Origin of the sequence: Ruminococcus sp. 1001713B170207_170306_F1, assembly GCF_015668065.1 — a bacterium.
Lineage (GTDB): Bacteria > Bacillota > Clostridia > Lachnospirales > Lachnospiraceae > Blautia_A > Blautia_A faecis.
In genome coordinates this window covers 57672-115342 of record NZ_JADPEX010000004.1, presented here as the reverse complement: position 1 = coordinate 115342, position 57671 = coordinate 57672, and the positions used below count along the sequence as shown (strand labels likewise).

Here is a 57671-nt window from a genome sequence, read left to right as displayed (position 1 = left end):
GCGCAGGTAGGGGCAGGAATGACAGGTGCCTGTGTCAATGATCGGGTAACAGAAGAGGATCTGGATCAGATTCTTGCCATTACAAACAGCTTCGGTCGCACAGAGGTGGTACCTGAAAGACTGATGGACGCAGTTAGCGCAGTCAGTGGGTGCTCTCCGGCTTATGTATTTATGTTTATTGAAGCAATGGCAGATGCAGCTGTGGCACAGGGAATGCCAAGAAAACAGGCCTATCAGTTTGCTGCCCAGGCTGTACTTGGAAGTGCGAAGCTGCTTCTGGAGACAGGTATGCATCCGGGAGAACTGAAGGATATGGTATGCTCCCCGGCAGGAACGACCATTGAGGGTGTGCGTATCCTGGAAAAAAATGGTTTCCGCAGTGCTGTGTTTGAAGCATTGCAGGGAGCTGCTGATAAAGGAAAGAAAATGTGAGCTTTGCCTACAAAAAACATCTCGCGGAATATTACCAGTGAGCAGTAACTATAAGTAAATAATTGTGAAAATGAATCAGGAGGTTCCACTATGAGCAAAAAAGTATACATCTTCCTCGCCGACGGTTTCGAAGACATTGAAGGCTTAACTGTAGTTGATCTTATGCGAAGAGCAGGAATCACTATTACAACCGTTTCGATTAAAAACACCAAACAGATCACCACAGCCCATGGAATCACCATGCTGACCGATACCACCTTCTGTGAGGCGGATTTCTCCGACGCGGACATGCTGGTTCTCCCAGGCGGGCAGCCTGGAACCACTTATCTTGGAGGATTCGAGCCACTTACCGATCTGGTTAAAAGCTTCTATAATAATGGAGGTAAGATCGCAGCCATCTGCGCGGCACCTACTGTTTTTGCAGAAATCGGACTTTTACATGGAAAGAAGGCCACTGCATACCCGGCCTGCATGGACGGTCTTGGAGATGCTGTGAAGTCTGAAGAAAAGGTTGTAATTGATGGAAACATTACTACAAGCCGTGGACTTGGAACTGCAATTGACTTTGCCCTTTCCCTGATTTCCCAGCTCCTTGGTCAGGAAAAAGCAGAGCAGATTGCAGAATCCGTAGTATACAAGTAGGAAATATTCTGAAAAACCTTGATTTTCAAGGAATAACAGGGAAAATCCCCAAAAAAATAACCGGGAAAACCATAAAAAACACTGGCGTTTTTAATTGGGTTGTGCTATACTTCTACAATGACTGTAATAATAGGGGGAAACCCTGCGCATTTATAACCGCAGAAAGAATGCAGAGAGATATATATTAAGGAGGAACACGAAAATGAGTTTACAGGTGGAGAAATTAGAGAAAAACATGGCGAAGCTTACCATCGAAGTTTCCGCTGAAGATTTAGACAAAGCAATGGAGAAAGCTTACCAGAAACAGAAAAGCAGAATCAGCCTTCCAGGATTCCGTAAAGGAAAAGCTCCGAGAAAGATGATCGAGAGCATGTATGGCAAGGGTGTATTCATGGAAGACGCTGTTAATTCTCTTGTACCACAGGAGTATACAAAAGCTCTTGGCGAGTGCGATCTTGAGATCGTTTCCCAGCCGGAGATCAATGTTACACAGATGGAGCCAGGTAAAGCTCTTATCTTCACAGCTGATGTAGCTGTGAAACCAGAGGTTACTCTTGGAGAGTACAAGGGTGTAGAGGTTCCGAAGTCTGAGATCGCTGTAACAGACGAGGAAGTTGACGCTGAGGTTAAGAAAGAGCAGGATAAGAATGCAAGAACAGTTGCAGTTGAGGATCGTGCAGCTGCAAACGGCGATATCACAACAATCGATTTCGAGGGATTTGTTGATGGTGTTGCATTTGAAGGCGGTAAAGGAACTGACTACGCACTTACACTTGGTTCCGGTACATTTATCCCGGGATTCGAGGATCAGCTTGTTGGAGCAAACACTGGTGACCATGTAGAAGTTAAGGTTACTTTCCCGGAGGAATATCAGGCAAAAGAGCTTGCTGGCAAGGAAGCTGTATTCCAGTGTGACGTTAAGAAGATCGAGACCAAAGAGGTTCCGGAGCTTGACGATGAGTTTGCGAAAGACGTATCTGAATTTGATACTCTTGCTGAGTACAAAGAAGATGTTAAGAAGAAACTGACAGAGAAGAAAGAGAAAGAAGCAAGAACTGCAAAAGAGAACGCTGCAGTAGATAAAGCAATCGAGAATGCACAGATGGATATTCCGGAGCTTATGACAAAGACAGAGTGCCGTCAGATGATGGACGATTTCTCCAGAAGAATGCAGCAGCAGGGATTATCCATGGAGCAGTACTTCCAGTTCACAGGCCAGAGCATGGACAAGATGATGGAAGACATGAAGCCACAGGCTCTCAAGAGAATCCAGACAAGACTGGTTCTTGAGAAAGTAGCTGAGGCTGAGAACATCCAGCCATCTGAAGAAGAGATCACAGAAGAGATCCAGAAGATGGCAGATGCTTACAAGATGGAAGCTGACAAGATCAGAGAAGCTATCGGTGAGAGCGGACTTGAGCAGATGAAGAAAGATATGGCTGTTCAGAAGGCTGTTACTGTTATCGCTGATGCAGCAGTTGAAGTTGAGAAAGCAGCAGACGCTGAATAATCAGCAGGCAGATAACTGCACATCCCAAGAGGGAAAAATTATTTTGTTATGAAAGCGCTCTCTCTGGCGCATTATAATGCAGACCAGGTGGAGCGCATCTGATAAGAAAAGAGGGAATATATGAGTTTAGTGCCTTATGTCATTGAGCAGACAAGCAGAGGGGAGAGAAGCTACGACATCTATTCAAGGCTTCTGAAGGACAGAATCATTTTCCTGGGAGAGGAAGTAAACGATGTAAGTGCCAGCCTGGTAGTTGCTGAGTTGCTTTTTCTGGAAGCAGAGGATCCTGGAAAGGATATCCAGCTTTATATCAACAGCCCGGGTGGTTCCGTGACAGCTGGTATGGCTATCTACGATACTATGCAGTATATCAAGTGCGACGTTTCCACTATTTGTCTGGGAATGGCTGCCAGCATGGGAGCATTCCTTCTTGCTGGTGGTACAAAGGGTAAGAGATTTGCACTGCCGAATTCTACGATCATGATCCATCAGCCATCTGGCGGAGCCCAGGGACAGGCTACTGAGATCCAGATCGTGGCAGATCACATTGCCAAGACAAAGAGAACATTAAATGAAATTCTGGCTGCAAATACCGGACAGCCTCTTGAGGTAGTAGAGAAAGATACAGACCGTGACAATTACATGTCCGCAGAGGAAGCATTGGCTTATGGTCTGATCGATGGTGTTGTAACCCACAAATAGGGAAAAACTGTAACTGGATAACCGAGTGTACACTGATGAAGATGTAGTATATTTGTGTATTTCCAGTATAAACTTTCCTGCCTAAACTGAAAACAAAAGAAATCCCCCTGGAGCTTTTAGAACTCTAATAGCCGGAGTTTTCTTTTGCATGCTACTGTAAGAAAAGACTCCTGAACTAACAGGAGTCTTATCTTGTAAAATGGGATAATTTTGTAAAATAGGTATATTTTACAGAATAATTTCAAATTTTAAGAAATAAAGAAAACTTTTTTCAGAATAGCTCTGAATAAGGTTGCTTTATTTAAAAGAAAGGAAAAGTTAAAGATTCATGGCTGAGAAGATAAGAGAAGGAAAAGTAAGATGTTCCTTTTGCCAGAAAACCGAGGATCAGGTCCGCAAATTAATCGCCGGACCGGATGGTGCCTACATCTGCGATGAGTGTGTAGGTATCTGCTCGGAAATCATGGAGGAAGAATTTGGAGGATACGATCAGGAAGAGATTCTTGGATCTGAGATCAATCTGATGAAACCAGAGGAAATCCATGCAATTCTGGACGACTATGTAATCGGACAGGATGAGGCAAAGAAAGCACTTTCTGTTGCTGTATACAATCATTACAAACGTGTTACTGCTTCCAGAAATCTGGATGTAGAGCTTCAGAAGAGCAACATCCTTATGCTTGGACCAACTGGTTCCGGTAAGACACTTCTTGCCCAGACACTGGCAAGACTTCTGAATGTACCGTTTGCCATTGCAGACGCCACTACCCTGACAGAGGCAGGATATGTAGGTGAAGATGTTGAGAATATTCTTCTGAAGATCATTCAGGCTGCTGATTATGATATTGACAGAGCGCAGTACGGAATTATTTATATAGATGAGATTGACAAGATCACACGTAAATCAGAGAATGTTTCCATCACTCGTGATGTTTCCGGAGAGGGTGTACAGCAGGCACTTCTGAAAATTCTGGAAGGCACTGTTGCAAGTGTTCCTCCTCAGGGTGGAAGAAAGCATCCGCATCAGGAATTCATCCAGATCGATACTACAAATATTCTGTTTATCTGCGGCGGTGCCTTTGACGGTCTGGAGAAGATCATTGAGGGAAGACAGGATACCAAGGCAATTGGCTTTGGTGCAGAAGTCGCTTCCAAAGAGGAACAGAATGTTGGTGAACTGTTCAAGCAGGTAATGCCGGAGGATCTGATCCGTTATGGACTGATTCCAGAGTTTGTAGGACGTGTGCCTGTAGTGGTAACCTTAGACGGACTTGATGAGAACGCACTTCTTCGCATCCTTCAGGAGCCGAAGAACGCACTGACCAAGCAGTACCATAAACTGTTTGAACTTGATGGAGTAGAGCTTGATTTTGAGGATGAAGCACTTCGTGTTATGGCGAGAAAGTCCATGGAACGTAAAACCGGAGCCAGAGGACTTCGTGCGATCATGGAGAGCACTCTTATGGATCTGATGTATAAGACTCCGTCTGACGACACCATTCGTAAATGCATTATTACAAAAGAAGCTGTAGAGGGAACTGGTGAACCTCAGATCGTTCATGGGGAAGCTCCTGCACAGCCGGTGAATCCGGCAAATACAGGCAGAAGAAGCCAGCGTGCACACAAAAAGGGCACTCCGGAAACAGCCTGATGAAGGGATTTGACTACAAATGAGTGAGCCAATCAATGTACTTCCTGCCCTTGCCCTTCGCGGAACTACCATTCTTCCGGGAATGATCATCCATTTCGATGTAAGCAGGGAACGTTCCAAAAAGGCAATCGAAGCGGCAATGTTTCAGGATCAGAAGATCTTTCTGGTAACCCAGAAGGATCCCCAGATTGAAGATCCTGGATTTGTACAGCTGTTTCAGGTAGGAACTATTGCATATATTAAGCAGGTTGTGAAACTTCCTGACAACCTGCTGCGTGTTCTTGTTGAGGGAAAAAGAAGGGCAGAACTTCTTGGTCTGGAACAGGAGACACCATATTTAAGAGCAGAGACTGTTCTTGTTAATGAGGAAGAAGAGGAGCTGCCTCAGGCGATGCTGGAGGCAATGTACAGAAGTATCAGGGAGCTGTTCCAAACTTATTGCGCTAAGGGTGGAAAGATTGGAAAAGAACTGTCTGCCCAGATCATGAATATAGAGAAAGCACCGGAGCTGATCGACCAGATCGTAATTAATCTGCCTCTTTCCTGGCAGAGCAAACAGAAGCTTTTGGAGGCAGCCAGACTGACAGACAGATATGAGCTTCTTGGTGCCATTTTGAGCAATGAGATCAATGTGCTGGATATCAGCCACGACCTTCAGCAGAAACTGAAAAAGCGCGTGGATAAAAACCAGCGTGAATATATTTTGAGAGAACAGCTGAAACTGATACGGGAGGAGCTTGGCGAGGACAATACTGCTGATGAGGCTGAGGAGTTCCGCAGAAAAGCCAAAGAGCTTACTGCTTCCCAGGAAGTAAAGGATCGCATTTTCAAAGAAATCGGCCGCTTTAAAATCACCAGCACCAATGCAGCTGAGAGCAGCATTCTGCGGGGATATATTGAGACACTTCTTTCCCTTCCGTGGGATAAGTGCTCTGAAGATTCTGAAGATCTGAAAGCAGCCTGGAAGATTCTTGAAGAAGGTCATTATGGTCTGAAGGATGTAAAAGAGCGTATTATGGAATTCCTGTCTGTACGTAAGCTGACACATAAAGGAAAATCTCCTATACTTTGCCTTGTGGGACCTCCTGGAACCGGTAAGACTTCTATTGCAAAATCTGTTGCAGAAGCCACTGGCAAGCGTTATGTCCGTATCTGTCTTGGTGGTGTGAAGGATGAAGCTGAGATCCGCGGACATAGAAAGACTTATGTGGGTGCTATGCCGGGAAGGATTACGGTTGCCCTTCAGCAGGCAAAGGTTGCCAATCCGCTTATGCTTCTGGACGAAATTGACAAGACGAGCAGTGATTACAAGGGAGATACTTCTTCTGCGCTTCTTGAGGTGTTGGATCCGGAGCAGAACAGTCATTTCAATGACCATTATGTGGAGCTTCCCCAGGATCTTTCAGAGGTGTTGTTTATTGCAACAGCCAACGATATTCAGGGAATCCCAAGACCGCTTCTTGACCGAATGGAGGTCATTGAGATCAGCGGTTATACGGAGAATGAGAAAGAGCACATTGCAAAGGAGCATCTGATTCCCAAGCAAATGGAAGCCAATGGAATTGAGAAAGGCAAACTTTCCATTCAGGGCGGCGCTCTTCGAAAAATCATCAATAATTATACGAAGGAAGCCGGTGTCCGCAATCTGGAACGTCTCATCGGTCAGATCTGTCGTAAGACAGCACGTCTGATCATGGAAGATGGCAAAGAGAAGGTAACGGTCACTGGCAAGAACCTTGAGAGCTTTCTGGGGCAGGAGAAATACAATTACCTGATGGCGAATAAAAAGGATGAGGTTGGTATCGCAAGAGGTCTTGCCTGGACACAGGTTGGCGGTGATACCCTTCAGATCGAAGTAAATATTATGCCGGGTAAAGGGGAATTTGTGCTTACCGGACAGCTTGGAGACGTGATGAAGGAGTCTGCAACAGCGGGAATCAGCTACATCCGCTCTGTAGCAGCCAGATATGGAATCAATCAGGAATTTTTCCAGGAAAATGACATTCACGTACATATTCCGGAAGGGGCAGTGCCAAAGGACGGTCCGTCAGCCGGAATTACCATGGCAACTGCAATGCTTTCTGCCATTATTGACAAGCCGGTAAGAGCGGATCTTGCCATGACTGGTGAGATCACCTTAAGAGGTCGTGTACTTCCAATCGGCGGACTGAAAGAGAAGCTTCTTGCAGCTAAGTACGCCAAGATTAAAGAAGTACTGGTTCCAAAGTCCAATAAACCGGATATCAAAGAACTGGATGCGGAGATCACAGACGGACTGAAGATCACGTTTGTGGAAAATATGAATGAAGTGCTGGAACGGGCACTTGCCTGAAATGAGAGGTAGGAAAAATGGTAATTAAAAACGTTTCACTGGATATCGTTTGTGGTATCACCAGCAAACTGCCAGACACAGGAAGACCTGAAATTGCTTTTGCAGGGAAATCCAATGTGGGAAAATCCTCCCTCATTAACGGTCTGCTGAACCGAAAAGCGCTGGCAAGAACAAGTTCCCAGCCGGGAAAAACACAGACTATCAATTTTTATAATGTAAATGATTTTATGTACCTTGTGGATCTTCCAGGTTATGGATATGCCAAGGTTCCGGAGACCGAGAAGGCGAAGTGGGGAAAGATGATCGAGCGTTATCTTCATACCTCACAGACTCTGAAGGCAGTATTTCTCCTGATCGACATCCGGCACGATCCATCTGCAAACGATAAGCTGATGTATGACTGGATCGTAAATAACGGATACAATCCGATCATTATTGCAACCAAGCTGGATAAGCTGAAAAGAAGTCAGGTACAGAAGAATATTAAGGCTATCAAGGACGGACTGAAGCTGCGCCCGGGCAGTAAGATCATTCCTTTTTCCGCTGAGACAAAGCAGGGAAAAGATGAAATCTGGGCGTTAATGGACGAGTTGACCGGTGCAGTTCCGGCAGCTACGGACGAGCTGAAGGCCTGACAGACGAGGAAAAAGAATATGGGAATTATCAAGGCATTCAAGCTGGGATTTGACTATCTCAAGTATGATGAGGACGGCAATGTGGAAGCAACGCAGCGTGCTGTCAATGATGTAAACCTGGACATTGAAGCCGGCGATTTTGTGGCCGTTCTGGGGCACAATGGTTCCGGAAAATCCACATTGGCGAAGCAGATAAATGCATTGCTTATCCCTTCAGAGGGAACCATGTGGGTGGATGATATGGACACAGCCAAGGAGCCGGAGCTGTGGAAAATCCGCCAGAAAGCGGGGATGGTTTTTCAGAATCCGGACAACCAGATCATTGGTACGGTTGTGGAAGAGGATGTAGGCTTTGGTCCTGAGAATATGGGAGTACCTACAGACGAAATCTGGAAGCGTGTGGATGACAGTCTGAAAAAGACAGGAATGACCGCTTACCGTTATCAGTCTCCGAACAAGCTTTCCGGAGGCCAGAAACAAAGAGTTGCCATCGCAGGTGTTGTGGCGATGCGTCCAAGCTGTATTGTACTGGACGAGCCAACTGCAATGCTTGATCCGAATGGCCGGAAGGAAGTATTGAAAGCCGTTTCCGAGCTCAATAAAAAAGAAAATGTAACCGTTGTCCTCATTACCCATTATATGGAAGAAGTGATCCATGCCAACAAGGTTTATGTGATGGATGGTGGAAATGTGGTAATGCAGGGAACTCCAAGAGAAATTTTTTCCCAGGTAGAGACACTGAAGAAATACCGGCTGGATGTACCCCAGGTGACATTGCTCGCCCATGAGCTTCACAAGGCTGGCGTGGACATTCCGGAAGGAATACTGACGAAAGAGGAATTGGTGGGTGCATTATGTCGATAGAGCTTAAGAACGTGACCTATACTTACAGTCAGGGTACTGCTTATGAAAGCCACGCCCTGAAAGATATAAATCTTGTAATTCCGGATGGACAGTTCATTGGTGTGATTGGTCATACTGGAAGCGGAAAATCAACCTTGATCCAGCATTTTAATGCTTTGATCCAGCCTACAAGCGGTCAGATCCTTTATAATGGAGAAGACGTGTGGGCGGAGAATTATAACCGCCGGGCTCTTCGAAGTGAGGTGGGGCTGGTATTCCAGTACCCGGAGCACCAGCTGTTTGAGAATACAGTTCTGGCAGATGTTTGCTTTGGCCCTATGAATCAGGGACTTTCCAGGGAGCAGGCTGAGGAAGAGGCAAAAAAGGCCCTTGCCCATGTAGGTGTGAAGGAAGAGAATTTTACCAAGTCTCCTTTCGAGCTTTCAGGAGGCCAGAAGAAACGGGTTGCCATTGCAGGTGTTCTGGCAATGAATCCGAAAATCCTGATCCTGGATGAGCCTACTGCAGGGCTCGATCCACAGGGAAGAGATGACATTCTGGATCAGATTGCGGCTCTTCATAAGATGAGAGGAATTACCATTATCCTGGTTTCTCATAGCATGGAGGACATTGCCAAATATGTGGAACGCCTGATCGTTATGAATCATGGGGAAATGGTATTTGACGATACACCGAAGAATGTATTTTCCCATTATAAGGAACTGGAAGGAATGGGACTTGCGGCACCGCAGATCACCTATATCATGCATGCGCTTTCCGAAAATGGCCTGAATGTGGATACCACAGCTACCACTGTGGAGGAAGCCAGGGATACGATTCTGGAAGCTTTAAAGAAGCAGAAGCCTTCACTTCTTAAGAAGGGAGGCAGAAGCGAATGATCAGAGATATTACGATCGGACAGTATTATCCGGCAGATTCCGTGATTCACAAGCTGGATCCAAGAACCAAACTGGTAGGAACCATTGGATTTATTGTATCTGTATTTTTGTTCCACACCTTCGCAGGATATGCAGTGGCTACTATATTTCTTGCAGGAATGATCCTGTTGTCCAAGGTTCCGGTGAAGTTTATTTTTAAAGGTCTGAAGACTATTTTCATGCTGCTTCTGATCACCATATTTTTTAATATGATTCTTACCCCTGGTGAGGTGGTATGGAAGCTGGGATTTATTAAGGTGACAAAGGAAGGTCTGGTGCTGGCAGGTACTATGGCGATCCGACTGGTTTATCTGGTGATCGGTTCTTCCATTATGACATTGACGACGACGCCTAACCAGCTGACTGATGGTCTGGAGCGTCTGCTCCGCCCGCTGAATAAGCTCCATGTACCAGTACATGATATTGCTATGATGATGTCGATCGCCCTACGTTTTATCCCTATTCTTCTGGAAGAAACGGATAAGATCATGAAAGCGCAGATCGCCCGCGGAGCTGATTTCGAGAATGGGAATCTGATCCAGAAGGCGAAGAACATGGTTCCCCTTCTGGTGCCGCTGTTTATTTCCGCATTCCGACGGGCAAATGATCTGGCCATGGCCATGGAAGCAAGATGCTATCATGGCGGCGATAACCGTACCCAGATGAAACCGCTTTGTTATAAAAAAAGAGATCATATGGCATATGTGATTTTGGCAGCGTATCTGGCTGTTGCAATTGGATTTAGGGCAGCTGGAATTTAAATCGACTGAACATCCATTTAAAAAGTTATAGTTCCCTCATCTGTATTCAGAGTCTTAAAATAGACTACGGATGCAGATGAGGGAATTTTCACAAGGAGAAAGATGATGAAACGAATTGGACTTGTTGTAGCATATGATGGAACGAATTATTGTGGCTGGCAGACACAGCCCAATGGAATTACAGTACAGGGAGTGTTGAATGATACACTTTCTGAGCTTCTGGGAGAAAAGATTGAAACGATTGGTGCCAGTCGTACAGATGCAGGCGTACACGCCCTTGGAAACGTAGCGGTATTTGACGCCAACACCCGTATCCCGGGAGAGAAGATTTCTTATGCTCTGAACCAGCGTCTGCCGGAGGATATCCGGATTCAGATGTCCGAAGAAGTGGAACCGGACTTCCATCCAAGATACTGTGACAGTGAGAAAACATATGAATATCGCATTCTGAACCGCAAATTTCCGGTACCAACAGAGCGGCTTTATTCCTATTTCTATCATTATAAATTAGATGTGGACAAAATGAGAGAGGCAACATCCTACCTGATCGGAAGGCATGATTTTGCCAGTTTCTGCGGCTCCGGAGCCCAGGTGAAAACAACTATCCGTACAGTTACCGGAATTGAAGTTTTCCGTGATGGTGACATAGTTACGATTCGCGTTTCGGGAACTGGTTTCCTCTATAATATGGTCCGCATTATTTCCGGCACCTTGATTGAAATCGGAAATGGACAGTATCCACCGGAGCGCATGCAGAAAATCCTGGATGCCAAAGACCGTTCCGCTGCTGGTCCTACCGCACCGGCGCAGGGACTCACCCTGATGGGGATACAGTTCTTTGATTAATGAGTAACGTTGCTATTTAATGTGTTGAAAAGTTCTTCAGGAGGGACGCATTTGGACAACTTTCAACATATTAAATAGCAAATTTTCGAGATGCACCTTTCCAATACTTCTTTTTGGCATATCACTTCACACATTAAAAATGTCAATAGCACATAATTACAATCTAGCATAATTTCACAACAAAAATGTCCACCCCAGCACAATTTTGTGCATATCATAACACAAAAAATGAAAGAGCAATCCAAAATTAGTCCATTTTACACAGAGCATCGATATGATATTATAATCCCATCAAAAAGCTATAGAACATAGCAAATAAAAATGATACGGGAGGTTTTTTCATGAAGAGAAAAGTAGCAATGGCAATGGTAGCAGCAATGGCAGTTGGTTCACTTGCAGTTCCGGTAATGGCAGAAGACGGAGCAGCTGGCGGAAAGATCGGTATTTCAATGCCTACACAGTCTCTGGAGCGTTGGAATCGTGATGGTTCCTATCTGCAGAAACAGTTCGAAGATGCTGGATACGAAGTAGAGCTTACATACTCTGACAACGAGACAGACCGTCAGGTAAACGATATTCAGAACCTGATTTCCGACGGAGTTAACCTGTTAGTTGTAGCAGCTATCGATGGCGAGGCTCTTAATACAGTTATGGATGAAGCAGCAGATGCAGGAATCCCAGTTATTTCCTATGACCGTCTGATCAAGTCCGACGCTGTTTCCTATTATATTTCTTTTGATAACTACACAGTAGGTACCCTTCAGGGACAGTACGTAGTAGATTCTCTGGATCTGGACAATGCTGGAGACAAGACATACAATATCGAGTTTACAGCTGGTGATCCTGCTGATAACAATGCCGGATACTTCTTCAATGGAGCATTTGATGTATTAAAACCATACATTGATGCAGGAACCTTAAATGTAGTTTCCGGACAGACTGATTTTGATTCTGTTGCAACACCTGCATGGGATACCCAGACAGCACTTGAAAGAATGCAGAATATTCTGGCATCCTACTATGCAGACGGAACACAGCTTGACGTAGCTCTTTGCTCCAACGACTCCACAGCACTTGGTGTAACACAGGCAATCGAGTCTGACTATGCTGGTGATAACACAGTTCTGATCACAGGACAGGATGGTGATGAAGCAAACCTTGCAAACATCGTTGACGGAAAACAGTCCATGACCGTTTACAAAGCAGTTGCCAATGAAGCAGTCGTAACACTTGACCTTGCAAAAGCAATGCTGGCTGGTGATACAGTTGATGAGTCTCTGATTGAAAAATCTGGTTGGGATTTCGAGTGTGCATATGATACAGAGTCCTATGAGACATCTGAAGGCAACAAATGCCCATCCTTCCTTCTGGTTCCTACAGTTGTAACAAAAGACAACCTTCAGGAAGCACTGGTTGACCCAGGATATTACACAATGGATGATGACGGATATCTTCATCCGGCAAACTAATGAAGACTGAACGAAAACGTCATACAAATCAAAAATAAAGGTTTAAATGTGGGCGGGGTGAAAAGCCCCGCCTGCTTTATGGGAAAGGGGGCGCCATTTTGGCTGACAATATTTTAGTAATGGAACACATTACGAAGGAATTCCCCGGTGTCAAAGCTTTGGATAACGTTAACCTTGAAGTTCAGCGTGGCGAAATTCATGCGCTGATCGGTGAAAACGGTGCGGGAAAGTCCACATTGATGAACGTATTAAGTGGTCAGTATCCATACGGCAGCTATACTGGAACGGTTACCTACGAGGGTGAAGAGTGTAAGTTTAAAAAGCTTAATGACAGCGAGGCAAAAGGTATCGTTATTATTCACCAGGAGCTTGCATTGATCCCACTGCTTTCCATCGGTGAAAACATGTTTCTCGGAAACGAGATCAAAAATAAAAGAGGAGCCATCGACTGGGATAAAACATACAGCGAGGCTGAGAAACATATGGCTCAGGTAGGTCTTCATGAATCTGCCCAGACCCTGATCAAAGATATCGGAACCGGCAAACAGCAGCTGGTAGAAATTGCGAAAGCTTTTTCAAAAGATGTTAAACTGCTCATCCTGGATGAGCCGACTTCATCCCTGAATGATGAAGATGCAAAGATGCTTCTGGACCTGCTTATGGAATTTAAGAAACAGGGACTGACATCTATTATTATCACACACAAACTGAATGAGATCATTTACTGTGCAGACCGTTGTACCATTCTTCGAGACGGAAGCACAATCGAGACACTTACAAAAGGCGTGGATGACTTAAGCGAGGACAGGATCATCAAAGGAATGGTTGGACGTCCTATGGAAGATCGTTATCCGAAACGTGAGCACAATGTAAGTAAAGAAGTGATGCTGGAGGTAAAGAACTGGACGGTTCATCATCCTCTGTATCCGGAAAAAATAGTAGACGACAATATTTCCTTTAAAGTACATAAAGGTGAGGTTGTTGGTTTCTCAGGACTGCAGGGTGCAGGCCGTACAGAGCTGGCAATGTCCATCTTCGGTAAGAGCTATGGAAGTGCAATTTCCGGAGAATTGTACATAAAGGGTGAAAAAGTAGATTTGAAAGATCCTCGTGCAGCCATCCAGCATGGTCTTGCATATGTAACTGAGGACCGTAAGACAAACGGACTGATCCTTGATGAGTCCATTCGTTTCAATACAACTCTTGCCCGTCTGAACAAAGTCTGTGATAATGGAATTATCAACACGGACCTTGAGGTACAGCTGGCGGAGCAGATGACAAAAGAAATGGGAACGAAAACACCTTCCAATGAGCAGCGTATTGGTAACCTGTCTGGTGGTAACCAGCAGAAAGCCCTTCTTGGAAAGTGGATGTTCACAGAACCAGATATTTTGATTCTGGATGAGCCTACCCGTGGTATCGACGTAGGTGCAAAATATGATATTTACTGTCTGATCAATCAGATGGTGGAACAGGGAAAATCTGTAATCATGATTTCCTCAGAAATGCCTGAAATCCTTGGTATGTGTGACCGGATTTATATCATGAATGAAGGTAAAATGGCCGGAGAACTGGATGCGAAAGAAGCTACCCAGGAAGGCATCATGGCACATATCATGCAGAATCAGAAGAAATAATGAAGGGGGAAAACAAAATGAATGCAAAAATAAAAGACTTTTTAAGAAAATATACGATGGTTATTGCACTTGTAATCGTATTTATCCTGTTCTGTGCTCTGACTGATGGACGACTTCTTTTCGCACAGAACATGTCAAACCTTATGCTTCAGAACGGATACGTACTGGTTCTTGCATGTGGTATGTTACTCTGTATCTTAACTGGTGGTAACATCGATCTTTCTGTTGGATCTGTTATCTGCTTCGTTGGTGGTGTTGCAGCTGTCTTGATCGGCAGCAAGGGCTTCAATCCATTTATCACCATTCTCCTTTGCCTGGTAATCGGCCTTCTGGTTGGTGTATGGCAGGGCTACTGGATTGGTTATAAGAGAATTCCTCCATTTATCACAACACTTGCCGGCATGTTCATTTTCCGTGGATTTGGACGTCTGGTACTGGATAATAAGACAGTATCTATCCAGAACAAATCTTTCCTGAATGTATTTACATCCTACATTAACATTCCGGGACTTGATGATGGAAAGAAATATTCTGCACTGATCGTTGGTGTTCTGATCGCATGCTATATTATTTTCTCTACCATGCGTTCCAGAGCAAACAAAGCGAAAAAAGGTTATCGCCAGAATACAGCAGCTTCTGATTACAGCAGAGCAGCCGTGATTGCAGTTGTTATTCTGTGGTATTGCTACAAATTATATCAGTATAAAGGTATTTCCGTAATGCTTGTATGGGTAGTTGCAATCTGCATGATCTACAACTTCATCACATCCAAGACAGCGTTTGGACGTTACTTCTACGCAATCGGCGGTAACGAGAAAGCAACACAGCTTTCCGGTATCGATACAAATAAGGTTTATTTCATTGCATATACAAACATGGGCTTACTTGCTGGCCTTGCAGGTCTTCTCTGCGCAGCACGTGTAGGTTCTGTAAATGGTAGTACAGGTACATCCTTCGAGATGGATGCAATCGGTTCCTGTTTCATCGGTGGTGCTTCTGCATACGGTGGAAGTGGTACTGTAGGTGGTGTTGTAATCGGTGCTCTTCTCCTTGGTGTTATCAACATGGGTATGTCAATCATGGGTATCGGTGATTCCTGGCAGTATGTTGTAAAAGGTGCCGTACTTCTGATCGCAGTTGTATTTGATGTTATCTCTAATAGAAAATCCAACTAAATAATTGCCAAAAAACTGCTGAGAGTGCAGTAAACAGTAATCAGAAAGGAGCTGTTGCAGAAATGCAATGGCTTCTTTTGCATATAGCATGCAAATATGGTAAACTGTAGATGTTTGAAAGCATATTTATTTTATAATAAAATGGCGGTTTGCCTACAGGCAAAAGCGCGGGCAATAAAGGAACTTATTAATTATGAAAAAATCCACATTGACTGTTTTTTTTATTATAGTAGGCTGTATGTTATTTCTCTCTGGAATCTGGATTTATTTCCAGAAAAAACTGGATCAGGTGGATCTTGGTGAAGGCGAGGGTGCATCCAGCTACGCAAAACATTATCTGATGATAGCAGGAGCGGAAAATACCCTGATGTGGGATTCTATCTATGAAAGCGCCAGCCAGGCGGCAAAGGATGCAGATGCTTATCTGGAATTGATCGAGCCCGGGCACGATTCCAATTATAGTCAGGCGGATTATCTGCGTATTGGAATTGCCTCCCAGGTGGACGGGATCATTCTGGAAGCTGATGGAAGCGATGAAGAGCAGGAACTGATCCAGGAGGCCTCAGATGCGGATATTCCGGTAGTTACGGTGCTGACAGATGATTCCTCCAGTGCCAGAATCAGCTTTGTTGGACTGAATAGTTATCAGCTGGGAAATGCTTACACGGAACAGATCCTTGGACTTTTAAAGGAGCATGAGAATACGCAGGTCCTTCTTTTGTCAAATTCCCAGTCCAAGACACAGGAGACCAATCTGATCTATTACCAGATTAAAAAAGAACTGGAGGAAAAAAAGAAGGATTATCAGACCGTAACGATTTCAGAATACAACATTGACAGCAGCTCTGGCTTTGATACAGAGGAATTTGTCCGGGATATTTTTGTAAGCGAGGAGAACCTGCCAGATGTGCTGGTGTGCATGGACGAGGTTGTGACAGAGTGCGTTTACCAGGCTCTGGTTGACTATAACCAGGTTGGAAATGTGGATGTAGTTGGTTTTTATTATTCCGATGTAATTCTGGATGGTATCAGCAAAGGGATTATTTCTTCAGCTATCGCTCTGGATATGGATGAAATCGGAAGATACAGCGTGAATGCCCTGGAAGAGTTTTCCTCCCTGGGACATACCAGCAATTATTACAGTGTGGGACAGCATGTGATCACCAGAAGCAATGTTGGGACTTACAGAACGGAGGGGGATTAAGTGAGAGAGAGAAAAGGAAGCCTTTCCGTCCAGAATTCCATACAGACAAGATTAAGCTCTGTTATGGCCCTTGTCATGGTGTTTGTAGTATGCATCAATTTTTTTATCTTTGAACAGATTCATACCGGTGTAGACCGGATTGATGCTGTTTTTTCCAGCAATGCAGCAATTAATGATCTCTCGGATACCTTAAACAAGCTGGAAGGAACGGTTTACGAATATCTGAATATAAAGGGAACCAAGGCTCTGGAAAATTACTATCGCTATGAGCAGGATTACCGGGAGCTTCTGGATAAGCTGAATGACCGGAATGTGGACAATGAAGTAAAAATGCTGGAAAAAAATATACGCAGAATGTCAGAAAGCTATCTGAATCAGACCAGCGAGACTGTTCAGGCCAAGCGAGGCAGAAATATTGAGAAGTACAAGGCTTCTTATGAAAAAGAACTGCAGCTTTATGAATATATTAATTCTTATATTTACAAGCTGAATAATCTGCGCTTCCGGATGAATTCCTCCAATTACCAGCTCCTGCTTTCTTCTATGGATGTACTGTATCGGCTGGCACTGGTGGTTATTTTCATTGTGGCGGCAGTAGGCGTGGCCATTATCATTCTGTTTGTGCAATCCATGATCCGGCCGCTGACCCAGCTTTCCAGTACTGCGCATGAGGTTGCCATGGGAAATCTGAATGTGCCAATTCTGCCTGTTGTCTGCGAGGATGAGGTTGGCGTGGTAACCCGGAGCTTTAATCAGATGCTGGACAGCATACGCATTCATATTAAACAACAGCGTGAAAGTATAGAAAAGCAGGCGCAGATGAAGGAGAGGGAGCTTCTTATGGAGACCCATCTGAAAGAAGCACAGCTGAAATATCTTCAGGCTCAGATCAATCCGCATTTCCTGTTTAACTGTCTGAATGCCGGGGCCCAGCTTGCCATGCTGGAGGATGCAGAGCGTACCGGTGTTTTTCTGGAAAAGATGGCAGACTTTTTCCGATATAATGTACGGAAAATGGAGGATGATGCTCTTCTCTGGGAAGAGGTGGATGCAGTTGACAATTATATTTATATTTTAAATGTCCGATTTGCCGGAGATATCAATTATGAAAAAGATGTGGATGAGGGAATCGGGAATTTCAGGATTCCAAGTATGATTTTGCAGCCTCTGGTGGAAAATGCCGTGCAGCATGGAATTCACGACTGTATGGAAACTGGGAAAATCAGAATGTCCATTCACAAGGATGGGGATGACCTGGAAATCACAGTCAGTGATAATGGCGCCGGAATGACACAGGAGATGATTCGGTCTGTTATGGCAGGGAAAGCACGAAATAATGGAGAGGACCGTTATTCTACAGGCATAGCAGTAGGAAATGTAATTGACAGATTGGAACTGTATTATAAACAAAAAGATCTTCTTACCATAGAAAGTGAGGGTCTTGGACTTGGAACCAGTGTGCATATCACCTTACCTGTGGAGTTTGAAAGCACCAGTGAATGAGTAAAAAATGATAGCATGGAGTATGCTGCAATGAGCAGTGAACAGAGGCTGAATAAAGGGGAGTAAAAAATGTACCGTATTCTGATAGCAGATGATGAAGGACTTATGCTGGAAGCTTTTAAAGGAGTGATTCTGGCTGAATTCGGAGATAAATGCAGTGTGGAAACTGCGAAAACAGGAAGGGCGGTAATCGAGAAGGCGGAGACCTTTCACCCGGATATTGTGTTTATGGATATTCACATGCCTGGAATTAATGGAATCCAGGCTATGCGGGAAATCCGGAAGTTCAACAATTCCGCCTTGTTTTATGTAGTTTCTGCATATGACAAATTTGATTACGCCAAAGAAGCCATCAATCTTGGTGTGGAACAGTATCTTACGAAACCGATTTCGAAAAGTAAGATTATTTCTGTGGTGGAAGAAGCGACAGCAAAGGTGGATAAGGTTCGTGATCAGAGAAGTAATCTGTTGAAAATCCAGGAAAAGCTGGAGACAGTTATCCCGGTTGTGGAATCTGGTTATGTGAATTCTCTTCTTTTCCAGAAGGAGATGGCAGCAGCAGGTTATTACCAGCAGCTTCTGGATATTGAATATGGCCAGGGTTATGTTATGGTGGTGCAGTTTGGACAAAGCTATGAAAATGGAAGACTGGTAAGCCCGGTTGGAATGAATGTGAAGGCGCAAAGCTTTTATCCGGAATTCCGGGATGTGGTGAAGTCTGCTTTTCCCTGTGTGGTTGGAAATATTATGTCCAACCGTATCCCTGTGGTAGTGCCTTGTGAAATTTTCCAGAATCCTTATGAAGACCGTATTGATCTGGTGGAAAAGGCAAGAGAGCTGGTGGCAAGATTGGAGGGCAGACTGGATGCAAAATTCCGTGTGGGAATTGGAAGAGTATGGGAAATGGAAGAGCTTGAGAGATCTTACCGCGAAGCACTCCGGGCATTAAACGGAAGCCTGGGCAGGGTAATCCATATAGAGGATCTTTCCCAGAATGGTGTCTATGACGAGGCTTTTCCCGGCAATGATGAGAAGAGGATGTTCCGCTGTCTTGAGGAGGGAAATGAGGAGGGGATGCTCCAGGAGGTGAACTTCTTCTGTGACTGGATGGTAGAGCATTATTCACAGGATATGAATAATATCCGCCTGAAAATACTGGAGTTTATTATCTGGGGTGAGAAGATTGCTTTTGAAAGCGGCGCGATCAATTATGGATTTAGTTACCGCAGGGACTATTTGGATACTGCCATGTCGCTTTCAACCTATGAGGATCTTCGTAAATGGTTCCAGGAAAAGATGGTAAATGTATGCCGGGCAATCCGGGATCAGAAGGAAGATCAGTCCAATTCCGCGGTAAAGAAGGCCATGCTTTATATTCAGGAAAATTACAGCAGGGATATTTCTCTGGATGATGTATCCAGTCAGGTGAATATCAGTCCTTATTATTTCAGCAAGATTTTTAAGGAGGAGACTGGAGAGAATTTTATTGAGTATCTGACCAGAGTCCGGATCGATAAAGCCAAAGAGCTTCTGGTAGATGCAAATGTGAGCGTAAAGGAAGCGGGAATTCAGAGCGGCTATTCGGATCCCAATTATTTCAGCAGGATTTTTAAGAAGCAGATGGATATGACTCCAAGTGAGTATAAAGCGAGGTATGGAAAATGAGAAAGTGTCGTTGGCTGATCTTGTCGTTGGCTTTGCTCCTGGCAGCTGCATTGGCAGCAGGCTGCGGAAGTAAGCCTCAGGAGTCGCAGAAGGAAGAAGCAAAAGAGGAAGATAAGCTGAAGATCGGGCTTAGCTTTGACTCTTTTGTAATTGAGAGATGGCTGCGGGACCGGGATATGTTTGTTTCTACTGCCCAGAGCCTTGGAGCAGAGGTGAATGTGCAGGTAGCCGGAGGCGTTGTGGAAGAGCAGATTTCCCAGATAGAGTATTTTATTAAGAAAAAGATGGATGTGATCGTGGTGATCCCTATTGATGGAAATGCGCTGTATGATGTGCTGAAGGAAGCCCGGGAAATGGGGATTTATATAATTTGCTATGACCGCATTGTGGAAAATGTTAATGCAGATCTGTATATTACCATTGATAATGAAAAGGTTGGAACCCTTATGGGAGAGGCGCTGATCCAGGCTTGTCCAGAGGGAGGAAATATTTTTGCCATCAATGGATCTCCTACAGACAGAAATGTGGATGAAGTTGTGAGGGGGTTCAATAAAGCCATTGAAGGCAGTAATCTGAATGTGGTTTATACGGGATATTGCGATAACTGGATGGCAGAGCTGGCCGGAAATTATGTGACTCAGGGGTTGGAAGTTACAAAAGATATTGTAGGAGTGATGTGCGGAAATGATGATCTGGCAAGTCAGGCAGTGAAGGTGTTGTCGGAGAACCGGCTGGCAGGGAAGGTTGCTGTGGTGGCCCAGGATGCGGATCTGGCAGCTTGTCAGAGGATTGTGGAAGGTACACAGGAAATGACCGTCTATAAGCCTATTGAACAGGAAGCGAATACGGCGGCCGAATTCGCAGTGGCGCTTGGCAAAGGAGAGGATATTACTTCCGGAGAAGGGGAATACAAGGCGGTAGAAACCTTCAATGATGGGACATATGACATTCCTTATTATAAAATCGATCCAATTGCGGTGACGGCGGAAAATATGGATAAGGTGATCATTGACGGGGGATTTCATACGAGAGAGGATGTTTATTTGAATATTCGATAAGGAAAGGTGCTTCAAAGCGGACGCAGTGCGGACGAAATAACAAAAAGACTGATTTTTCATGCAGCTGCATGAAGAACCAGTCTTTTTGTATGGGGAAAAGAATTTTTTATGAATATACTCTGTCGATTTGAATCACGGCACAATAGTTGCCATCATCCATATTGCGGATGCGTTCTTTGAGGAGATTTGTGATCTCCACGTTGGTGAGTTTGCATTCGAAAGGAACCGCTATGTCGAAGATCAGGTTTGTGTGGGTAGGACCTTCTACTATGCGAAAATCGTGAATGGAAAGACGACGGTCCAGATTGCGGGTGATTTCTTCAATCTGGCTGCGTATTTCATTGACCTCCTTGTTGTCTGTGACAATGGGATCAATGTGGATGGTGGCAGAACAATTCAGTTTGTCCTGAAGCTCATGCTCAATGTTGTCAATCTCATCGTGGATAATCAGCAGATCTCCGTGGGCGGGAACCTCAGCGTGGAGGGAAAGAATTAGTCTGCCTGGACCGTAGTCATGGACAATCAGGTCATGCATGCCGTGGACAAGGGGATGGGCAAGAACGATCTCTTCGATTTCCTCTACTAAATTTTTCTCCGGGGCTTGTCCGAGAAGGGGATCAATGGTATCCTTCATTGTAGTGGTTCCGGTATAGAAGATAAAAATGCCCACCAGGACACCGAACCATCCGTCCAGCACCAATCCGGTAAGCTGACTGATGATAGTTGCCAGAAGAACCAGACTGGTGGAAACTGTGTCACTTAAACTGTCTCCAGCTGTAGCCTGCATGGCAGTACTGTCGATTTTGTGACCGATAGTGCGGTTATAGTAGTACATATATATTTTTACCAGAATAGATGCAATAAGGACAGCAATAATAACTGGGCTGCATTCAATGGGCTCCGGGGTGCGGATCTTGTCAATGGAGGAGCGGATCAGCTCGAAGCCCATGATCAGAATCGCAACTGAGACAAGAAGTCCGGAGATATATTCCATGCGTCCATGTCCAAAGGGATGCTCTGTATCCGGTTTTTGTCCGGAGAGCTTGAAGCCCACCAGAGTGATCACAGAGGAGCCTGCATCCGATAAGTTGTTGAAGGCATCCGCCGTGATGGCAATAGAGCCGCTTAGGATTCCGGCAAGCCATTTTCCTATAAAAAGAAAAATGTTCAAGGCAATTCCCACAGCTCCGCAGAGCATGCCATAAGACTGGCGAACCTGGGGGGAGCTGTAGTCTTTGTAATCTTTGATGAAAAAATGGGATAAAAATGTTATCATGAAAACTTCACCTCAAATAAAAGTAACTGTTCAGTTCTCTTACAGTTATGCGCTTTGTGATGCACAGAAAGGCGAACCCTCCTGCGGCACTTCCACAGCTGTCTCCTGGGGCTTTCATAGTGAAAATGCCTCGCGGAATAGTATTTGCTGAATAGTTATCTGAAAAAATAAAATAGTTACTGTGTATCCTGTGAATACATTCTTTTTAATGTAGCACATTGCGGAGAAAAATACCAGAGAAAATTTATAAAAAACGCTTGACAGAGAAAATTTATAAAATGCCTGATTAAAGTGTGTATAAATTGTTGTTCCAAAAGACACCTGTTGTGGATGGGCGTGTATAAGGTGGATGCAGCAAGCGGGCTTTGTGGAAAAGCTGATCAGCAATCCAGGAAGAATGTGGAAAACTTTTTGAAAAAAAGATGGAAATATGGGGAAAAAGTGGTTGACAGAAACGGAGGCTTATAATATAATAACTCAATGTGACGTAGTGCGAGATACTTTAGCCAATAGCCCCGGCGACGGTATTTATCAGCGGTTTCGGACATTTCCGCAGTAATTGCACCATCGTTTCCATATTACTAACATATGCGAGAATTCGCATTTATACAAACAATCGTTGATAAATAACAGGAGGTAAAACCATGCAGACTTATATGGCTAATCCAGATAAAATCGAGAGAAAATGGTATGTAGTTGACGCTGAAGGCTGCACCCTTGGCCGTCTGGCTTCTGGCGTAGCAAGCGTTTTAAGAGGAAAGAACAAACCTCAGTTTACACCACACGTTGACACAGGTGATTATGTAATCGTTGTTAACGCTGATAAGATCAAAGTTACAGGAAAGAAAATGGATCAGAAGATCTACTACAATCACTCTGATTATGTAGGTGGAATGAAAGAGACTACATTAAAAGAGATGATGGCTAAGAAACCTGAGAAAGTTGTTGAGCTGGCAGTTAAAGGTATGCTTCCAAAAGGACCATTAGGAAGAGAAATGTATACAAAACTTTTCGTTTATGCCGGACCTGAACACAAACATGCGGCTCAGAAACCGGAAGTTTTAACATTTTAATTAGGAGGTAGAAAACATTGGCTAGCGCAAAATTCTACGGAACAGGAAGAAGAAAAAAATCAGTAGCAAGAGTTTACCTTACCCCAGGTACTGGTAAAATCACTATCAATAAAAGAGACATTGATGAGTATTTTGGATTAGACACACTTAAAGTTATCGTTCGTCAGCCACTGGCTGCTACCGAGACAGAAGGAAAATTTGACGTACTTGTAAACGTACATGGTGGCGGATACACAGGACAGGCTGGTGCTATCAGACATGGTATCTCCAGAGCACTCCTTGAGGCAGACAAAGAGTACAGACCAGTTCTTAAAGCAGCTGGATTCCTTACTCGTGATCCTCGTATGAAAGAGCGTAAGAAATACGGTCTCAAAGCAGCTCGTCGCGCTCCACAGTTCAGCAAGCGATAATCGACTGCTTAATAATGCTAAAAAAGCCCGGAAATACGCTATTTTCCGGGCTTTTTCTATGTCCAAAATTCTGTCTGGACTGTTCGGTTTTGATGGAATTTGAACGGAAATTTATGGGTTTATAGTGGTCAAATTACTGGTGGACAATAGGAGCAAATGAAGTCCAATTTTGCCATCGACGGACGAACACATACTTGACCGATTTACATAGAGCCTTGGCTCATTCTTTGAAAACGAGAATGGGTCGAGGCTCTATTTTTTTTTTTTTTTGCCTGAAATCCGGCGAGACAAATTTGAGTAGGAGGTAACAGGTATGACGGATTTCAATCAGAAGACCCATGATACCGATGTGGGCAGTCATGGCGGACAGTCGAGGCAGATGATGGAGGTGTTCGAGAACCAGGAGTTTGGTTCGATCCGCGTGTTGCAGGAGGCAGGCAAGACCTTCTTCTGTGCAAGTGATGTGGCGAAAGCGTTGGGGTATGTGAATCCCTACGCCGCAGTGAAACGCCATTGCAGAGACCCCCTAACGAAACGCGAGGGGGTCGTTCAGAAGGTGAATCAGTATGGGGATGCTGGAGAGCAGGTCGTTGAAATCTCCTTTATCACGGAAGGCGATGTTTACCGGCTGATCGTTCACAGCAAACTGCCATCGGCAGAACGGTTTGAACATTGGGTGTTTGATGAAGTTCTCCCGTCCATCCGAAAGCATGGTGTGTATATGAGCGATTCCATTTTGAATCAGGTGATTCAGCACCCGTAGGTCATCTACACCCTGGCGCAGGAGCTTGTAGCCGAGAGGGAGCAGCTTGAGGGTATCCGCAAACAGCTGGATGCGGCACAGCCCAAGGCAGACTACTTTGATACCTTTGTGAATTCGGAGGACTGCACCTGCATCCGGAATTTCTGTAAGGAAATCGGAATCCCAGAGAAGACGGCAGTAGCTCTCTTACTGGAGCACCGCTATCTGTACCGCAGTCTAAGCGGCTGGCTGATGCCTTTTGCAGACAAATCTGCAAGGGGCTAAGACAAAAGATGTTTTTGCCGCGTATAAAGCATCCGGTTACAATCGGGAATTCTATGAAGCCCATCGGGATACGCTGGCCTTACGCAGCGCAGCGAAAAAAGCGTTTGATGCCTATAAGAAAGAGAACGGTTCTGACAAAAAGCTTCCGCGCATCAGCGAGCTGAACGCAGAGTATGCAATGCTTCTGGAACGAAAGAAAAGCTCCTATGCAGAGTACCGCAAGACCAAATCGGAAATGCAGGATTGGCTTGTGGCACAGAAGATTGTGCAGGAAATCCTAAAAGAGGACGAGCAGAAAAAAGAGCAGATGCATGAGAAGGAAGTGTGGCAGGAAGAGGAAAACAGACAAAGTAGTCGATGATGGAAAGTACGGTGCAGTGTGGGCGTAATGCTCATACTGCACCGGGCTTTTTTCTTTGGCAGGAACTGCCGTTAAAGCATCCGAAACGGATGCGCAGCTCGATGCCGCAGGCAGCGTTCTATGGGAATTGGGGAGTTTCCCCAACAAGCAGAAAATCGCTTTCGTGTCACGAAAGCCCTGCTTGCAGAAGAGTGGGTTCTAAAAAAATCGTTCAAAATTTGGAAGAACTTTCGATTGATTTTGTTCGTTTCTTGGAGTAGAATATAAATGAGAAATTTTAACTTGCTGCGAGTGACTTTAGACATCGAAAAAGAGGTTCCGTATGGATTTCATGACGATTAAGCAGGCTTCTGAAAAATGGGGAATCTGCACAAGGAGAGTACAGACATTATGCACGGAAGGGCGAATTGATGGTGCCGAGCGTTTAGGCCATCAGTGGGTCATTCCTATTAACGCCGAAAAGCCGAAGGATGCCAGAATCAAAAGCGGCAGATACATTAAAACAAAATCCGGAAATGGAGAGAACGAAGATGGAAAGAAAACCGTATAGTGCCGGAGCCGTGAAATTTTCGTTCTGGTTCATGGAATTTCGGAAAACCGTGCAGCTTTTGAGTGAGGGTAAGAGCTTTGCAGATATTAAAAAGTTGAATGAAGAGACAAACATTTATGGCGCACCGACAAAACTACGAGCGCAGCAGATTTATTCTACCGTAACAGCCCGTATCAAGACATTGGATGAAAGCTTTTACCCAATCTTTCTGAGCAGTGATCTTGCTACGCAAAAACTATTTGTGCTGACTGCGGCTCTTTTGCATGACACGCTATTCTTTGATTTTGTGTATGAAGTAGTGCGGGAAAAAATGATTCTTGGTTCCGATGAGCTGACGGATGCAGATATCCGGATATTTTTCAAAAATAAGCAGGAACAGAGTGAAAAAGTGGCTTCTCTTCAGGACTATACGCTGCGCCGCCTCGGTTCCTGCTATAAAACGCAGCTTTATGAAGCGGGACTTTTAGAAAGCAACCGGGCAAACAGCACAAGAAAAATACTTAAGCCAATTCTTGATATTGCATTTGAGCATTGGCTTTATGATCATGACCTTGGCATCATGGTAAAAACACTGACGGGGGTAAGATGAAATGGATTTAAGCCAAAGACTGGATGAGATGGAGCTTGCAATCCATAAGCCGTCTTTCCGAAAAGGAACAGGCCGCGCAAATGAGGTCAACTATTGGGTGTTTGATTATCCACCGGAAAAGGAACTGGAAGTTCGGGAGCGTGTAGAGTATCTGAAAAATAAGAACGACCGGGGCGATGATGATTTTGAGCTTGTGGTCTTTGACCTGTATGATATCATCATTGACTTTTTGGAAAAGAAAAACTTCATGGAAAAGTGCTATGACTTTGAAAAAAAGCGCGGAATCGAGCGTATCGTCAAGGCAGTGACCAACTCCATGAAGGTGAATGACGATGACAGCCTGATCGTGCAATATATCAAAGAACATACGCCGGAGAATGCAGTCGTGTTCCTGACCGGTATCGGCAAGTGCTATCCGATTTTGCGCTCCCACAAGGTGCTTAACAACTTGCACCAGGCGTTTGTGCGCTGCCCGGTCGTGATGTTCTTTCCGGGAACCTATAATGAGCAGGAGCTGATCCTGTTCAATGAGATTAAAGACGATAACTATTACCGGGCATTCCGACTGGTAAAGTAATGGATGGAGGAAACAGTTATGCAGATCAAGGACATGTTCCGAAAGAAAATTGACCGTGAGATACAGGGCGTTATCATTGTCGGTCAGGGTGAAGAAACAAATGTAGCGCAGGAGCTGGAAGAGTATGTTGTGACCCGTGAGCTTCAGCGTCATTTTGCAGATTTCTTTGCAGCATATAAAAAAGGTATTCAGGGAACCACACCGAAAATGGGGGTCTGGATTTCCGGCTTCTTTGGAAGTGGTAAATCTCATTTCCTGAAAATCCTGTCCTATCTGCTTCAGAATAAACAGGTCGGAGACAAACATGCCATCGACTACTTTATCGAGGATCAGAAGATTACCAATCAGATGGTGCTGGCAGATATGCAGCTGGCAGCAAACACCCCATCGGACGTAATTCTTTTCAACATTGATTCTAAAAGCGATTCTAATGGCAAGGAAAACAAAGATGCCATTGTGAATGTGTTCCTGAAGGTATTCAATGAAATGCAGGGCTTCTGCGGTTCCATGCCGCACCTTGCCGATTTGGAGCGCAGGCTTTCCGAGGAAGGTCGTTTTGAAGAGTTTAAGGATAAGTTTGAAGAAGAGTATGGCGATCCGTGGGAAAGCTCTCGCCAGGACTTCGATTTCATTCAGGATTCCGTTGTCGATGTTCTTTCTGACATGGATTTCATGAGCGAATCGGCTGCTCGTAACTGGTGTGAGAAAGCAACCGAGGGCTACCAGATCAGCATTGAGGATTTCGCCAAGCGTGTAAAGTCCTATATTGAGAAAAAAGGTAACAACCACCATGTGGTTTTCCTTGTGGATGAGATTGGCCAGTACATTGGTGATGATTCCAAACTGATGCTGAACCTTCAGACAGTGACGGAAGAACTGGGCAAGGAATGCATGGGTAAGGCTTGGGTAATCGTAACGAGCCAGCAGGATATCGACTCCATTACCAAGGTGAAGGGTAACGACTTCTCCAAGATTCAGGGACGTTTCGACACGCGTCTTTCTTTGTCCTCTGCCAATGTGGACGCTGTTATCAAAAAGCGTATTCTGGATAAGACTGAGACCGCAGCACAGAGCCTGCGTCTGCTCTATGACCAGAAAGCAACCATCATCAAAAATCTGATTGTCTTCAACGACGGTGTGGAGAAAAAACTGTATGCCAATGCAGAAGATTTTGCAGAGGTTTATCCTTTTGTTCCGTACCAGTTTAATTTGCTTGCCAGCGTGCTGACCAGTATCCGTACCCACGGTGCATCCGGCAAGCACCTGTCCGAAGGTGAACGTTCCATGCTGGCTCTGTTCAAAGAGTCTGCCATGCAGCTGATGGACGATGAGATGGGGGCAATCGTGCCGTTCTATCGGTTCTATGATGCATTGGAGAACTTTCTCGACCACAGCCACAGCAGCGTGATCATCCGCGCTTATGATAACAGCTACATCAACCCGGAAAAGAAGGAAAAAGATGTCTTTTCGATCAATGTGTTGAAGACCCTTTTCCTGATTAAATATGTTCTGGAGATCGAAGCCAACGTGGACAACATCGTGAGCCTGATGATTACCAGCATTGACGATGATCGCATCTCTCTGAAGGCACTGGTGGAGGATGCACTGAAAGTGCTGATGCGCCAGATGCTGATCCAGAAGAATGGCTCCATCTATGTATTCCTGACCGATGAGGAACAGGAAATCAACAACGAAATCGAAAAAGAAAATGTGGAGATGCCGGAGGTCATCACGAAGATTGCAGAGATGATCTATGAGGACATTTTCTCCAGCAAGAAGTATCAGTACCCCAGCTTTGGCGGACGGTATGCGTTCTCCTTCAATCAGACAGTGGATGACCGCCCCTATAAGGCAAACCAGAATTGCGATATCGGCCTCCGTGTGTTGACCCCGTGGTATGAGGGCGGCACCGATGATGGTACGCTGCGCCTACTCTCTGGCCAGGGCAAGGAAGTCCTTGTGGTTCTGCCGAATGATGATGCGTTCCTGACGGAAATGCGGGCATACTTGAAAATTGAGCGGTTCCTGCGCAAGAATACTTCTGTGCAGCTTGCCAAGTATGAGACCATTAAGGAAGCAAAGCGCGTAGAGATGCGGGAACGCAACGGTAACGCCAAGCTTTACCTGACGGAAGCTCTGAAAGAGGCCACCATCTATGTCAATGGCGATGTGCTGCACACTTCCGGCAAGGAAGTGACCAGCCGCATCAACGAGGCAATCGGAAGATTGGTGCAGACGGTTTACCACAAGCTGTCCTACATCGACGCAGCGATGGGCGAAGCAGACATCCGGAAGATGTTCAAGACCAGCAATCAGCTGTCGCTGGCACTGGGAGATACCGGAGAATCCAATGTTCACGCACTGGATGATGTGCTGCAATTTGTGGCAGGCAATTCCCGGATGCACATGAAAACTTCTATGAAAACCATCAAGGATCGCTTTATGAAAGCACCCTATGGCTTGGTGGAAGATGACATCCATTGGCTGGTGGCACGTCTCTTTAAGCGTGGAGATCTGTCCTTTACGGTCAATGGTGAGAGCGTCAATTTGAACAACCGTTCCGAAGAAGAAATCATCGGCTATATCACGAAGAAGCAGTTCGTGGATAAGCTGCTGACGGAAGTGCGCGTGCGGGTACCGGAAAACCAGAAAAAGGCTGTCCGCACCGTGATGAAAGAGCTGTTCAAGGTGGCACCGCCTGCCGATGACGAAGATACCATCATGAAGAACTTCCAGCATTACTGCGAGAATCAAATCACCGAGATTGAGCGGCTGGAACCGAAATATGAGAATTACACCTATCCCGGAAAAGAACTTCTGGAAAAGGGCAAGAAGCGGCTTTCCGCACTGGTACAGATTCAGGCACCGCTTGAATTCTTTAAGACTGTATTTGACGAGCAGGACGATCTGATGGATTTTGGCGAAGACTATGAGCCTATCCGAGATTTCTTTGGCAGTGAGCAGCTGACCATCTTCACTCGTGCGCTGGATATGCTGAATATCTACGAGGACAGCAAGACCTACATCGTGGATGCAGAACTGGAAGACGTGGTGGCCAAGATGCGCACCATTGTCCGGATGCCGAAGCCCTACAAGGAGATTCCGAAGCTGCCGGAGCTGCGCGAGAAGTTTATGAACTGCTATATGCGCATTCTGGAAGAGCAGGCAGAGCCGGCCAAAGATTCCATCAATCAGGATCGGAACCGTGTCTTTGAAGTGCTGAACACCAAGCCCTATAAGGATGCGAAGTTCAACCGTTATCTGGAACTCTTTAAGGAGATCATGGACGGTGCGGAGCACTGCAACAATGTTTCCACTCTGCGCAGTTATGCAGATAAGGCGGAGGCACTGAAGCTGCGCCTGCTCAACGAGATGAACGCAGAGGACATTCGCCTTGCGAAGGAGGCAGCGGCAAAGGCCGAGGCAGAGCGTAAGCGTCAGGCAGAAGAGGCGGAAAAGCGCGGCGAGACCGTGAAACCGGCAGAAAAGGTGGCAGAACCGCAGTCGGTATATAAGGTGCGCACCACGAAGAATGTTTCCATCAAGACGGTTGCCAAGACTGCATCGTGGCGGCTGGAGAGCAAGGATGATGTTGATAAATACCTTGCTGCATTGCGCGAAAACCTGCTGAAAGAGATGGACGAAGATACAATCGTCAACATTGAACTGTAAAGGAGGAATCTTTTTGTCAATAAGTCAAATTGAAAGTAAGATAAAGTCATTGCAGTCTGAAATTGCACGGTTAAATAAAGCGTATACAGATGAGGCTAAAAAGGAATGCGGATATTTAACATCAGCTAGTAGGACGCAAAAATCAATAACAAAGAATACTTCGCCGAGTATGTTAAAGACAAAGTTGAAATCAATATCATCCGATAGTGAAAAAGCGGAGAAGTCAAGAAAGAAGCAGGCAGAACTGCAAGAGAAAGCGGCGAAAAAGAAGACAGAGTTGGCAAAACAGCAGGCTCTGTTACAGAAGGAACAGGATAAAGTATTTCAGGAAATGACCAAAAGGCAGAATGAGGCTTTGAATAATCAACGGAAATTAGTTGAGGAGACAGAAAAAATGCAGGAGGAGATTGGAACGAAAGAATATGATTTCTTTATTTCCCATGCATGGGAAGATAAAGAAACCGTAGCAAAACCGCTTGCGGATGCTCTTATAGCTAAGGGCGCAAAGGTGTGGTTAGATAAGTACGCCATGCAAGTTGGGGATAGTTTGCGTCAGTCCATTGATGATGGTTTAGTGCATTCACGGTATGGTATTGTTGTACTATCGGAAATTTATTTCAAAAAATTTTGGACAGGAAAAGAATTGAATGGCCTTTTTGCAAAACAGGAAGAGGGAAGAAAAGTGATTCTTCCGGTTTGGCACAATGTGTCAAAAGATACGGTCAAGCAATATAGCCCGATTCTGGCAGATATGGTGGCGTTGAAGACAGCAGACTTTACGATAGATGAGCTGGCAGAGCAGTTTATCCAGCTTATTCAATAAGAGGAATAGAAAATGAACAAGACAGCCATAAAGAATTTTGCGATCTGGGCGCGGAATAAGCTGATTGCAGATGTCAGCTATGATGCACGTCTGATCGGTATTACGGAGGACGGCATTGCAAAGCCGTTGCCGCAGAGCTTCGGCGGCACACAGTTCTTCGATATCGGCACCGCAGAACCGTATTCGATTTCCGGCGAGGCCGTGCGGCAGCGTGACAAGCTGATAGAGGTCATCCAGCAGAAGGAAAAGGATACCGACTACAAAACTGCATATCAGTATGTGATCGAGGAGGTTGCCTATACATGGTTTAACCGCCTGATCGCCATCCGTTTCATGGAGGTCAACGACTATCTGCCTTCCCATATTCGAGTGCTTTCTTCCGAGAGCGGAAAGCTGGAGCCGGATCTGGTCACAACACCGTTTGACGCAGAGCTGCCCTTCACTACGGAGGAAGAGACACAGATTTTCCAGCTGAAGCAGGACAACAAGCTGGACGAAGTGTTCCGCATCCTGTTCCTGAAACAATGCAATGCCCTGAACGAGATTCTGCCGGCTCTGTTTGAAAAGACAAAGAACTACACCGAGCTGCTGCTCAGTCTGTCCGTTATTGACCAGGATGGCGTGGTCTATCATCTGATCCACGATATCCCGGAGGATGACTTCAATATCGAGCGCGGCGGTCAGGTGGAGATCATCGGCTGGCTGTACCAGTATTACAATACCGAGCCGAAGGCCGCTGCCTTTGCCAAGAACGGTAAGATTACCAAAGAGGAAATCCCTGCCGTGACCCAGCTGTTCACTCCGGACTGGATCGTCCGCTACATGGTGGAGAACAGCCTTGGCCGTCTGTGGGTGGAAGGACACCCGGACTGCGGCCTGAAAGAAAACTGGAAATACTATCTGGAAGAGGCACAGCAGGAGCCGGAAGTGCAGGCAAAACTTGCAGAAATTCGTAAAGAATATTCCGCACTGAATCCGGAAAACATCAAGCTCATCGACCCCTGCATGGGTTCTGGCCATATCCTGGTATATGCCTTTGATGTGCTGATGCAGATTTACGAGAGTGCCGGTTACAGCCAGCGTGATGCTGCAAAGAGCATTCTGGAGCACAACATTTACGGTTTGGACATTGATGACCGTGCCTATCAGTTGGCGTATTTTGCCGTGATGATGAAAGCACGGCAGTACAATCGCCGTATCTTAAACGGTGAGAACACTTGCCATGTCTATGCTATTCAGGAGAGCAACAACATCAACCGTGCGCACCTGAAGTATTTCGGCGCAGGGATGGATGATATTGAGAAGAACGCCGCCAAGTTGCAGCTGGAAGGTCTGCTGGACACCCTGACCGATGCCAAGGAATACGGCTCTATCCTGAATGTGGAGAGCTATAACTGGGATTTGCTGCGTCGGTTTGTGGCAGCGGAGGATACCGATGGTCAGATCAGTATGGACAGCGTGGGCGTGGAAGATACCGCCGAGCAGCTGAATCGACTTATCGACATTGGCGAGACCATGGCACGGAAATATTGGGTTACCTGCACGAATCCGCCCTATGCCGGAACCAGTAACCTGAGCGCAAAGGTCAATAATTTTGTCAAAAAGAATTACCCCGACAGCAAGGCTGACCTGTTTGCCGTGTTTATTGAGCGCTGCCGTCAGATGACCGTAAACAACGGTTTTCAAGCAATGATTACACAGCATAGTTGGATGTTCCTATCCAGCTTTGAAAAGCTGCGTGAAAAGATGATGCTGACAGAAATCGTCAACATGGCGCATCTGGGAGCAAGAGCCTTTGAGGAAATTGGCGGTGAAGTTGTTCAGACCACTTCCTTTGTGCGTTGTGCAAACCATGTGGAGGGTTATAAGGGTACTTACTGCCGTCTGGTTGAGCCGACTTCTCAGCAAGGGAAGGAAGATATGTTCCTTGCAGGGGAAAATCGCTATACTGCAAATCAGGATGACTTTGCAAAAATACCGGGAAGTCCAGTGGCGTATTGGGTAAGCAGTGCCATGCGAAGTCTTTTTGAAGAAGCTCAAACAATTAATCAACATGGAAAATCGCTTCAAGGTACGGTTACTGGAGATAATGACAGATTTATGCGGCTGTGGTTTGAAGTTGACGACTGCAAATTCAGCATTTTATCGGTAAAATACAAAACTGCAAAATGGTTTCCTTATTGTAAGGGTGGCGAATTTCGACGTTGGTATGGTAACATGTCCCATGTGATAAATTGGGAAGACGATGGATTCGATATAAGGCATTTCTGTGATGCCAGTGGAAAACTAAGATCGAGACCGCAAAATACAAACTATTTTTTTCGAGAAGGAATTACCTGGTCGAGCTTAACGGGAGGCCTTTTTGGTGGAAGATATCTTGATGAAAAAAATACGTTTAGTGATATTGGACCGCTCATCGTTTTAAATGATGTGTCTGAAATGCCTGTCGTTTTAGCGTATGTTAATTCTAAGGTGTTTCAGGAGATTCTAGATATTTGCTGTACAGGTCTTCATTATCAAAATGGAGTGATTGGAAAACTTCCTTGTATTGACAGCTCAAAAGCTCCAAATCAAGTGATAGGAATGACAGAGAATTGCATTCAGATTTCTCGGGCGGATTGGGACTCCTTTGAAACCTCTTGGGACTTTAAGAAGCACCCATTGCTCCGCAACGTTTCCACGATTTCCGAAGCCTTTGCCCAGTGGCAGGCGGAATGCAACGACCGATTTAATCAGCTGAAAGCCAACGAAGAAGAGCTGAACCGCATTTTTATTGACATTTACGGTTTGCAGGACGAGTTGACCCCGGAAGTGGAGGATAAAGATGTGACCGTACGTAAGGCGGATCTGCAGCGGGACATTAAGAGCCTGCTCAGCTATGCCGTAGGTTGTATGTTTGGCCGCTACTCGCTGGATAGACCGGGCCTTGTGTTTGCAGGTGGCAATTTTGATGCAGTATATTGGAGATACAAGGGACAGGCTGCATTAGATGAAAATGGCGACCCAATCGAAGGTGGATATGCAGGAATTTCCTTGGCAGAGTATCATTATCCGAAGTTCCATGATACAGATGACTGGGAAACTGCAACTTGGCTTTCGTATGAACCAGACGCCGATAACGTCATCCCCATTACCGATGAAGAATATCTGGACGATGATATTGTATCTCGCCTGTGCGCGTGGCTGAAAGCGGTTTACGGTGCTGATACGCTGGAAGCAAACCTTGATTACATCGCAAAAGTCCTTGGCAATAAGGGCAGCACCAGCCGGGAGATTATCCGTAACTACTTTCTGAACGATTTCTTCAAGGATCACTGCCAGACCTATTCTGTCACTGGCTCCGGCAAGCGTCCGATCTACTGGCTGTTTGACAGTGGCAAGCAGAACGGCTTTAAGGCACTGGTTTACCTGCACCGCTACACGCCGGATACCATCGGAAACCTGCGTATCGACTACCTGCACAAGATGCAGCGCGTATATGAATCCGAGATCAACCGAATGCAGGATATGATGGATCACAGCGAGAATGCCCGTGAGGTGGCAGCAGCCTCCAAGCGTAAGGATAAACTTGCCAAGCAGCTGAAGGAATGCCGGGAATACGATGAGAAGATCAGCCATCTGGCACTTTCTCGCATCGAGCTTGACCTCGATGACGGCGTAAAGGTCAACTATCGCAAGCTTCAAACTGCCCAGGATGGCAAGTTCTATGAGGTGCTGGCAGACAGCAAGAACATCATGGTGAAAGAAAAGAAATAAGAGGAACAGGAGGCGTTTGCAATGATTTTGTACCACGGAAGCAATGTTATCGTAGAACAGCCGAAACTTATCCGGCAAAATCGCTATCTGGACTTCGGTTTTGGATTTTATACCACCACCAACCGCGATCAGGCAGTGAACTTCGCTCAAAAGGTCACAGATCGCCGCAAAACAGGAGCCGCTACGCTCAATATTTATTCCGTAGAGGAAGCAGTGGCTTTCAAGGAGTGCAGTTTGCTGCGCTTTGACAGCCCAGATGAAGCGTGGCTGGATTTTGTAGCCGAGAACCGTCAGGGAACCTATCAGGGAAAGCAGCATGACCTGATTTATGGTGCTGTGGCAAATGATGATGTGTACCGTACCATTACCCTGTATATGACCGGAGTGTTGGATAAGGAACAAACACTGGCGGCACTCAAGATTCGGAAATTGTTCAACCAGCTGGTGTTTGCAACTGAGAAGTCCCTGCAATACTTGCATTTTGAAGGGAGGGAGCTTGTATGAACGAAGATCAGTTCAGCGCAATGCTTGCAATCATTGTGCCGCCCATCATCGAACAGATTACAAAAAATAGCAATGTAGATGATGAAAAAGCGATTTCCCGTTTCTATCAGTCCAAGCTCTATCAGGAACTTTCGGATGAAAAATCAAAATTGTGGCATTACAGCCCGATGACGCTGTATACCATGTATCAAGATGAACTTCTGACAGGCTCCTATGATTATCCGGAGGAGGCGTGAGCGATGAGCAAAGAATCCAATTTTTTGATTTATTGCATGGAGCGGTACCGTCATTTCAAAGGGCTTTCCGGTGCAGATGTGGCAAAGACCTTTGAAGAGTATGGCATCTATGGGTATATCACAAAATATTTTGAATCACTGCACACAATGGGGGATCATTGCATCGTGCAGGATATTGACGATTATATTAGCAGCATCACAGGCAACAAACGAATCAAGGCGTAACTGCCTGTATGATATTCCCCAAAGGGCGGAATCTATCAAGTAAAGGAAATTGATATGGCAGAATTGAACCTGAAACAAATTATAGACCGCCTGAATGCGGAATTTACCGGGGAGACCCGGAAACTGGTTTTCTGGTACGATGACAAGGCAGAATTTTCCGAGGATATGGAGACGGTGGAGCTTCAGAATGCGAAGATCTACCATCTCCAGCCGGATAACCAGTTCTATACAAAGTATTTTCTGGAGCGTGTAGATAAGACCACGAATTATCTGATCTATGCACCGTTTCCGAAGCCGGATGTAAGGGACAACCATCTGGAAGACACAATGCTGTATTCCAGACGATTCTTTGCTGACCGTGCTTCCCTGCTGTCGGTTGACCTCGGTATTGAGGAGAAGTACAAGCCGGTTATTGAGAAGCACATCAAGTTTTTCGCCAATAAAGAACGTACTCAGCGGTTCTATGATTTGGAAATCGAAAATTTTAATGAAGAAAATATCCTTGTCGGTCTGTTGAGTGCAGTCTGCAAGGCGCGTACCTGCTCTTTTGAGGAAGTCGTGCGCATCGTGTTGACGGATGGCGAGCTGGTGGACAATGCTTTCTTGCAGGAGTTTGAAAAATACGATCTGCTGTCTGCATTCTGGCAGCTCTGTGAGCAGCATTTCGGATACACTGATACAAAGCCGAGTTTGGAACGGCTGCTGGTGACGCTGTTCGTCACTTATACTGGGCGATATGTGCAGGCAGAACTTCCGGCAGCATGGAAGAGCTTTGTCTCCTACAAGTCAGGCAATATCATCGCATTTCTCGATAGTTTGATGAATAGCGTCCTGTACCGGGACAAATACGATGCTCTGTCGGCACATGTTGCCAAAGGGCTGAATGTTTTTTCAGCATTTGCAGGAATGCGAGTGGACGATTTGGTGGAGTGCGACACTTTCCTTGCCGTGGATCAGGTGCTGGTAAAGTGGCTCATTGGCAGACTTGTTTCGGAAGATATCGGCGCAATCGTAAACGGATTTACCATTCCGGAACTCTGTGAAAAGCGGGCTAAAATGCACTTTGGCAGAAAGACCGGGAAAACCTATCAGATGCTTTCCAGTGCATACAGCATGGTGAAGGAAGCGGATTACCATGCCGCAGATGTCTTAAAGTCAATCATCGACCGATATCTTGCTGCGGATTACAATATGGATCAGCAGTATCGGAAATTCTACTATTATTACGACCAGCTGGAGAGCACGGAAAGCTTTGAGCCGCTTCGGGAACTGGTGGAAAATATCTACACAAACGAATATCTGGCTTGCCTGCTCCCTGCCTGGAATGCTGGAATTCAGCAGGATGCCGCATTTTCTGCAATTCCGTTGCAGCGGGAGTTTTACAATACAAACCTGCGCTATACCAAGGAACGCACCGTGGTCATTATTTCGGATGCCATGCGTTACGAGGTTGGACAGGAATTGTTTGCCCGAATGCAGGATGACCCCAAATGCACGGCAAAACTTTCTGTACAGCTGAGTGTTCTTCCGTCTTATACGAGGCTTGGCATGGCAGCGTTTTTGCCGCATAAGACACTGGAGATGACGGATGATTTTCAGGTACTGGCAGATGGGATTCTTTGTGATAATCTGGCAGGTCGGCAGCAGGTGCTGCAAAGCTATAACCCGGATAGTGTCTGTGTACAGTTCGATGATATCAAAAATTTGAAAGTGGCAGAGCTGCGAGATGTGCTGACAAAACGTCAGATTATCTATGTATACCATAATCAGATCGACGCGCGTGGAGACAAGGCTAATACCGAGGATGAGGTGTTTCATGCGTGTGAGGAAGCCGTTCAGGAAATCATGGACTTGATTCATCGAATCTCCGTCAGCGGCAACACCTATCATTTTATCGTTACTGCCGATCATGGCTTTATTTATAAGCGTGATAAGCTGACAGAAAGTGACAAAATCTCCGGGAAAAGCGCGGACAAAGCATTTGTCAATCGCAGATTTATTGTGTCCAAGGCGGCACTGGAAGATGACGGTATCGACCATATGAGCATGGGACGCGTTCTGGGGAATAAGGACAGCAAGGTGGTGTCCTATCCTGTCAGCAGCAATGTCTTTAAGGTGGCCGGAGGCGGTGCTAACTATGTGCATGGCGGTTCCTCACCACAGGAAATGCTGGTGCCGGTGCTGGAGTTTAAGATGGAGCGCGGTCACATGGAAACAAAGAATGCAGAGATTGCTCTGGTCAGCATTGTCCATAAGATTACGAACCTGATCACGTCTATGGACTTTATCCAGTCGGATGCCGTCAGTGATACTGTAAAAGCTGCAAAATACCGCATTTTCTTCCTCTCGGAAGACAATGAGAAAATCTCGAACGAAAACAGTTATGTGGCGGACAGTCGTGAGGAAAATGCACAGAAGCGTATCTTCCGGATGCGGTTCACATTCAAGAATAAGAAATACGACAAGGACAAGCAATATTACCTTGTGGTTTACGACGAAGAAAGCGGTCTGGAGCAGTGGAGGCAGCCTGTCATCATGGACATTGCCTTTGCAGATGACTTTGGATTCGGATTCTGATATAGAGGAGGCAGGAATTCCGTATGGAAATGATGGATATGGCGGCAGATGATACCCGTGAAGAACTGCGCCGGAAGCTGCGCAGCAACTTTGACGGTCGGATCGTCCGCAAAGACCTGACAAAGAAAATAAAAGAAGGAGCGAATGTTCCGGTCTATGTGCTGGAGTTCCTGCTGGGTCAGTATTGTAGTTCAGACGATGAGACAATCATTGAGCAGGGCGTTCAGAATGTAAAACGCATTCTGGCAGATAATTTTGTCCGCCCGGATGAGGCTCAGAAAATTCTCTCACAACTGCGCAAGAACGGGAGCCATACCATTATTGATATGGTGACCGTGCATCTGGACATCAAAAAGGATTGCTTTTTTGCAGAGTTCTCTAACCTTGGTCTCACCAATGTGCCGATTACGGATGATTATCCGGAAAAATATGACCGGCTGCTTTGCGGCGGTATCTGGTGCATCGTGCAGCTGGAATATGAGTCTGAGGGAGACAGCAGCTTTGGAATCACGGATATAGATGGACAGCCGATTTCCTCTAAACAGAAAAAGCAGAAGGATATCTCTCCCATCAGCATCCATAAGCTGACTCCGATCCAGATGCCCCATATCGACATCGAAGAAGTTCGCGAGGGGCGCAAGGCATTCACACAGGAAGCGTGGATGGATGTTATGCTGCGTTCCTGCGGATATGAGCCGGAACAGCTGAACAATCGTGAAAAGTGGCTGCTGCTGGCGCGTATGCTGCCGTTGGTGGAGAACAACCTCAATCTCTGTGAGCTGGGGCCGCGCAGCACAGGTAAGTCCCATATCTATAAAGAAATCAGCCCGAACAGTATCCTGGTATCCGGTGGTCAGACGACCGTTGCAAATTTGTTTTACAATATGGGGCGCAAAACCGTAGGGTTGGTAGGCTTATGGGACTGCGTTGCCTTTGATGAGGTTGCCGGAATCAAGTTTAAGGACAAAGACGGCATTCAGATTATGAAAGACTATATGGCTTCCGGCTCCTTTGCCCGCGGCAAAGAGGAAAAGGCAGCATCGGCTTCTATGGTCTTTATAGGAAACATCAATCAGAGTGTGGATGTGTTGCTCAAGACTTCTTCTCTGTTTGACCCGTTCCCGCCGGAGATGGGAACGGACACGGCCTTTCTTGACCGTCTGCATTGCTATATTCCAGGCTGGGAGATTCCGAAGTTCCGTCCGGAGCATTTTACCAATGATTACGGCTTTATCACGGATTATCTGGCGGAGTTTATCCGAGAACTGCGGAAAGAACAGTATGGTGATGCGTTAGATAAGTATTTTCGCCTTGGAAAGAACCTGAACCAGCGCGATACGATTGCTGTCCGCAAGATTGTAGGCGGCTATGTGAAATTGCTGTATCCGGATGGAGAATTTACGAAGGAACAGATTGAAGAAATTCTTGTATTTGCGCTGGAAATGCGCCGTCGCGTCAAGGAGCAGCTGAAAAAGTTGGGTGGTATGGAATTCTATGATGTGAACTTCAGCTATATTGACCTTGATACATTTGAAGAAAAATTTGTCTCTGTGCCGGAGCAGGGCGGTGGAAGGCTCATCCCCGATGGCATCTGCAATCCGGGACAGGTATATACCGTAAGTCAGGGCAAGTCCGGTATGATCGGCGTATTCCGCCTTGAAAGCCAGATGCTGCCCGGCAACGGAAAATTTGAGCGCACTGGCCTTGGCAGCGACCGTGATTGCAAGGAATCCACGAATACGGCGTTCAATTTCCTGAAAGCTAACGGAAATCGTATCAGTGGCAGCATCAGCACCACGATGCGGGATTACATCATCAACTATCAGGATTTACAGGGCATTGGCATGACCGGAAAGCTGGCATTGCCTACATTGATTGCACTATGCAGCATCGCTCTTGGACGGCCTACGGTCAGTACACTTGCCGTGCTGGGAGAAATCAGCATCAGCGGCACGATTCTGAAAGTAGACGAGCTTGCCAATAGTTTGCAGGTGTGCCTCGATAGCGGAGCAAAGAAAGTGCTGCTTCCGATTACCAGTGCAGCAGACCTTGGCACCGTGCCGCCGGAGCTGGTGGGCAGTTTTAATCTGATTTTCTACAGCAGTGCGGAAGATGCGGTGTTTAAGGCGTTGGGGGTAGAGTAAATACTGGAGGAATTTGAAGATGTGGTTGGATAACGCCTCAGAAGTAGATATTTTATTTTATGAACCATATGCAAATGTTATTGCTGATATTTCCAAGAACCCAAGTTACAAACCGCTCACTATCGGTGTATTTGGTGTCTGGGGAGCAGGAAAGTCAACCCTTCTGAAGTTGATAGAACAGAAAATAGATGTGGACTCTGAAAAGAAGAGAAAAACGCTGTGTATCAACATTAATGCGTGGACTTTTGAAGGGTATGAAGATGCCAAAATAGCTTTGATGGAGGCATTATTGCGCGAAATCAAAGAACATAAAGATATTCCATCCAAGGTTAAGGATGGCGTGTCAAAGCTGTTGAAAAAGCTTGATTTTTTTAAGTTGGCAACAAAAGCAGCATCTGTAGGTGCACCTATGATTGCATCAGTCGCAACTGGAAATCCCATTCCTCTTTTGCTGAGTGTTTCTGGAAAAGCTGAGGAGGTTAGTGATGGTATCAAAAACGTAGCGAATGCTATGCAATCTATTCGTGACGACTATTTGAAGGATGAAGAAAGCGATGATACGAACAGCATCGTCAATAATGTTAGAAAATTTAGAAAAGAATTCAAAGAAACTCTTAAAGATGACGGCATTGAAAATGTTATTGTTTTAATTGATGATTTAGACAGATGCCAACCAGATCGAATTATTGAAACTTTGGAAGCTATTAAGCTCTTTTTGTCCGTAGAGAAAATGACTTTTATCATTGCTGCGGATGAAAACGTCATCCAATATGCTATAAGGAAAAAATATCCGCCGATTGAAAATTATTCCGTCAATTTGGACAAGGAATACATTGAAAAAATCATTCAATTGCCAATTTATATTCCGGAGTTATCTTCGAAGGATATAGAGAACTATCTGATGCTATTAGTCGTTCAAGAATATTGCAACATAGACCAATTTAAGGAGTTTCTTAAAAAGATTAAGGAAGAAAAATTGCTCATATCGAATGATGTGATTGATGTACAGAAAATTAAAACAATAGCGATAGACTACATTAATAAAAATGATAAACAGGAGTTTGAGGAGACAGCCGATATCATTGCTGGCATCAAAAGAATAATTGCCGGGAACTTAAAAGGGAATCCTAGGCAGGCAAAGAGATTTTTGAACACATATACAACCAAAAAGAAATTGGCTGAGTTGTACTTTGGCACTGGTGAAGATGCGCTTGATACACGAGTGCTGGCAAAACTGCTTGTCCTTCAAAAACTCGATGGGGATTTATTTATACAGCTAAATGAATGGAATAAGAAATTCACAACGGAGAATGAAGATTTTAAGGCTATGTTAGAGAGCATAGAATCAGGTGACAGTGAGAATGAAAAATATAAGGCCTGGAATGTGCCGACAATAATTAACTGGGTTGAATCTGAACCCAAGGATTTGGGAAAAATTCGTTTGGATCGATACTTCTATTTAACTAGAGAATCGCTGAAGAAAGCGGATGTAGATGTATCAACGCTTTCATCGGCGGTTAAGGATATTTTGGAACGGATAGGTAAGGCAACACGTGGATTGATACCTCAAATTGTACAAGACATGACAAAGTTGAGTGCAATTGATCAATCAATGGTTTTTGAGGTCATTATTCCTAAAATTCAAAAAGGAGAAATTGAATTCTACATCATAAGAAGTCTTTTTGTTGGTTTTGAAGCATATAGAGACAAAATTTGCAATGCCTTGGAAAGCTATTCAAAAAAGATAACCATTAAAAGTGCGTCTGCCATTAAAGAAATGCGATCAGCAGATAAGATGAAAGTGGATAATCTTATAGCTACATGGGAAAAGGCAGGGCTTATTGAGCAAAAGCTGATAGAAACAATAAAAGAGGGAAAATAGGAATGGGAACTTCTAAAGGATATATTCCTCCAACAAAACCAGAATGGAGCAATGCAAAAAGAGCGGTATCAGGATTTTTAAGAAATAGAGACTCTGATTCAAGAACAAATGCAATTCAAAAATTTGGTGAAGCGATGAATTCGAGCGCAGCGGTTGGAAGCACTTCTTTTGCCAGTGCTGCTGGCAATGTCATAGCGTTTGCGCAAGATATCAGAAAATATGGACTTGAGCACGGCTTAGTCAATTTTGGCCGATCTGATTTAATAGGAAAATCTTCCGATGAAATTTTGCAAGAACTGTTATATCAGTTTACGAATGATTCCGCATCGATAGAAGACTCACTAGCTGCGGATTCATTATCACAAGCACTTGAAAATCTGCAAATAGATTCTGTAGAACAATTGGGAAGTGTGGATTTAGATATTCTTCTAAAGGAAATGGTGATTTCCTTTGTACTGATAAGTTTTGACTTGAATTTTGATGAAAAAATAGGAAAAGGGCGTACAAGTAGGGAAAAATTTGAAATACTGGATGAAATGCATTCTTACATAGCTGATGAACTCCACGCGTCGCTACATAGCACAGAACTGGAACAAATTGATCTTGGCAATATCAGTGCAGCAAGTATTGTTCAAAGAACTTTGAAGGAAGCATACGATGTATGCGTTCGCTTCTATGGGGAGGCACGCAAATGAAATTTTGGATAAAAAAAGAAAATGATGCAGACCCAGATGTCGAATGGAAAGATTCGTACATCCTTACCTTAAATAGAGATTCCGGTAGCACTATATATTCTGGATTGCCAAGCATATGGTACCATCTGGGATGTCAAAAAATGGTTCCTATTTATGAAGATTTATTTGTAATAGGGCTTAGCGTATTTGCTTTAGATAAAAGAATAGCTCGGAATTTATTTTCGGATTCTTGGACACGCCAAATAGAAGTTTCCATTCCGGTTTTAGAAATGGATAAATGGAATAATTGTGAGGCTCAGTGGAATAAAATCCTTTCGTTTTTAACAGGTGATGAATGGAAAATTTCTTTTAGACAGGCTACGACAGAATATGGTACCCATAAGAACAGTAATAGAAAACATATAGATGTGTCTGGCTGTGATTGCGTTAGCCTGTTTTCGGGTGGTTTGGATTCCTATTGTGGGGCGATCAAGCTATTGCAAGAGGGGCATTCTCCAGTATTAGTTGGTCATAATGAATATCCCAAACTTCGGTATATCCAAGAACGATTTTGCAATAATTTCAATGAATGCTATCCAGTACAAAAATCGCTGTTTCTTGGGTTCACAGCAGGAGCAAGAGCTCCATTCAGTTTAGATGGGGAGCGGCTGCGGAAAAGTGAAAATACTTCCAGAGGGCGGTCTTTATTGTTTTTATGTGCGGCAATTTCTATAGCAGGCATTATGGGAGAACATATCACAGTATATATACCTGAGAATGGATTTATTGGATTGAATGTAGCTCTTACAAACAGCAGAAAAGGATCCTGTAGCACGAGAACAACGCATCCTTACTTTTTGAATGGTCTTAACAAGTTGATTGCAAGTGTTGGAATTCAAAATCGTATTCTCAATTTCTTCGCCTTCAAAACAAAGCGAGAAATCGTTAATTTGGTTTCTGGAACAGAAGCATTCAAACGAGGTTATAAAGATACCATTTCATGCTCTCACCCATGTGTGTCTAGGTACAACCGTGTGGGTTCCAGAGAATATCCGGTAAACTGTGGATTTTGTTATCCGTGCATTATTCGGAAGGGCTCTCTGCAAGATGTTGAATTAGAAACAGATGACATCCTAAAGGCATCAGAATTCCTTAAAACGCATGCAGATAGAGACAAATCGGCAGATTTATTTGCGGTTTTGAGCAGTATTCATAGATACAAGAGACTTTCGGAAAAAGATATCGAGCGATTAATCCGTTGTACGGGGAAGCTTGAGAATGACGAGATTCAGTCTTTTAAGAGAGTTTACAGACAGGGCATGGATGATTTGATTGAATACTTTTCAAAAGACTCGGATATGGAAGCGTATATGTAATGATGAATTTGATAGATACACATTTTCATTTGGACCATTATAGAAATTATTTTGAAATTGCTAAAACCATTACAGAACTGGAACAATATACAATTTGTGTAACAAATTCGCCTGGGATTTTTTTGTCATGTAAAAATTTAATCCCAGAAAAAAAGTATTTGAAATTTGCCATAGGCTTTCATCCGCAAGAAACGACATTAGGCGGAAGAGAAATAAAAGATTTCATGAGGCTTATATCGTTAACAAATTATGTTGGTGAGATTGGATTGGATTATTCGCAAAAATCATATATGAGTAAGCCAATGCAATTAAAATATTTTGAGCAAATTGTAGAGATTTGTGCATCAAACAATAAGCTTATGACAATACATATTAGAAAAGCAGAGAAGGATGCAGTTCGTATTTTAGAAAAATATCACCCCCAAAAGGCAATCATACATTGGTATACAGGAGGTTGTGATGATATGTTAAGGTTGGTGGATTTGGGTTGCTATTTTTCGATTAACACTAACATGGTAAAAGGAAGTAAAAAAGAAAATTATCATTTATTGCCTTTAGAGCGTATTTTGATTGAGTCTGATGGCCCTTATACAAAAGTTAATAATAAGAAATATACGCCCGCTCTTTTAAAAGACGCTTATGAAGAAATTTCAAGATTCTATAACAATCCAGATTTGCCTAGAAAAATTTATTATAATTTCAAAAAAATATTGTTATCTTAATCAACCTTAGGTGCGAAAAATCCAAGTTGATCTTGTTCGATTGAGGAGCAGGAACGACATAAAGAAAAAGAACTGCTCAGTAATGGAAAAGAATTATGACACGACAGGAATTATTTACATGGATACGTCAGCAGTACGGCACAGAACCGGAATATCCCTGGCATGACTGGAATGCAGTGCTGCGGCACAATGACAATAACAAATGGTATGGTGTAGTTCTGGAAGTATCTGCTGATAAGTTGGGACTGCCGGAAGCAGGCATCGTTGATGTCCTCAATGTGAAAAGTGATCCGCTGCTGATTGGTTCTCTGCGTGGGCAGGACGGCTATTTTCCAGCCTATCACATGAACAAGGAAAAATGGCTCAGTATTCATCTCGGCAAACCGGAGCTGGATGATGCCATCAAGGACCTGCTTTCTTTGAGCCATGAGCTGACAGCACCGAAAAAGCGCAACCCAAAATCATCTGCAAATAATCCGGGAGATTCCGCAAATGGCAAAGAAAAAGAAACTGACGAAGGCTGAGCGAAAGGAAGCACGCCTCCGAAAAGGCAAGCAGTGGCTGCTCACCTATACCGGCTCACCGAAAAAGATGAACAAGCATTACCGGGAACGCTTTCATGTGGATGCTGTGACTGCCGCTAAAGATTTGCAGGAGCTGGGGGTCAATTATACACAGGAGCAGCTTGACCAGATTAAACGGGCTGAAGAACAGCGGCTTCGGCAGCGGAGAATGGAGCGGGAAGCGAAAGAACGGGAACGGCTGGCAGAACTGTATGAGGACTGCGATGGTCATTTTGCTTTTATCGCCGGATATACAGATGGCGGCGCACCGTATGGTGTGATGTGGGAAGAAGTCGGCATTGATCCGGGACTACCGTTCGAGGAAAAAGTGAAGCTCTATCGCATGCAGATGTTAGGCTGATAATTGTGCAAGCACCGCCTGCACGATTTGCAACAAAAAGAGGAGCCGGTCCAGGCTCCTCGAAGGTACGTTATTTCAAAAAGTTGCTCTTATGTTCCAGCGCGTGCAGATTATATCCAAGTGTAGCCAGGTGTGCTACCTTCAGCGCAACCAGATTGATGTCGGTGGACATCGCACTGGCGATCTGCTCGGCTGTGTATCCATATTCATAAATGTAGCGAAGGACTTCATCGCTGTCCATCAAGATTTCCGCTGCTACGATGTTGGCTTCATATTCCGGTTTGGATTTCATGTCATAGAGCATGAACTCATGAATCGGGGTGGTTTTCGCCATATTCCGGTGAAGCTGGTCATGCCCTAATTCATGTGCGCACACGATGCGCAGCATATTTTCATCCAGACTGTTATTCAGGAAAATAAAGCGATTTCGCTTAATCACCCGGTACATTCCCTTCAGGGAACCAAAATTTTCGCAAAGCATGACATTGATACCAAGCTGCCTTGCAATTTCAAAAGGGTCTCTGGAACCGCAGCGTTTTACCAGTTTCTCACCGACCCGTGAAAGCTGTTCCGCATTCATCATACCACCTCCAGTTTACAGTATAGCGAAAAGTGTGTACGATAAATATCACTGATCGGATTTTTTACGCCTCGTTTTCGGGGCGTATTTTTTATTGTTCTCTTTGGCAATCCAGTAGGCATCGGTCAGAGCTTTATAAGCTCCTTCGATGGCATCTTCGCTTAATTCGCCGCCAGCGAACATACCGGTCACTTCGCTGACCAGTTCTTCAATATCTTTCGCTGCTTTTGCGCCGCCTTTTTCATGAGCTTCTACGACATAGGTGCCGCTGCTTCCCAGCAGGTACTCAGTAGTAGTATTCAGCGCATCCGCGATCTTCTGGATCGTAACCATATTGGATGGTTTGCGGCTGCCAAGCTCATAATTCTGAATTGTGATATGAATAATTTCTATGCCTCTGTCGAGTGTATGCTGAACCCGGAACTGAAGAACAAGCCGGTGGTAGTGTGCGGTTCTGTGGAGGAACGGCATGGCATCGTACTTGCGAAGAACTATGCAGCAAAGGCGTTTGGCGTTTCCACGGGAGAGGCAATCTGGCAAGCAAAGCAGAAGTGCCAGGATCTTGTGATCGTGGAGCTGCACTATGAGCAATATATGAAGTTTTCAAAGCTGGCTCGTGAGATATACGGTCGCTATACCGATCAGATCGAGCCGTATGGGATGGACGAATGCTGGCTGGATGTGACCGGAAGCGGCTGCATGGGAACCGGATTTGAAATCGCAGATGAGATTCGCAGAACGGTTAAGTTTGAATTGGGACTTACGATTTCCGCAGGAGTGAGCTTCAATAAGATTTTTGCCAAGCTTGGGTCGGATATGAAAAAGCCGGATGCGATTACCTGCATCGAAGCAGATTCGTTCCAGGAGAAGATTTGGTGTCTTCCTGCCTCTGACTTGCTTGGAGTCGGCAGAGCGACCGAGAAGGTTCTATCTGGTTATGGGATTCATACGATTGGAGAGCTTGCGGCAACATCGGATGATTTCTTGAAGTGCCGCCTTGGAAAGAATGGACTGGCGATCAAGAAATATGCCAATGGGCTGGATGATTCACCGGTTATGCGTTCCGATTATGTCTCTCCGGTAAAGAGCATTGGCCACGGGATAACGACCATGCAGATTTGGAGAATAACGCCGAAGTCTGGTGTGTCATGCTGGAGCTGGTGCAAGAGATTGGAACCAAGCTGCGAACGCATAAAAAGAAAGCAGGCGGAATTGCGATTTCCATACGCAACAACGAGCTTTTCACGAAAGAGTGGCAGTGCCGGATTAGTATTCCGACACAAAGCCCCACCTATCTGGCGAAAACCGCATTTTCTTTGTTTGCAAAGAATTATCAGTGGGAGCATCCGATTCGTTCAGTGACGATTCGGGCAATCAACCTGTTTGAAGAGGATTGTCCGATACAATACGACCTATTCACCGATATGAAATCATTGAATCGCCAGGAACGGTTGGACGCAGCGATTGAGCAGATTCGATTCCGATTCGGGAAAGATGCGATTAAAAATGGGGTACTTTTTCAGAAAAGCAAGATGCCGACAGAGCGACAAGTGGATTTGGTTATGCCAGCAGGAATGATTGGTTAATACAGCACCGGTAGAATCTGGTGAGTTCTTTGCTAAAAGAAGTCAACACATTCGCCGGTTTACAGAGGAGGAGCGTAGAATATGTCGGAACAGAAATGTAGAAAAGTATATGTACCTGTGAATTGGATGTGGATACGGAGGGAAATATCCGTCCGCGTCTGATTCGGTGGATTGACGGACGGGTGTATGAAATCGACCGATTGAAGCATAAGTGCCGGGCTGCTTCCACGAAGGTAGGTGGCTGCGGAATCCGCTATACGGTCACGATTGGTGGGCATGAGAGTTTCCTGTACAACGAAGATGAAAAATGGTTCGTTGAAGCAAAGGAGCAGTGCCTATGATTCTTTCGCAGAAAAACATAGAAGAAATCGCCGTTGCAGTGATAAAAGATTTTCAAAAGTCCTTTTTCGGCAGCGAAGCAGATGATCCGGCAAGATTTGCGCTTCCGACACCATTGACCAGTTTGCATCCGACTATCTGAACCTGAAGGTGTCATTTCAAAAGCTGATTGAACTGTCCTGCATCCTCCATGTCAGCACGGATTATCTTCTGATGGGCAGCGAGCCAAGTAAAGAGGAAGTCAAAAATGATCTTCTGAGCATTATTTCGGAGCGGTCTACGATTGCGAAGAAAATCTAAAAAGAATTTTTGCTCTCGAATGTTAGCATCAGCTACACTTCCTTTATTTTTCTTTCTTTCTCGTTGCAAAAGAGAAAGAAAAAAGAGGTGTAGGAGCAAGTATTTTGTCAATCTGCAAGCATCACATGCCTCGTTGGGAAACCAACGGGGTATTTTTTGATTTATAGGAAAGACCGCCTGAGGCGCTCTCTTGAATTGAAAAATGCCCGCACGGAGGCGGGCACGACGACAAGACGATCCTTGGATTAGAAGATATAAAAGCCTTCCTCTCCAAAATCGTCATCAAGTTCGTCATCATTTAGAAAATAATCCATATCCAGAAGTTCTTCTTCGCTCATGTGGCGAATGTCCCTGGAAGTCATTCCTTCTGGTGGATTTTCGATGTATTTTTTGCGCAGTTCCTCGATATCTGGTTTCATGGTGTTTTCCTCCTTTGAGAGGATTATATCACAGAATCCATAAAAATTATGCAGAAGACCATCTTCTACGAGCTTTGGACATTATTTTCTCGTACATTTCTTCGAGGGAGACGCGCTTGTGGTTAAAGTAAAGTTCCAGAAAGAGCATTTCATGTTTACAGTCTGGACACTTTAATGGATCATATCCAAAAGAAGAAAGGATAGCTGTGCGCCATTTGTTAAAGTTGCGCAGAGTATGCCGTTTCGCTTTTGAAATTGCTAGGTGCAGATTTTTATCTATTTCGCGGTGACGTGCATAAAGGCCGCCATACCGGATCATTTTAAAGTGTTTCTCCGGTATGTGTCGGATCAAACGCCTGATGAAATCTAATGCAGGGATTGTTTCCTGAATATATTTGTCATCTTCATGACGGTTATAATGAAATGTGACTGTTTCCGAGTCCTCATCATAGCTGTCAATTCTGGATGTGGCAATAACTGGCCGCCCAAGATAACGTCCAATGTATTTTATGACCGTTTCAGGGTCACACTTGTTTGGTTTTGCATAAACGTAAAAGCCTTCTTTATGATTCGTGTAGCACTGGGATTTTACTTTTTTGAAAGAAGATCCGAGTCTGCGTCCCATTTCATCAAGCAGTGCTGTGCGGAAAGCATTACGCAGATAAGTATAATTGAAGTGATGGACTGGACGCCAGAATCCATCATCACTGTAACCACCTTCCGATATAAGACAGTGGATGTGGGGATTCCATTTTAAATCCCTGCCAAAAGTATGTAGTACCATAATAAAACCAGGTGTATAATTTTTAGACTTGTTCATTTTGAAGAACATACGAGAGACGACACTGGTAACAGAGTGAAAGAGGCAGTCGAGCAGAGTACGGTCTTCAAGAAAAAAGTCACGAATATTTTCATCAATAGTAAAAACACAGTGGCGGTGCTGGACATTAACAAGCTTAAAAGACATAGAAGTAGTACTTGCCATAGAATACTTGTTTCCACAGGTAGGGCAGAAACGGCTGTGACATCGGAAGGGGACAAATTTAAGCTTGCCGCAATGGGGACAACCGTACATGGCACCGCCAAAAGATGGATCACCACAGTTGATCATCTTATCGATATTTTCCATCTCAGTAGATCTGGGATGAAGTGTATATTTAATTTCTTCATAGTAGTCAGTAAAGATTCTTTGTAAGATATTCATAAGCCTATTATGAATGAAAAGTTGAAAAAAAGAAACCCCTATCCCCTCAAGATTGAGGGGCAGGGGAGTTGAAGTGTCGAAGACACTTTTTTATGCTCATTTTAAATTTACCGCTTGACATTGTGGCAAAGACCTGGCTTCGGTGGATGAACTGGCTGTGCTGGATGGCGGAAAGTGCATTTTGCAGCTGCGCGGTGTCAGGCCGTTTGAGTCAGATAAGTACGATCTGACCCAGCATCCGAACTACAAGCTCACTGCCGGAGTTGATAAGAAAAACACATTCAGCATCGAGGCGTTTCTCGACCATCGGCTGAAGCTCAAGCCCGGCGATAAGTACGAAGTGGTTGACGCAGATCATGCCAAGTAAGTTTATTCCGGTGACGAAGATGTCATGGGTGCGCTGCTGGCAACAGAATAAGAAGAGGCGGCGAGCTGCCGCCTCTTTACATAGCCAGGTTTCTGATAGGGATTGGAGACCTGGCTATATGTTTGCCCATTTGCAGGTGCACATGCAGATGGAAAATCACTATTCATCAGCCCATAAGGGCGCAACGTACAAGGGGGTACACATTTATGGCATTTTTCAACAGCGCAGTAACAGTTCTTCAGACTCTCGTCATCGCACTGGGTGCCGGTCTCGGCATCTGGGGAGCCATCAACCTGCTGGAAGGCTACGGCAACGACAACCCCGGTGCCAATGCTCATGTGCCATAAAGTAACATACAAGAATTGATAGACAGCAACCCACTATTCCGTTATTATCTTACGCACACACTTTGTAACTTTTTCGTTAAGCCTATTGACTCTGATACTTCGGAAGAGATATAATATAGTTGCTACTTAGCTAACCTAAATAGCGAAACTAAAGAGAGGCGACGATATGAATAACAAATATGTCCAGCAATTCAAAAAAGGCTCTCTGGAAATGATACTCTTATGCCTAATCGGACGCAAGGAAACTTATGGATATGAAATTATAACCGAATTGAACAATAGTGCGTCTGTTTTGGGATATGCGAAAGAGGGAACCATTTATCCCATTTTGTATCGTTTACAGGAAGCAGAACTAATCAAATGCCGGTTGGCTCCGGCTGCGGCAAATGGCGGCTCAAAAAAGTATTATTCTTTAACGGATAAAGGCAGGAATGTACTTGATGAACTAATCTTATTTTGGTCAAGCTATGAAAACTGCGTAAATGGCTTTATAGAAAGTTATCAACAAGCGAGGGTGTCCAAATGAAAGAACAATATATCAAACAGGTTGAAAAGGAACTATCTTTACCACGCAAAATGAAAAAAGAGGTTGTGCGTGACTTAAATGAAGTTTTTGCGTCTGCTATGGAGCATGGAGAAACAGAGCAGCAGATTATCCAGCGTTTGGGGACGCCAAAAGAATTTGCAGACAGCACCGCAGAACAGTTTGGTATTGATAACACCAAATCGAAAAAAAGGAACGGCATCATTTCTACTCTTGCTACGCTTGTTATCGCGGTTGCTGCCTTTTCGGTATATGCTGTTACGCAATCAGGAAAAGTACCAGAAGGAGCAATCGGACAAGCCGACGCGACAACAAATATACAGATTGAGGGCGCGTTTGCCTTTGATATTTCGCAAATCCTTTTGGCTATTGGGTTTGCAGCAACAGCTATTGCTATTTTGTTAATTATCCGAACCATACACAAAAACAGGAGGTAACCAATGAAGAAGTATATTTCTGTATTCACAATCATGGTTATGATTTTTTTGGCTGCGTGTTCTAATCAAAATACATCATCTACACCGACAAGCAATGAGAACAATACGCAATCTAATAGTGTTACAAAATTGGACGAGGGTGTTTGGCCTGCGAATGAGTACACAGAGGGGCTTCCTGTTGCGCCTGGTACGGTTGCATGGGCTACACTTGATACAGAACATGAGAATTGCAATATCAACCTTACCGGCATTAGCGAAAACGACTATAACGAGTATATGGAGCTTTTGAACCAAGACGGCTTTTCCGTAATTGAAAATGTATCAGAGGAAATCGAGGGAGAAAACTATGTTTCTATCGGGACGCTTTTATCAAACGACGAAAAGTGGTTAAGTATCAGCTACATACCCAATAGTCTAACTATCTACATTTCCTTTGACAATAACTGAAAGAGATAACGGAATAGCAAAGCCAGTCGAGCCAGTCAACGGTCAAGATGAACGGCGCATACGCGCCGCCGTTGACAGCCCCGCCCGCCTTTGCAGACAGGCAATCAAGGGGCGACAGCAAAAAGTGCTGCCGCCCCGCACTATTATCAGAGAGGGGGAATTTCCATGACCGAAGATGAAGCCTACAAAGTGTATATCCAGTACACCTTTAACGCCTTTTGCAAGGTTGTCATTCGTCACGCCGCCATAGATATAATTTTGAAGCTGCGCCGGAGGTGGGAACGGGAAGTTTCCCTTGACTATCTGATGAATGAGAAGTTTGTCCAGCTTGCCGAGCCGGAACAGCTTGAAGAATACCTTTTTACCGCCTGCGGCCAGACCGCCGTTCTGTACCATGCGGAACTTGCCGCTGCCCTTGCCCTTTTGCCGGAGCAGGCACAGGAAGAAATTTTCCGCTATTACTTCCTGCGCCAGCCGCAGAGAGTGATCGGCGTACATATCGGCCGGACACGCAGCACAGCGGGGCGGCATATCCAGCTTGCCTTGCAACGGCTTCGGAAGGAAATGGAGGTGAGCCGGTATGAATAAACTTCTCCCCTATGAAACAATCGTCAAGGCGCATGAGGGCGACCCGGACGCAATCGACACCGTTCTTTCCCACTACGCCGGATATATCCGATACTGTTCCAAAGTACACGGGAAAGTCAACGCCGAGGTTGAGGAATATGTGAAGCAGAAGTTAATTGCCGCACTGTTCAAGTTTCGATTTGACCGATAGTAAGCAGAAAATTAAGGAGGCAAGAGGTTTTATGAAAAATCAGCTTTCAACAGTGACGGAAGTTGTAGTTAGAAGCATCTTTTACATCATCACAAACTATGTATTTGTTAGCATGGGACTGTCGTTTCATACTCATTGGATTGCAATTCTATTTTTACTTTCAATGGTATGGGCTACTATTGACTACGGCAAGTCTGTAAACAAAATAACCGGGAAAAAGGTTATTGCTGAAATACTATGTATATGCTGCATTGCGATAAGTATAGCGATTGCATATTTTGTGGGATATATTCAAGGAGCAATCGTTTCCTTTTGAAAACATAACGCAATAACTCTCCGTTTATCATACCAATATGAAATGAGTTTTCAAAACTGAATACCAGCCGCCACCGGCGCGGCCAGCGAAAGCAGTAAGTCTGAAAAAGATTTGCTGCTTTTTTTGTTGCCCGGCTCCGTTCCCGGCCATTTTGCCCTGTTCAGATTGTAGTAGTAAGTGAGGGGGAAATTTTCCTGCCCCGGCGTTTGGCATTTTTGATTTTTGTCCGTAGTAAGAAGCAAAGAGAAAATAAGCCGTTTTGTTTGGCAAATTTCAAAACGCGGTGGTGTAGGGAGTGAAAGAAAAAATTCTCTGCCCCGCCAGTTGCCAAAAACCTGTTGCTCGGATTACTAAGGCAAAAGAAATATTGAAAAATCCCCGTCCAGCGGGTAGCAGGCGGCTTTTGAAATGTATCTTTAGCGGAAAGGAAAAAGGCCGCCCACAGCGGGCTGAAAGCCCCGTTCTATTCGCTCTATGTACGGAAAAGCCCGGACAGGGGCAGTCTGCGGCAGTCTTAGAGCAAGTTTCTACCACGGTGCCAAAATCCGCAATTCTGCGGTTTTGCCCCTCGCGGGAAACTTGTTGGGGAGTGCCTTCCCCAAACCCTGCTTTGCGGCTTGCGCCGCTTATCCCCGCCGCGCTCATGCGGCAAGAAAGGAGGTCACGACCATGCGAAAAAAATACAACACACCCCACCGCAGCCGCGTTGTGAAAACCCGGCTGTCCGAAGATGAATACGCCGACTTCACAGCGCGGCTTGCGCCCTATGGTATCAGCCAGTCCGAATTTCTCCGGCAGGCGATACGGCGCACCACTATACGCCCCGTTATCCATGTGTCAGCGGTCAATGATGAACTGCTCTCCGCTGTCGGGAAGTTGACCGCCGAGTACGGCAAGATCGGCGGCAACCTCAACCAGATAGCCCGGTATCTGAACGAGTACGGCGTACCTTACAATGCGCTGTCCGGCGAGGTACGCGCCGCCATAGCCGACCTTGCCGCCCTCAAGTATGAAGTCTTACAGAAAGTAGGTGACGCGGTTGGCAACACTCAAGCATATCAACTCTAAAAACGCCGACTACGGAGCCGCCGAACAATACCTGCTTTTTGAGCATGACGAGTTTACCATGAAGCCCGTTCTTGATGAAACCGGCAGGCTTATCCCCCGTGAGGACTACCGGCTGTCCACACTGAACTGCGGCGGCGAGGATTTTGCCGTTGCGTGTATGCGGGCAAATCTCCGCTATGGGAAGAACCAGCGGCGGGAAGATGTGAAAAGCCACCACTATATCATCAGCTTTGCCCCACGGGACGGCCCGGACAACGGCTTGACCGTAGACCGGGCGCAGGCATTGGGCGAGAAGTTTTGCGCCGAGCATTTCCCCGGCCACCAAGCCCTTGTATGTACCCACCCGGACGGGCATAACCACAGCGGCAATATCCATGTGCATATCGTCATTAACAGCCTGCGGATAGAGGAAGTCCCGTTCCTGCCCTACATGGACAGGCCAGCCGACACGAAAGCCGGTTGCAAGCACCGCTGTACCGACGCTGCCTTGCGCTACTTCAAGTCCGAAGTCATGGAAATGTGCCACCGGGAGGGGCTTTACCAAATCGACCTCTTGAACGGCAGCAAGAACCGCGTCACAGACCGGGAGTATTGGGCGCAGAAAAAGGGACAGGCCGCGCTGGACAAGCAGAACGCCCCCATGATTGCAGACGGTATCACGCCCCGGCAGACCAAGTTTGAAACGAACAAGGAGAAGCTGCGGCAGACCATACGCGCCGCGCTGTCTGCGGCGACCTCATTCGAGGACTTTTCCTCTCTGCTGCTGCGGGAGGGCGTGGCCGTCAAGGAGAGCCGGGGGCGGCTATCCTATCTCACGCCGGACAGGACAAAGCCCATTACCGCCCGAAAGCTGGGTGACGACTTTGACCGCGCCGCTGTCTTTGCCGTTTTGGAGCAGAACGCCGCCAGAGCCGCAGAAAAGCCCGCAGCCATACCCGAATACCCCCGGCATGGGAAAACCGGCATACAGCCCACAAAAGTCCCACAAACCGCCCCGAAACAGGACGGTGTGCAGCGGCTTGTGGACATTGAGCAGAAAATGGCCGAGGGCAAAGGCCGGGGCTATGAACGCTGGGCGACCATGCACAACCTCAAACAGATGGCCGCGACGCTGAATGTGTATCAGGAATACGGCTTCACTTCCCCGGAGCAGTTAGAAGCCGCCGTTGATACCGCCTATCAGGAAATGCGCCAGACCAGCGGCGAACTGAAAGCACTGGAAACGAAGTTACAAGGGAAAAAGGAGTTGCAGCAACAGGTACTTGCCTATGCCAAGACCAAGCCTGCCCGTGACGGGCTGAAAGCGCAGAAATCCGAAAAAGCCCGCGCCGCCTACCGGCAGGCAAACGAGAGCGATTTTATCATAGCCGACGCAGCCGCTCGGTATTTCAAGGCGCATGGCATTACCAAGCTGCCCGCCCGGAAAGCGTTGCAGGCCGAGATTGAGCAGCTTATCTCCGAGAAAGACGGCCTGTATAACACCTATCACGAACAGAAACAGCGGTTCAAGGAGTTGCAGACCGTCAAGCGGAACATCGACCAGATTTTGCGCCGGGAGGAACCCCACCGCAGAAAGGAGCAGAGCCATGAGCGATAAGTTACCGAGAATGGACTACCGCCAGCACCGGCGGGCGCGGCGGCTGGTACATGAGTGCTGTAACTACGACGAGGGGAACTGCCTGCTGTTAGACGACGGGGAGCCTTGCGTGTGCGTCCAGAGCATTTCCCTTTCTCTCATGTGCCGCTGGTTCCGTGTGGCTGTCCTGCCCCTTGACGGGGAACTGGCCGCAGCCCTCTTGTACCGGGGGAGCCGGAAACGGTGTACTGTCTGCGGGGCGGCATTTGTCCCCAAATCCAACCGGGGAAAATACTGCCCCGACTGCGCCGGGCGCATGAAGAAAATCAAAGCCGCCGAGCGAAAGCGGAAACAAAGGCAGAGATGTCACGCTTTAGAGCCTTTCAAACCCGCATAAATCAAGGCTTTTTTCGTGGGTGTCAAAGGGTGCGTGATACATTTATCCTTTTCCCCCGGAAACGGCGTTCTAAATGCGTACAAACGCCCCAAATCCACCCAAAGGAGGAACCATGTCAGACAACCGAAAATACTACTACCTCAAGCTGAAAGAGAATTACTTTGACGAGGACGCTATCGTGTTGCTGGAAAGTATGCAGGACGGTATCCTCTATTCCAACATTCTCTTGAAACTGTACCTGAAATCGCTGAAAAACGGCGGGAAGTTGCAGCTTGATGAAAATATCCCCTACACCGCGCAGATGATTGCCACCATTACCCGCCAGCAAGTCGGCACCGTAGAGCGAGCCTTGCAGATTTTTATGAAGCTGGGGCTTGTGGAGCCGCTGCCAAGCGGCGCGCTGTATATGAGCAACATTGAACTGCTGATCGGCCAATCCTCTACCGAGGGGGAGCGAAAACGGCGGGCAAGGCTGGCTTTGCAGGAGCAAAAAGCCTTGCCAAAGGCCGGGGCGGACAAATGTCCACCATATCAAGCGGACATTTGTCCACCAGAGATAGAGATAGAGAAAGAGATAGAGATAGA

At 45.5% G+C, this 57671-nt stretch carries 59 protein-coding genes and 5 pseudogenes (2 of these 64 cut by a window edge); 58 read left to right on the top strand and 6 right to left on the bottom strand.

Going from position 1 to position 57671, the window contains the following annotated elements; all coding sequences use genetic code 11:
* The 18 genes from proC to I4V84_RS04450 all read left to right on the top strand — a co-directional run.
* Window positions 1–432 carry the 3' portion of a pyrroline-5-carboxylate reductase gene (gene proC, locus I4V84_RS04535; protein WP_118582699.1) on the top strand. It extends 363 nt beyond the left edge of the window, so 432 of the gene's 795 nt are visible here — the last part of the coding sequence; the start codon falls outside the window, past its left edge; the stop codon is at window positions 430–432.
* Between the two features lie 90 nt (window positions 433–522).
* On the top strand, window positions 523–1074 hold the full coding sequence (locus tag I4V84_RS04530) for a DJ-1 family glyoxalase III (protein ID WP_118582702.1): 552 nt from the start codon (window positions 523–525) through the stop codon (window positions 1072–1074).
* A gap of 202 nt (window positions 1075–1276) precedes the next feature.
* Window positions 1277–2584, top strand: coding sequence for a trigger factor (gene tig, locus I4V84_RS04525; RefSeq protein WP_195991339.1), 1308 nt, complete (start codon window positions 1277–1279; stop codon window positions 2582–2584).
* 120 nt (window positions 2585–2704) lie between these two features.
* Window positions 2705–3286, top strand: a complete 582-nt coding sequence (clpP, locus tag I4V84_RS04520; protein ID WP_118582708.1) for an ATP-dependent Clp endopeptidase proteolytic subunit ClpP — start codon at window positions 2705–2707, stop codon at window positions 3284–3286.
* Window positions 3287–3614: 328 nt separating this feature from the next.
* The gene (clpX, locus tag I4V84_RS04515) at window positions 3615–4937 is read left to right on the top strand and encodes an ATP-dependent Clp protease ATP-binding subunit ClpX (protein WP_195991338.1); all 1323 of its coding nucleotides are present in this window, start codon (window positions 3615–3617) and stop codon (window positions 4935–4937) included.
* 19 nt (window positions 4938–4956) lie between these two features.
* The gene (gene lon / locus I4V84_RS04510; RefSeq protein WP_195991337.1) at window positions 4957–7269 is read left to right on the top strand and encodes an endopeptidase La; all 2313 of its coding nucleotides are present in this window, start codon (window positions 4957–4959) and stop codon (window positions 7267–7269) included.
* Between the two features lie 17 nt (window positions 7270–7286).
* On the top strand, window positions 7287–7904 hold the full coding sequence (gene yihA, locus I4V84_RS04505; RefSeq protein ID WP_118582717.1) for a ribosome biogenesis GTP-binding protein YihA/YsxC: 618 nt from the start codon (window positions 7287–7289) through the stop codon (window positions 7902–7904).
* A gap of 18 nt (window positions 7905–7922) precedes the next feature.
* Window positions 7923–8768 (top strand): energy-coupling factor transporter ATPase, encoded by an 846-nt coding sequence (locus tag I4V84_RS04500; protein ID WP_118582720.1) that lies wholly within the window; start codon window positions 7923–7925, stop codon window positions 8766–8768.
* Window positions 8759–9646: an energy-coupling factor transporter ATPase gene (locus tag I4V84_RS04495; RefSeq protein WP_118582723.1), complete on the top strand. Its 888-nt coding sequence runs from the start codon at window positions 8759–8761 to the stop codon at window positions 9644–9646. Before I4V84_RS04500 ends, I4V84_RS04495 begins: the two co-directional genes overlap by 10 nt.
* On the top strand, window positions 9643–10446 hold the full coding sequence (locus I4V84_RS04490) for an energy-coupling factor transporter transmembrane component T (RefSeq protein ID WP_118582725.1): 804 nt from the start codon (window positions 9643–9645) through the stop codon (window positions 10444–10446). The genes I4V84_RS04495 and I4V84_RS04490 overlap by 4 nt, the downstream gene beginning before the upstream one ends.
* Window positions 10447–10548: 102 nt before the next feature.
* The gene (truA, locus tag I4V84_RS04485) at window positions 10549–11292 is read left to right on the top strand and encodes a tRNA pseudouridine(38-40) synthase TruA (protein ID WP_334286015.1); all 744 of its coding nucleotides are present in this window, start codon (window positions 10549–10551) and stop codon (window positions 11290–11292) included.
* 341 nt (window positions 11293–11633) lie between these two features.
* Complete coding sequence (locus tag I4V84_RS04480) at window positions 11634–12761, top strand: sugar-binding protein (RefSeq protein WP_148461696.1); 1128 nt, start codon at window positions 11634–11636, stop codon at window positions 12759–12761.
* 98 nt (window positions 12762–12859) lie between these two features.
* Window positions 12860–14398: a sugar ABC transporter ATP-binding protein gene (locus I4V84_RS04475; RefSeq protein WP_173771707.1), complete on the top strand. Its 1539-nt coding sequence runs from the start codon at window positions 12860–12862 to the stop codon at window positions 14396–14398.
* A 17-nt stretch (window positions 14399–14415) separates the two neighbouring features.
* On the top strand, window positions 14416–15573 hold the full coding sequence (locus I4V84_RS04470; protein ID WP_148461694.1) for a sugar ABC transporter permease: 1158 nt from the start codon (window positions 14416–14418) through the stop codon (window positions 15571–15573).
* A gap of 193 nt (window positions 15574–15766) precedes the next feature.
* Entirely contained in the window at window positions 15767–16777 is a 1011-nt protein-coding gene (locus tag I4V84_RS04465) for a substrate-binding domain-containing protein (protein WP_187565445.1), read from the top strand.
* A complete protein-coding gene (locus I4V84_RS04460) occupies window positions 16778–18280 on the top strand; it encodes a histidine kinase (RefSeq protein ID WP_195991336.1) in 1503 nt (500 codons plus the stop codon).
* Between the two features lie 69 nt (window positions 18281–18349).
* Window positions 18350–19945 carry a response regulator gene (locus I4V84_RS04455; RefSeq protein WP_148461691.1) on the top strand — a complete coding sequence of 532 codons (1596 nt, stop codon included), beginning with the start codon at window positions 18350–18352 and terminating at the stop codon, window positions 19943–19945.
* Window positions 19942–21003, top strand: coding sequence for a substrate-binding domain-containing protein (locus I4V84_RS04450; RefSeq protein WP_195991335.1), 1062 nt, complete (start codon window positions 19942–19944; stop codon window positions 21001–21003). The genes I4V84_RS04455 and I4V84_RS04450 overlap by 4 nt, the downstream gene beginning before the upstream one ends.
* A 106-nt stretch (window positions 21004–21109) precedes the next feature.
* On the opposite strand, the gene I4V84_RS04445 is transcribed toward I4V84_RS04450, so the two are convergent.
* A complete protein-coding gene (locus tag I4V84_RS04445) occupies window positions 21110–22279 on the bottom strand; it encodes a cation diffusion facilitator family transporter (RefSeq protein WP_195991334.1) in 1170 nt (389 codons plus the stop codon).
* A 644-nt stretch (window positions 22280–22923) separates the two neighbouring features.
* Between I4V84_RS04445 and rplM the strand changes: the two genes are divergently transcribed.
* The 23 genes from rplM to I4V84_RS04340 all read left to right on the top strand — a co-directional run bounded on the left by rplM (window position 22924) and on the right by I4V84_RS04340 (window position 46381).
* The gene (gene rplM, locus I4V84_RS04440; protein ID WP_117853326.1) at window positions 22924–23352 is read left to right on the top strand and encodes a 50S ribosomal protein L13; all 429 of its coding nucleotides are present in this window, start codon (window positions 22924–22926) and stop codon (window positions 23350–23352) included.
* A 17-nt stretch (window positions 23353–23369) separates the two neighbouring features.
* Complete coding sequence (rpsI, locus tag I4V84_RS04435) at window positions 23370–23762, top strand: 30S ribosomal protein S9 (protein ID WP_118580486.1); 393 nt, start codon at window positions 23370–23372, stop codon at window positions 23760–23762.
* 313 nt (window positions 23763–24075) lie between these two features.
* Window positions 24076–24525: a BRO family protein gene (locus I4V84_RS19835; protein ID WP_243284023.1), complete on the top strand. Its 450-nt coding sequence runs from the start codon at window positions 24076–24078 to the stop codon at window positions 24523–24525.
* A 108-nt stretch (window positions 24526–24633) separates the two neighbouring features.
* Window positions 24634–24789, top strand: a complete 156-nt coding sequence (locus tag I4V84_RS19830) for a phage antirepressor KilAC domain-containing protein (protein WP_272113009.1) — start codon at window positions 24634–24636, stop codon at window positions 24787–24789.
* Window positions 24764–25150, top strand: coding sequence for a hypothetical protein (locus I4V84_RS04425; RefSeq protein ID WP_243284022.1), 387 nt, complete (start codon window positions 24764–24766; stop codon window positions 25148–25150). The genes I4V84_RS19830 and I4V84_RS04425 overlap by 26 nt, the downstream gene beginning before the upstream one ends.
* A complete protein-coding gene (locus tag I4V84_RS19575; protein WP_243284021.1) occupies window positions 25147–25410 on the top strand; it encodes a hypothetical protein in 264 nt (87 codons plus the stop codon). Before I4V84_RS04425 ends, I4V84_RS19575 begins: the two co-directional genes overlap by 4 nt.
* A 62-nt stretch (window positions 25411–25472) precedes the next feature.
* Window positions 25473–25700 (top strand): helix-turn-helix domain-containing protein, encoded by a 228-nt coding sequence (locus I4V84_RS04420; RefSeq protein WP_002576387.1) that lies wholly within the window; start codon window positions 25473–25475, stop codon window positions 25698–25700.
* A complete protein-coding gene (locus tag I4V84_RS04415) occupies window positions 25681–26289 on the top strand; it encodes a DUF1819 family protein (protein WP_007882141.1) in 609 nt (202 codons plus the stop codon). The genes I4V84_RS04420 and I4V84_RS04415 overlap by 20 nt, the downstream gene beginning before the upstream one ends.
* 1 nt (window position 26290) lies before the next feature.
* Window positions 26291–26866, top strand: a complete 576-nt coding sequence (locus I4V84_RS04410; RefSeq protein WP_005929853.1) for a DUF1788 domain-containing protein — start codon at window positions 26291–26293, stop codon at window positions 26864–26866.
* A gap of 18 nt (window positions 26867–26884) precedes the next feature.
* On the top strand, window positions 26885–30538 hold the full coding sequence (brxC, locus tag I4V84_RS04405; RefSeq protein WP_195991333.1) for a BREX system P-loop protein BrxC: 3654 nt from the start codon (window positions 26885–26887) through the stop codon (window positions 30536–30538).
* 13 nt (window positions 30539–30551) lie between these two features.
* Window positions 30552–31361, top strand: coding sequence for a toll/interleukin-1 receptor domain-containing protein (locus I4V84_RS04400; protein WP_195991332.1), 810 nt, complete (start codon window positions 30552–30554; stop codon window positions 31359–31361).
* A gap of 12 nt (window positions 31362–31373) precedes the next feature.
* On the top strand, window positions 31374–35117 hold the full coding sequence (gene pglX / locus I4V84_RS04395; RefSeq protein WP_195991331.1) for a BREX-1 system adenine-specific DNA-methyltransferase PglX: 3744 nt from the start codon (window positions 31374–31376) through the stop codon (window positions 35115–35117).
* Window positions 35118–35138: 21 nt separating this feature from the next.
* Window positions 35139–35621, top strand: coding sequence for a DUF3990 domain-containing protein (locus I4V84_RS04390; RefSeq protein ID WP_013274275.1), 483 nt, complete (start codon window positions 35139–35141; stop codon window positions 35619–35621).
* Entirely contained in the window at window positions 35618–35857 is a 240-nt protein-coding gene (locus I4V84_RS04385) for a hypothetical protein (protein ID WP_005539002.1), read from the top strand. Before I4V84_RS04390 ends, I4V84_RS04385 begins: the two co-directional genes overlap by 4 nt.
* A 3-nt stretch (window positions 35858–35860) precedes the next feature.
* Window positions 35861–36082 (top strand): DUF3791 domain-containing protein, encoded by a 222-nt coding sequence (locus tag I4V84_RS04380; protein ID WP_013274273.1) that lies wholly within the window; start codon window positions 35861–35863, stop codon window positions 36080–36082.
* Between the two features lie 54 nt (window positions 36083–36136).
* A complete protein-coding gene (gene pglZ / locus I4V84_RS04375) occupies window positions 36137–38659 on the top strand; it encodes a BREX-1 system phosphatase PglZ type A (RefSeq protein WP_195991330.1) in 2523 nt (840 codons plus the stop codon).
* A gap of 23 nt (window positions 38660–38682) precedes the next feature.
* Entirely contained in the window at window positions 38683–40803 is a 2121-nt protein-coding gene (gene brxL, locus I4V84_RS04370) for a protease Lon-related BREX system protein BrxL (protein ID WP_195991329.1), read from the top strand.
* 19 nt (window positions 40804–40822) lie between these two features.
* Complete coding sequence (locus tag I4V84_RS04365) at window positions 40823–42685, top strand: P-loop NTPase fold protein (protein ID WP_195991328.1); 1863 nt, start codon at window positions 40823–40825, stop codon at window positions 42683–42685.
* A 2-nt stretch (window positions 42686–42687) separates the two neighbouring features.
* A complete protein-coding gene (locus I4V84_RS04360; RefSeq protein ID WP_195991327.1) occupies window positions 42688–43380 on the top strand; it encodes a hypothetical protein in 693 nt (230 codons plus the stop codon).
* A complete protein-coding gene (gene qatC / locus I4V84_RS04355; protein ID WP_195991326.1) occupies window positions 43377–44735 on the top strand; it encodes a Qat anti-phage system QueC-like protein QatC in 1359 nt (452 codons plus the stop codon). The genes I4V84_RS04360 and qatC overlap by 4 nt, the downstream gene beginning before the upstream one ends.
* Window positions 44735–45457: a TatD family hydrolase gene (locus tag I4V84_RS04350; RefSeq protein ID WP_195991325.1), complete on the top strand. Its 723-nt coding sequence runs from the start codon at window positions 44735–44737 to the stop codon at window positions 45455–45457. The genes qatC and I4V84_RS04350 overlap by 1 nt, the downstream gene beginning before the upstream one ends.
* A 95-nt stretch (window positions 45458–45552) precedes the next feature.
* On the top strand, window positions 45553–45981 hold the full coding sequence (locus tag I4V84_RS04345) for an MmcQ/YjbR family DNA-binding protein (protein WP_195991324.1): 429 nt from the start codon (window positions 45553–45555) through the stop codon (window positions 45979–45981).
* Window positions 45950–46381, top strand: coding sequence for a hypothetical protein (locus I4V84_RS04340; protein ID WP_195991323.1), 432 nt, complete (start codon window positions 45950–45952; stop codon window positions 46379–46381). Before I4V84_RS04345 ends, I4V84_RS04340 begins: the two co-directional genes overlap by 32 nt.
* Before the next feature lie 70 nt (window positions 46382–46451).
* Here I4V84_RS04340 and I4V84_RS04335 read toward each other — a convergent pair whose 3' ends face one another.
* Window positions 46452–46961, bottom strand: a complete 510-nt coding sequence (locus tag I4V84_RS04335) for an ImmA/IrrE family metallo-endopeptidase (RefSeq protein WP_002576373.1) — start codon at window positions 46959–46961, stop codon at window positions 46452–46454.
* 48 nt (window positions 46962–47009) lie between these two features.
* On the bottom strand, window positions 47010–47294 hold the full coding sequence (locus tag I4V84_RS04330; protein WP_243284020.1) for a hypothetical protein: 285 nt from the start codon (window positions 47292–47294) through the stop codon (window positions 47010–47012).
* Between I4V84_RS04330 and I4V84_RS19825 the strand changes: the two are divergent.
* The 5 genes and pseudogenes from I4V84_RS19825 to I4V84_RS04315 form a co-directional block, all read left to right on the top strand.
* Window positions 47205–47717 (top strand): annotated as a pseudogene (locus I4V84_RS19825) (hypothetical protein); the annotation flags it as partial. The gene I4V84_RS04330 and the pseudogene I4V84_RS19825 sit on opposite strands and share 90 nt — an antisense overlap.
* Before the next feature lie 392 nt (window positions 47718–48109).
* A pseudogene (locus tag I4V84_RS20310) lies at window positions 48110–48316 on the top strand (DNA polymerase IV); the annotation flags it as partial.
* 3 nt (window positions 48317–48319) lie between these two features.
* On the top strand, window positions 48320–48547 hold the full coding sequence (locus I4V84_RS20305; RefSeq protein ID WP_272113026.1) for a hypothetical protein: 228 nt from the start codon (window positions 48320–48322) through the stop codon (window positions 48545–48547).
* 81 nt (window positions 48548–48628) lie between these two features.
* Window positions 48629–48888, top strand: a pseudogene (locus I4V84_RS04320) (hypothetical protein).
* Window positions 48885–49028 (top strand): hypothetical protein, encoded by a 144-nt coding sequence (locus I4V84_RS04315; protein ID WP_243284018.1) that lies wholly within the window; start codon window positions 48885–48887, stop codon window positions 49026–49028. The pseudogene I4V84_RS04320 and the gene I4V84_RS04315 overlap by 4 nt, the downstream one beginning before the upstream one ends.
* A gap of 403 nt (window positions 49029–49431) precedes the next feature.
* Here I4V84_RS04315 and I4V84_RS04310 read toward each other — a convergent pair whose 3' ends face one another.
* On the bottom strand, window positions 49432–49605 hold the full coding sequence (locus I4V84_RS04310) for a hypothetical protein (RefSeq protein WP_003864616.1): 174 nt from the start codon (window positions 49603–49605) through the stop codon (window positions 49432–49434).
* Window positions 49606–49651: 46 nt separating this feature from the next.
* The gene (locus I4V84_RS04305) at window positions 49652–50809 is read right to left on the bottom strand and encodes a transposase (protein WP_195991322.1); all 1158 of its coding nucleotides are present in this window, start codon (window positions 50807–50809) and stop codon (window positions 49652–49654) included.
* A gap of 124 nt (window positions 50810–50933) precedes the next feature.
* On the opposite strand from I4V84_RS04305, the pseudogene I4V84_RS04300 reads away from it, so the two are divergent.
* From I4V84_RS04300 to I4V84_RS04265, 8 genes and pseudogenes are all read left to right on the top strand, one after another.
* Window positions 50934–51176, top strand: a pseudogene (locus I4V84_RS04300) (type IV secretory system conjugative DNA transfer family protein); the annotation flags it as partial.
* 206 nt (window positions 51177–51382) lie between these two features.
* Window positions 51383–51511 (top strand): annotated as a pseudogene (locus tag I4V84_RS04295) (Maff2 family mobile element protein); the annotation flags it as partial.
* Between the two features lie 178 nt (window positions 51512–51689).
* Window positions 51690–52049, top strand: a complete 360-nt coding sequence (locus I4V84_RS04290; protein ID WP_015534245.1) for a PadR family transcriptional regulator — start codon at window positions 51690–51692, stop codon at window positions 52047–52049.
* Window positions 52046–52504, top strand: a complete 459-nt coding sequence (locus tag I4V84_RS04285) for a DUF1700 domain-containing protein (RefSeq protein WP_117530251.1) — start codon at window positions 52046–52048, stop codon at window positions 52502–52504. The genes I4V84_RS04290 and I4V84_RS04285 overlap by 4 nt, the downstream gene beginning before the upstream one ends.
* 3 nt (window positions 52505–52507) lie before the next feature.
* Window positions 52508–52951 carry a hypothetical protein gene (locus I4V84_RS04280; RefSeq protein WP_117530250.1) on the top strand — a complete coding sequence of 148 codons (444 nt, stop codon included), beginning with the start codon at window positions 52508–52510 and terminating at the stop codon, window positions 52949–52951.
* Between the two features lie 165 nt (window positions 52952–53116).
* Window positions 53117–53539, top strand: coding sequence for a sigma-70 family RNA polymerase sigma factor (locus I4V84_RS04275; RefSeq protein WP_117530249.1), 423 nt, complete (start codon window positions 53117–53119; stop codon window positions 53537–53539).
* The gene (locus I4V84_RS04270) at window positions 53532–53729 is read left to right on the top strand and encodes a helix-turn-helix domain-containing protein (RefSeq protein ID WP_117530248.1); all 198 of its coding nucleotides are present in this window, start codon (window positions 53532–53534) and stop codon (window positions 53727–53729) included. Before I4V84_RS04275 ends, I4V84_RS04270 begins: the two co-directional genes overlap by 8 nt.
* 31 nt (window positions 53730–53760) lie before the next feature.
* A complete protein-coding gene (locus I4V84_RS04265) occupies window positions 53761–54045 on the top strand; it encodes a hypothetical protein (RefSeq protein ID WP_117530247.1) in 285 nt (94 codons plus the stop codon).
* 50 nt (window positions 54046–54095) lie between these two features.
* On the opposite strand, the gene I4V84_RS19570 is transcribed toward I4V84_RS04265, so the two are convergent.
* Entirely contained in the window at window positions 54096–54287 is a 192-nt protein-coding gene (locus I4V84_RS19570) for a hypothetical protein (protein ID WP_243284017.1), read from the bottom strand.
* A 427-nt stretch (window positions 54288–54714) separates the two neighbouring features.
* Here I4V84_RS19570 and mobC point away from each other — a divergent pair, with 427 nt between their 5' ends.
* The 4 genes from mobC to I4V84_RS04245 all read left to right on the top strand — a co-directional run.
* Window positions 54715–55113 (top strand): plasmid mobilization relaxosome protein MobC, encoded by a 399-nt coding sequence (gene mobC / locus I4V84_RS04260; RefSeq protein ID WP_195991321.1) that lies wholly within the window; start codon window positions 54715–54717, stop codon window positions 55111–55113.
* Window positions 55085–56710, top strand: a complete 1626-nt coding sequence (locus tag I4V84_RS04255) for a relaxase/mobilization nuclease domain-containing protein (RefSeq protein ID WP_195991320.1) — start codon at window positions 55085–55087, stop codon at window positions 56708–56710. The genes mobC and I4V84_RS04255 overlap by 29 nt, the downstream gene beginning before the upstream one ends.
* Complete coding sequence (locus I4V84_RS04250) at window positions 56700–57086, top strand: cysteine-rich VLP domain-containing protein (protein WP_195991319.1); 387 nt, start codon at window positions 56700–56702, stop codon at window positions 57084–57086. The genes I4V84_RS04255 and I4V84_RS04250 overlap by 11 nt, the downstream gene beginning before the upstream one ends.
* A 112-nt stretch (window positions 57087–57198) precedes the next feature.
* Window positions 57199–57671: the 5' portion of a phage replisome organizer N-terminal domain-containing protein gene (locus tag I4V84_RS04245; protein ID WP_195991318.1), read on the top strand. 286 nt of this gene lie beyond the right edge of the window; the window shows 473 of its 759 coding nt (coding positions 1–473); the start codon lies at window positions 57199–57201; the stop codon falls past the right edge of the window.

What these genes read in the sequence shown, in the direction of transcription:
- clpX (WP_195991338.1), top strand. Translation starts at nt 3,615, where the DNA reads ATGGCTGAGAAGATAAGAGAAGGAAAAGTAAGATGTTCCTTTTGCCAG.
- I4V84_RS04315 (WP_243284018.1), top strand. Translation starts at nt 48,885, where the DNA reads ATGATTCTTTCGCAGAAAAACATAGAAGAAATCGCCGTTGCAGTGATA.
- clpP (WP_118582708.1), top strand. Translation starts at nt 2,705, where the DNA reads ATGAGTTTAGTGCCTTATGTCATTGAGCAGACAAGCAGAGGGGAGAGA.
- I4V84_RS04310 (WP_003864616.1), bottom strand. Translation starts at nt 49,605, where the DNA reads ATGAAACCAGATATCGAGGAACTGCGCAAAAAATACATCGAAAATCCA.
- lon (WP_195991337.1), top strand. Translation starts at nt 4,957, where the DNA reads ATGAGTGAGCCAATCAATGTACTTCCTGCCCTTGCCCTTCGCGGAACT.
- I4V84_RS19575 (WP_243284021.1), top strand. Translation starts at nt 25,147, where the DNA reads ATGATGGAAAGTACGGTGCAGTGTGGGCGTAATGCTCATACTGCACCG.
- pglX (WP_195991331.1), top strand. Translation starts at nt 31,374, where the DNA reads ATGAACAAGACAGCCATAAAGAATTTTGCGATCTGGGCGCGGAATAAG.
- I4V84_RS04250 (WP_195991319.1), top strand. Translation starts at nt 56,700, where the DNA reads ATGAGCGATAAGTTACCGAGAATGGACTACCGCCAGCACCGGCGGGCG.
- I4V84_RS04280 (WP_117530250.1), top strand. Translation starts at nt 52,508, where the DNA reads ATGAAGAAGTATATTTCTGTATTCACAATCATGGTTATGATTTTTTTG.
- I4V84_RS04445 (WP_195991334.1), bottom strand. Translation starts at nt 22,279, where the DNA reads ATGATAACATTTTTATCCCATTTTTTCATCAAAGATTACAAAGACTAC.
- I4V84_RS04360 (WP_195991327.1), top strand. Translation starts at nt 42,688, where the DNA reads ATGGGAACTTCTAAAGGATATATTCCTCCAACAAAACCAGAATGGAGC.
- I4V84_RS04410 (WP_005929853.1), top strand. Translation starts at nt 26,291, where the DNA reads ATGGATTTAAGCCAAAGACTGGATGAGATGGAGCTTGCAATCCATAAG.
- rplM (WP_117853326.1), top strand. Translation starts at nt 22,924, where the DNA reads ATGCAGACTTATATGGCTAATCCAGATAAAATCGAGAGAAAATGGTAT.
- mobC (WP_195991321.1), top strand. Translation starts at nt 54,715, where the DNA reads ATGCGAAAAAAATACAACACACCCCACCGCAGCCGCGTTGTGAAAACC.
- I4V84_RS04350 (WP_195991325.1), top strand. Translation starts at nt 44,735, where the DNA reads ATGATGAATTTGATAGATACACATTTTCATTTGGACCATTATAGAAAT.
- I4V84_RS04465 (WP_187565445.1), top strand. Translation starts at nt 15,767, where the DNA reads ATGAAAAAATCCACATTGACTGTTTTTTTTATTATAGTAGGCTGTATG.
- qatC (WP_195991326.1), top strand. Translation starts at nt 43,377, where the DNA reads ATGAAATTTTGGATAAAAAAAGAAAATGATGCAGACCCAGATGTCGAA.
- I4V84_RS04470 (WP_148461694.1), top strand. Translation starts at nt 14,416, where the DNA reads ATGAATGCAAAAATAAAAGACTTTTTAAGAAAATATACGATGGTTATT.
- I4V84_RS04290 (WP_015534245.1), top strand. Translation starts at nt 51,690, where the DNA reads ATGAATAACAAATATGTCCAGCAATTCAAAAAAGGCTCTCTGGAAATG.
- yihA (WP_118582717.1), top strand. Translation starts at nt 7,287, where the DNA reads ATGGTAATTAAAAACGTTTCACTGGATATCGTTTGTGGTATCACCAGC.
- I4V84_RS04390 (WP_013274275.1), top strand. Translation starts at nt 35,139, where the DNA reads ATGATTTTGTACCACGGAAGCAATGTTATCGTAGAACAGCCGAAACTT.
- I4V84_RS04265 (WP_117530247.1), top strand. Translation starts at nt 53,761, where the DNA reads ATGAAAAATCAGCTTTCAACAGTGACGGAAGTTGTAGTTAGAAGCATC.
- I4V84_RS04480 (WP_148461696.1), top strand. Translation starts at nt 11,634, where the DNA reads ATGAAGAGAAAAGTAGCAATGGCAATGGTAGCAGCAATGGCAGTTGGT.
- I4V84_RS04335 (WP_002576373.1), bottom strand. Translation starts at nt 46,961, where the DNA reads ATGAATGCGGAACAGCTTTCACGGGTCGGTGAGAAACTGGTAAAACGC.
- pglZ (WP_195991330.1), top strand. Translation starts at nt 36,137, where the DNA reads ATGGCAGAATTGAACCTGAAACAAATTATAGACCGCCTGAATGCGGAA.
- I4V84_RS04455 (WP_148461691.1), top strand. Translation starts at nt 18,350, where the DNA reads ATGTACCGTATTCTGATAGCAGATGATGAAGGACTTATGCTGGAAGCT.
- tig (WP_195991339.1), top strand. Translation starts at nt 1,277, where the DNA reads ATGAGTTTACAGGTGGAGAAATTAGAGAAAAACATGGCGAAGCTTACC.
- I4V84_RS04345 (WP_195991324.1), top strand. Translation starts at nt 45,553, where the DNA reads ATGACACGACAGGAATTATTTACATGGATACGTCAGCAGTACGGCACA.
- I4V84_RS04490 (WP_118582725.1), top strand. Translation starts at nt 9,643, where the DNA reads ATGATCAGAGATATTACGATCGGACAGTATTATCCGGCAGATTCCGTG.
- I4V84_RS04420 (WP_002576387.1), top strand. Translation starts at nt 25,473, where the DNA reads ATGGATTTCATGACGATTAAGCAGGCTTCTGAAAAATGGGGAATCTGC.
- I4V84_RS04340 (WP_195991323.1), top strand. Translation starts at nt 45,950, where the DNA reads ATGGCAAAGAAAAAGAAACTGACGAAGGCTGAGCGAAAGGAAGCACGC.
- brxL (WP_195991329.1), top strand. Translation starts at nt 38,683, where the DNA reads ATGGAAATGATGGATATGGCGGCAGATGATACCCGTGAAGAACTGCGC.
- I4V84_RS04365 (WP_195991328.1), top strand. Translation starts at nt 40,823, where the DNA reads ATGTGGTTGGATAACGCCTCAGAAGTAGATATTTTATTTTATGAACCA.
- I4V84_RS04305 (WP_195991322.1), bottom strand. Translation starts at nt 50,809, where the DNA reads ATGAATATCTTACAAAGAATCTTTACTGACTACTATGAAGAAATTAAA.
- I4V84_RS04495 (WP_118582723.1), top strand. Translation starts at nt 8,759, where the DNA reads ATGTCGATAGAGCTTAAGAACGTGACCTATACTTACAGTCAGGGTACT.
- I4V84_RS04450 (WP_195991335.1), top strand. Translation starts at nt 19,942, where the DNA reads ATGAGAAAGTGTCGTTGGCTGATCTTGTCGTTGGCTTTGCTCCTGGCA.
- I4V84_RS04285 (WP_117530251.1), top strand. Translation starts at nt 52,046, where the DNA reads ATGAAAGAACAATATATCAAACAGGTTGAAAAGGAACTATCTTTACCA.
- truA (WP_334286015.1), top strand. Translation starts at nt 10,549, where the DNA reads ATGATGAAACGAATTGGACTTGTTGTAGCATATGATGGAACGAATTAT.
- I4V84_RS04385 (WP_005539002.1), top strand. Translation starts at nt 35,618, where the DNA reads ATGAACGAAGATCAGTTCAGCGCAATGCTTGCAATCATTGTGCCGCCC.
- I4V84_RS04500 (WP_118582720.1), top strand. Translation starts at nt 7,923, where the DNA reads ATGGGAATTATCAAGGCATTCAAGCTGGGATTTGACTATCTCAAGTAT.
- I4V84_RS04530 (WP_118582702.1), top strand. Translation starts at nt 523, where the DNA reads ATGAGCAAAAAAGTATACATCTTCCTCGCCGACGGTTTCGAAGACATT.
- I4V84_RS04275 (WP_117530249.1), top strand. Translation starts at nt 53,117, where the DNA reads ATGACCGAAGATGAAGCCTACAAAGTGTATATCCAGTACACCTTTAAC.
- brxC (WP_195991333.1), top strand. Translation starts at nt 26,885, where the DNA reads ATGCAGATCAAGGACATGTTCCGAAAGAAAATTGACCGTGAGATACAG.
- I4V84_RS04330 (WP_243284020.1), bottom strand. Translation starts at nt 47,294, where the DNA reads ATGGTTACGATCCAGAAGATCGCGGATGCGCTGAATACTACTACTGAG.
- I4V84_RS04270 (WP_117530248.1), top strand. Translation starts at nt 53,532, where the DNA reads ATGAATAAACTTCTCCCCTATGAAACAATCGTCAAGGCGCATGAGGGC.
- I4V84_RS04415 (WP_007882141.1), top strand. Translation starts at nt 25,681, where the DNA reads ATGGAAAGAAAACCGTATAGTGCCGGAGCCGTGAAATTTTCGTTCTGG.
- I4V84_RS19835 (WP_243284023.1), top strand. Translation starts at nt 24,076, where the DNA reads ATGACGGATTTCAATCAGAAGACCCATGATACCGATGTGGGCAGTCAT.
- I4V84_RS04380 (WP_013274273.1), top strand. Translation starts at nt 35,861, where the DNA reads ATGAGCAAAGAATCCAATTTTTTGATTTATTGCATGGAGCGGTACCGT.